Raw genomic sequence first — 55,654 nt, 5'->3', positions numbered from 1 at the left:
AAGTAGTACCATATTGGAATTATAAATATTAAGAAAGTTACAAATTTTATAGTCTATCTAGTGTTTTTGAGGTATTTTTTTATACCTCATTTTTTATTATATAAGTAGTGTATTATAGCTTGGACTTCTTTATTTGAACATTCTGTTATAAGTTTATCAGTTTGGAAATTAACTATATGATTAATTATTGCACTTAGATCATTTGGTAAATTTACTTTTATATTAAACATGAAATCACCTTATTTAAGAATTTATTTTAACTATATTAAATCATTATATGTATATAGACATTAGTTAGTTACAATAGATATTAAATCATTTGGAAAAAGAATAAAAAATATTATTTATATATAGATATAAGTATCAGATGTATTAATATTTTTAAATTTAAAAAATGAGGTAATTAAATGAAAATAGCAATATACAGTAGAAAGTCAAAGTTTACTGGTATGGGGGATTCAATTGAAAATCAATTAGCTATGTGTAGGGAATTTGCTAAGTCTAAATTTAAAAATGAAGAGTTAGAATTTGATGAATATGAAGATGAAGGCTTTACTGGAAGTAATCTTAATAGACCTAAATTTAAGGAGTTAATGAAAAATATTAAAAAATATGATGTTTTGATTTGTTATAGATTAGATAGGATAAGTAGAAATGTAGCAGATTTTTCTTCGACACTTGAGGTGCTTCAGAGTTATAATTGTGATTTTATAAGCATAAGAGAACAATTTGACACATCAAGTCCAATGGGAAGAGCAATGATTTATATATCATCAGTATTTGCTCAACTTGAAAGAGAAACAATTGCAGAGCGTATACGTGATAATATGCTTGAAATGGGTAAAAAAGGATATTGGACTGGTGGAAGAGTTCCTCTTGGATATGAAAGTCAAAAAGTTAAATGGTTAGATGAAGAAGGTAATGAAAGAAAATCTGTAAACCTTGTTATAAATAAAGAAGAAGCTAAAATTGTTGAAATGATATATGATGTATATCTTAAGGAAGGCTCACTTCATAAAACAGAAGTATGGTTTAAAAGTCATAACATTAAATCAAGGCAGGAAATGTTCTTAGAAAAAACATCATTAAAGTTAATATTGCAAAATCCTGTATATGTAAAATCTACTCCAGAAGTAGCTGATTTTTTGAAAAATGATGGATGGAATGTATATGGTGAAACAGATAAAATTCACGGATTTTTAAGCTATAATAAAACTGAAAGTATAAATGTAAATGGTAAAATTACTAAGAAAATAAAAGATAAGTCATTATGGATAGCAGCTATAAGTAATGTTCCAGGTATTATTGATTCAGATATATGGCTTAAAGTACAATTTCAACTTAAAAGAAATAAAGATAGTTTTCCAAAAAAAATATCTAAAGTAAATAATTCTATTCTTACAGGTGTATTAAAGTGTGCAAAATGTGATAGTAGCATGATAATTACACATGGAAAAGTATCTAAGAAAACTGGTAAAAAACTCTTTTATTATGTTTGCTCAATGAAAAGGCGTTCAAAAAGTAAAGTTTGTAATTCTAAAAATTTAAGAGCAAAGGATATAGAAGAAGTTGTGTTAAGTGAAGTAGAAAAGATTTTTTTAAATAAAAAAGAATTTGCTAAAAACTTAAATGAAAAATTTCTAGAAATACAAAAAGATAAATCTAATATTCTAAAAAAGAAATCCATACAAAAACAGATAAAAGAAAAGAATAAACAAATAGGATGCTTAGTAAACAAACTTAGTATAGATAATGATATTGCTGATATACTAGTAAGTAAAATAAAAGAATTGAAAAAAGAAATTAATATGTGTGAAGATGAGATTAAAAAAATAGATGCTGAAAATTTCTCTAATAATGAAGTTATAAATGTAGATAGTATAGAAAAAATATTAAATAAATATACAAGTATATATAATTTAAGTAGAGAAGAGCAAAGAAAATTAATAAATATTATTATAGATTCAGTTTATTATAATAGCGATACAAATGAGATTATTATAAACTTTATTGAAAATTAGAAAAGTATATAGAGAAATAAAAGAATAAAAAATTATAAAAATAAAGGTTGTTTTTTTGTTTATACTGGACATGCTAAGTTAATGACTACCTATTATCCATTAAAGAAGCTTAGAAAAATTAAGGGATTAGAAAAAGCGAAGTATGTAGATCCTTATGCAGGAAGTAAAGGGAATTCTATAAGATATCTTTCTGTAGCGCCAAGAAGTAACGATATGAGAGTTGATGGAGTACAAAATTTATTATGTGGTGGAGAAAAGTCAGGACTTTTTGTTGGACATACAGAAGCTATATGTACAGGAAGTTTAGCTGGTCATAATGCTGTAAGGCAAGTTATGGGAATGCCTTTATTAATACTTCCAAGAAGTCTTGCAATAGGTGATTTAATTGCATATGCAAATGAAAAATCTAGTACAAGAGAAGGAAGAAAGGGAAGATATACATTTGCAGGATCAGAGTATTTTAAGAGGATGCAAGATAAGGGACTATATACTACAGATATAAATGAAATAAAAGATAAGATTAAAAAACTAAATCTTGATAATATATTTGAACAAAAACTTTGCTAGTTAAAATAAAAAAGACTTTTTCATAACAGAAAAAGTCTTTTTTATTTATTTTTATTAATTTGTTTGTAAACTTTGTTTATATTCTAAAGCTTCAGCTAACTTAGTAAATTGAATTTTATTATTCATCTTTTTATTTACGAAAGTTTCTATTTCTGATAATTTAACTTTAAAGAATTCTTTTCTACAATTTACTTTGTTTACTCTATATGAATCAAAGTGATTATGTAATTCTTTTTCTAATGCAGGAGCATCGTCACTAGGTATTAGAGCATGGACATCGAAATTAAATGGAACAGATGCATTACTTAATTCTTTTATTCTATCGTTAGGGTCTAATCTTCTTGTAACACCTATTTTATAAACATCTTCTCCAAATGATCCTATATTAGAAATTATATAAACATGGCCAGCTTTAGTTTGTTCTGCCATAGATATTGCTCTTTGATTTTTCTCTTCAGCCATTTTAATTTTTTCTTTTAATGAATTCATTTCAAGTAATAACTTTTTCTTTTCATCTTCGGAAGCTTTTTCTAATTCTGATTTTGCCTTAAAAAATGCTTTTTGATATAATTCTTCTTCTTTTTTGGCTTCTGTTTTAAGTTTTTCTATTTCAGTTTGAACTTTAGCTTCTTCTCTTATTTTCTCCTTTATTATTCTTTGTTCTTCACGTTCTTCTTGAATTTTTAATAAATATTCATATTGTAGTTGAAGTTCATCTATTTTTAATTTAAAGAAGTCAGTACTTATTGAAATTTTATATTTAGAAATAAGTTCATTAATTTGTTAGATTTAAGCAAACTATTTCTTTTAAGTAGTCAAATTGATTTTTTAATTCATCTAATTTCAATTTTTCTAAATTTAACTCATCTTGTTTTTTAGATATATTACTTTGAATTTCTTTTAATATATTTTGTTTTTCTTTAAAAGTATTTTCAGAGTTTAAAATTTCTTTGTCTAAGTTTTCTTTATAGAAAATAGATTTTTCATTCTTTTTAAAGAGTATATATAAAATTGATGAAAGAATAGCTGATAATATTCCGATTAAAGGAATAATTGAAGAAATTAAAGAAATTACTATCATAGATATGATTAGTATTTGAAGTTTTTTATTCATATTTTCCTCCTAATTTTTTAATATTTAACAGTAAATATTATCATTAATTACAAAAAGAATCAACATATTACAACTTATATAATTTAATAAAAATAAAATCTGTATATACTGAATTTTGTAAATTTATAAGTTATAAGGGGTTTATTTATATAATGTTTAATGGTAAAATTAATATCGGTTTTAATATATAAAAAGTTTTATATATTAAATATTTTACTAGGGGGAATAAAAATGAAAAAACTAATGTGTAAATTAACTTCTTTATGTGTAGCTTTTTCTTTATTTGCTACAATACCAACTGAAGTTTTTGCAGCATCTAAAAAGCAAAACATGAAAATTGAATTTATAAATGTGGGGGCAGGAGATGCAATATATATTGAAGCTCCAGATGGAACAGATATACTAATTGATGCTGGAAGTTCTGGAAAAGGGAAAAAGGTTGTTAGTGAATTATTAAAACAAGAAAAAAATATGGATTTAGAATATGTAATATCTACACATCCAGATGCAGATCATGCTGGTGGATTACAAGAAGTATTTAAAAAAATGAAAGTAAAGAAATTTTACTATCCAAAAGATATCCCATATACAACTAAAACTGCAAAATCTGTTTTAAATTTAGCTAAAAAAGAAAAGGGCTGTAAAATTTATGATGCTAAAAGTGGGACAAAGCTAAAAATTGGTGGAGCTACATTTGAATTTATTCAAAGTAGTAAAGATTATAAAACTGATAATGAAGATTCAGTAATGACATATATAAATTATGGAAATTTAAAAGTTTTATTAACTGGTGATGTTGAAAAGGGAGCAGAAAAAGCAGCTAAAAAATATAATGTAGATGTACTGCAAGTACCTCATCATGGTTCTAAATATTCATCATCAGATGAATTTATAAAGAAATATGATCCTGAAAAAATAGTTATAAGTACAGATGGCAAAAGTTATGGACATCCAACTAAAGAAATGTTTAAAAGATATGCTAAGTATGATAAAAATATAGATGTTTATAGAACTGATAAAATAGGTAATATAGTTCTTAATGCAAACGGTAAAAAGTGGTGGTTTGATAAAGATGACAAGCCAGTAAAAGTAACTAAATATGCAAAATAATATACTTTAAATATAAAATTATTAATTGTTTAAAAAAAGCTATTAGATTAAATTCTAATAGCTTTTTTATATATTTATTAACTTTTTAGCTCATGCTAGCATCCCTTTTAAAAGTCTTAGATAAAGCTTCTTCACCAAGGTTTTTAATACCTAAATCTATTTTTTGTAACATTTGTTCCTTATCTCTAGGAAGCATACCTAATACTGGTATAACATTAGTAGTATGTACACAATAAAAAGGAACATTTTCTAATTCTATATTATTAATTAATGTTTTTAATTCCATTAAGTTTTCTATTTCAGAAGCTTCTATGAAAGTTCCTTCATTAACTTGCTTTTCAAGTTGTGTTCCTTCAAATACTCCTAAAGTTCCAACCCATATAAGACTTGGTTTAGTTTCATTAAGGAATTTTGCAGTTTCTTTAGCGTTTTCTTCTCCATGTCCTTTTCCAGCTACTCCAAGTATTAGTAATGCAGCGTGGTTTATGTTTGCTTTATTTAATCTTTCTAATTGTTCTTTAGCTTCTTTAAGGTTATGTCCTTTATTTATCTTTAATAAAACTTCATCAATACCTGATTCTACTCCAACATATAAATCATTTATTCCTAATAATCTTATTACTTATTAATATAATTGTTAACTATAATATTTGCTTAAAGTCTTATATAAAATACTCGTAAATGATGATTAAGCAAATAATTGAAAAAATCGTAAGTTTAATAATAAAAATATTACACAATATAAAAAAGAAAAATAATTATGATGGAGGATTAAAATATGAAGAAAGTTTCTGAAGTAGAAATTCTATCTTTAATAGGACTTTTAAAGATGGAAAATAATGCAGTTAAAGCACAAAAAGCTATTAATGCACTAATAACAGATGAAGATTTAAAAAGACAAGGTGAAGCTAGTGTGCTTGCAGCTGAGGGGAGAATAAAAGCTCTTAAAACATTCATTAAAGAAAATCAAGATTCAATTAAAAAGGGGGAATAAGAATGCAAAATTTAATTTCAAGTTTATTAAATGGAAAAAATGAAATAGCTAGTGAAGTTATAGCTATGAGTATGCTTGTAGCAGCAAAGGAAGGGGCTAAGATGTATTTAGATGCCACATTAACTAGTAGTAATCCAGAACTTAGACTTATTTATTCTAATGGATTAAATCAAATGGTAGCTGGACATTCTGCAGTTACAGAATTAGCTATATGTAAGAAGTGGATAAATCCAAATACTCAATTACTTGAACAATTATCAGATGTATATAATAAGTCAGAATAATAAATTTATTTAAAATTTTTAATTATAAAAAAGATAGTTTTTATTGAAGCTATCTTTTTTTATTGTAATTTAAGAATAGAATTTTATTATGATTAAAATAATATTCTTAAAAATATATGAATTGTTTGTAGAACAAGTAATGATGGTGTATAATTGAAGAATAAAGTGAAAAAAATGTAAATTATAAAACAAAAAATATAATTTTACTTTAATATTGATTAATAGAAATAAAATATTGAATTACAGAGGAGCAAAAAAAGTATGAAACGAAAAGAAATTACATCATTGTTAATTGGAGCTTGTATCTTAGGAAGTATTATAGGATATGTACCTACAGTTGCAAATGCAACAATAAATACTAAAAGTGATATTTCAGAAGCTATAGTTAAAGATAAAGTTGCAATTAAGAATAATAATGGAAAAATAGTTGGATATACTAACCCTTATGATGGTATAGATGTTAGAGAGTTTAATAAAGATGTGTGTAATGTAACAACTCAATTTGGATTAAAAGGAAATGTAGAAAAAAAGGATTTACAATTTATAAAAAGTGATTTAAATGAACAATTTGAAAGCATGAATGAAGATGGACATGTTGTAAATGTAACAACAGGCTTAAATCTTAGAGAAAAAGCTACTACAGATTCAAATATAATTGGAAGCTTAGAAAATAATACTAATGTTAAAATTATAGGTAAACAAGGAGATTGGTATAAAATATCTGTAGATGGAAAAGAAGGCTTTGTTTATAGTAGTTTTGTAGATGAAGGAAAGAACATAGATAACAATAAAAATAAATCAAGTAATGAAAAAGTAGCTCCTAGACAAAATCTTAATAATTACTATGAAGACATGAAGGATACTGGAAATTGGAATCATGTTTATAATAGTGGATTTACTATTGGAGTTAGTGGATTTACTGTAAATTCAAATGAAATTAAGTTCTTAACTGATGGTTCATTTACTTCAAGTGAAGAAGAGGAAATACTTAAGGTGTTTGAAAAGATAACTCCAAGTGCTGTAGACGAAATAAAAGATGCTCTTGATAGTGGTAAAAACTTCTCAGGAACTTTTGATGGATTACATATAAGTGCAGCCTTTGATAAGTTTGGTCAAATAACTATAACAAATGATGGAGATTCATACGAAGAAGATTTAAATAAGGATAATAGAGAAGAAGTTAAATCTGAAGAAAAGCAAATCGATAAGAATGATAATAAAGTAGATTCTAAGAAAAATGTTAAAGAAAATACTAAAGTAGATGATAAAAAGGTAGACAATAAATCAGAAGAAAAACAAGATAAAAAACAAAATACTGAAAATACTAAAGTAGATGATAAAAAAGATTCTAAAGATAATAATAAATCAGATGATAATCAAAATTCTAATGTAGAAGATAAACAAAATACAAAAGAAAATTCTGATGAAAAAGAATCTAATCAAAAAGAAAATAAAAGCAATTCTTTAGATAACAAAAAAACTGTACAAGCAGATGATAAATTAGATAATAATGTTGTTAAAACAAGTGTTAAATCAGATGATAATCAAAATACACAAATAGATAGCAATAGATTATTAGCTGATAATAAAGACTTGGAAGCTCAAACTAAATAATTTTAAATTTTGAAATAACCATGTAAATTTGTATGGTTATTTTTTATGGTATATTTTTTTATCGTTAGTAGAAACTATCTATGATAATAAAATTAATTTTTAGGAGGTATAAAAATGGCAGACAATAGAGAAAACTTAGGAAACACTAATGGTTTTCTTAAGTTAGTTGTAAGAATAGTATTATTTGCGATTATTCTAGGTTTAACATCATTTTTTACACCAGGATTTAATATCAATGGGTTATGGTCATTTTTATTAGCAGCAGTTATAATAAGTGTTTTAGATTATTTAGTAGAAAGATTTATGGGCGTTGATGCATCACCTTTTGGAAAAGGAATAAAAGGATTTATTATAGCCGCCATAATAATATATTTGACACAATTTTTAGTTCCAGGTATGAATACATCAATAATAGGTGCATTAATAGCTGCTTTAATTATTGGAATATTAGATGCAATAATACCAGGAAGAGTTATGTAATTATAAACTAAATTAGAGAGGATTATTTTTCCTCTCTAATTTTTTATCTTTTTACAAATATTAAAATATTTTTTATTCTTTTATATGATCTATATCTATTTTTAAAATATAAAAATAATCTTATACTAACTTATTTGAAAATTACATTATAATAAAGTTATAATATTAGATATTTGTAGTTTTAAGGAGAGATAAGAGTGTTAGATAAAGATTTAATAAGAGAAATAGTTAGGGAAGAATTAAATAAACCAATTCATTTAGATATAATTTATCATGATAAAAACATGCCAAGATTAGAAAAAATAGATAAAGGAAATTGGATAGATCTTAGAATAATTGTTGGTGGAAAGAAAAATGGTGTAAAGTTAACAGAAGAGGATTTTAAAGATGGAATCTTAAAATATAAAGAAGGGGATACTATGATGTTATGCCTTGGTATATCATTAAATCAACCTAAAGGATATGAAATTAATATTGTGCCAAGAAGTTCTACATTTAAAAATTATGGATTAATTCAAACTAATCATTATGGTGTAGGAGATGATACATATGTAGGGGATAATGATATATACTATTTCCCTTGTTATGCATTAAGAGATGGACAAATAAATGTTTATGATAGAGTTTGTCAAATGAAGATTAATAAAATCATGCCAGAATTAATAATAAGTGAAAAAGAAAGCTTTGGAAATGAAAACAGAGGTGGATTTGGAACTACTGGAACTAAGTAATTTACATAAAAAAGAAGCACTTATAAAATTGTAAGTGCTTCTTTTTTAGTTTTAGATATAATCTTATATAAAATACTCGTAAATGAAAATTAAAATAAATAAATAAAAATATTATACATAATAAAAAATAAGAAACATATATATTAACTAGAATAAAAATAGGAGATGATATTATGAAAGAATTATTTATATTTATTACTTCAGCTTTAATAGGATCGGGACTTGCTATAATTTGCTTTAATAGAGGACAAAGTAAAGCATAAAAGGTTTGGGGTATATAAATGAGCGATATTATACAATGGATAATAGCATTTGCAGAATCTTTAGGATATGTTGGAATATTTATTAGTGTGGCTTTAGAGTACGCATGTTTTCCTATATCAAGTGAGATATTATTGCCATTAATAGGAATACTAGTTTATAATGGTGAATTAAAATATTTATTTGCAATTATTACTTCAATTTTAGCAGGTATAGTTGGATCAACTATATGTTATATTATAGGTGTTTTAGGTGGAGTTCCACTCTTAAATTATAGCAAAAAAAAATTTCCTAAGACCAGAAATACAATTAATTCTTTAAATAATTGGTTTTTAAAATATGGTAAAATAACTGTATTATTGGCTAGAATAGTTCCAATAACAAGAACATATATATCTATACTAGCTGGTGCTCAAAGATTAAATTATATAACCTTTATAACATACTCATCCATTGGAATTGCATTTTGGAATACAGTACTAATATTAATAGGATATTTCTTAGGGGATAATTTTGACGTTATAACTGATATATTAAAAAGATACTCAAATATAGCAATATTTTTACTAGTAGCAATATTTGTTTTCTCTAAGTTAAAAAATAATAAAGAAAAGATTATTTCTAAAATAAAAAAATAACCTGAATTTATACAGGTTATTTTTTTAATAGTCAATTCCGCAAGATTTTACGTTTTCTACGTTATCTGAACTACAAGGTGTTACAGCATAAGTCATCTTACAGTTTGGGCATTTAAATACTAATGTATCCATTATAAAAGTTTCACCACATGAACATTTAATGCTATGATTAACCTTTGTTGGCATATTTTCAAATCCCTTACTTCTAACTAAATCTGCAACTGCCTTTCCATCATTTCCTAAAGATGAACATCCACAACTCATATTACTACCTCCTAAAATTTTATTTGTCATTATTATATAATATTTTTTAAAATAAATCCGTAACATATGATACATTAATAATTAATGTACCGATACATTATGATAGGAAAAATTTATATGATAATATAAATAATATATATTTTTTATTTTAGGAGAAGGTAAATAACAGTTGAAATAAATCTATAAATATATATAAAAATATATTAAAATTTTATAGATATTTTTGTATAATTCTATTGAGGTGATAAATATATGAATTACTATTCAATAGGAGAATTTGCAACAAAGATAGGTAAAACTATTCAAACTCTTAGAAATTGGGATAGAAATGGAACTTTGAAACCACATCATGTTACGGCAGGTGGTACAAGATATTATTCACAAGAACAACTTAATCATTTCTTAGGCTTAAAATCAGAGCAACAATTAAATAAAAAAATTATTGGATATTGTAGAGTTAGTTCCTATAAACAAAAAGATGATTTAAAAAGACAAATTGAAAATGTAAAAACATATATGTATGCAAAAGGTTATCAATTTGAAATTATTTCAGATATAGGAAGTGGAATTAACTATAATAAAAAGGGGTTAAATCAATTAATAGATATGATTACTAATTCAGAAGTTGAAAAAGTAGTAGTTCTTTATAAAGATAGATTAGTTAGATTTGGATATGAATTAATAGAAAACCTATGTAATAAATATGGTTGTGTTATTGAGATTATAGATAATACTAAAAAATCAGAAGAACAGGAATTAGTTGAAGATTTAATTCAAATAGTTACAGTATTTAGTTGTAGGCTTCAGGGGAAAAGAGTAAATAAAGCTAAAAAAATGATTAAGGAGTTGTTAGAAGTTGATACTTGCAAAGAAAATTAGATTATTTCCAACCAAAGAACAAGAGCAAAAGCTATGGCAATCTGTTGGTACTGCAAGATTTATCTATAACTGGACTTTAAATAGACAAGAAGAAAATTATAAAAATGGTGGTAAGTTTATTAAAGATAGTGATTTAAGAAAAGAGATTACCAAACTTAAAAAGAATGAATTATCTTGGCTTAATGAAGTATCTAATAATGTAGCAAAACAAGCTGTAAAAGACTGTTGTAATGCATATAAGAGCTTTTTTAAAGGTTTAGCAGATAAACCTAAATTTAAAACCAAGAAAAAATCAAAACCATCTTTTTATAATGATACCGCTAAATTAAAAGCTAAAGAAAAGTCAGTATTAATTGAAAAAGTAGGTTGGATAAAAACTAAAGAACAACTACCTGTAAATGTTAAATATACTAATCCAAGAATAAGTTTTGATAATAAATATTGGTATTTATCTGTTGGTATTGAAGTAGAAAAACCTAATATTAAATTAACTACCGAAAGTATAGGAGTTGATGTTGGTATAAAAGATTTAGCTATATGCAGTAACGGAATGACTTTTAAAAATATCAATAAAACTAAAGAAGTTAAAAGGCTTAAAAAAGTTTTAAAAAGAAAACAAAAAAGAGTTAGTCGAAAATATGAAATGAATAAAATAAAGAAAGGTGGTGAAACCCGTTGTCAATATAAAAAGACTAACAATATCATAAAACTTGAAAAAGAAATTAGATTGCTTCATAGAAGATTAACTAATATAAGAAGTAATCACATTCACCAAACAACGAATAAAATAGTGAAAACCAAACCATTTAGAGTTGTTATGGAAACACTTAATATAAAAGATATGATGAAAAATAAATATTTATCAAAAGCTATATCTGAACAATGTTTATATGATTTTAAAACTAAAATGAAATATAAATGTGAGTTTTATGGAATAGAATTTGTAGAAGCAGATAAGTGGTATCCATCAAGTAAACTATGTAGTAAGTGTGGAGCTATCAAAAAAGATTTAAAACTTAGCGATAGAATATATAAATGTTCATGTGGACTTAAAATAGATAGAGATTTTAATGCAAGTATAAATCTTTCAAGATACAAATTAGCATAATATCACTAAGAAAGATAATGCTAATATGTACGATTCGTTGTATCGGAATTTAAGCCCTCGGAGAGTTATATCAAATAAAAGTAGATTACTATTTATAGTTTTCAAAATTGAACTCGTAGAACAGGGAATTAAACAATATTTATAGATATTTATAGATTATTGGCAACGGTTAAAATGTATAAACAAAAAAGAGCAGTAATAGTAAATGATTTATCTGGGATAGGTAAGTGTTCTTTATCGGTTGCAATTCCTCTTCTTTCTGTACTTGATATAGAAGCATGTGCATTACCTACAGCTGTATTATCAAATCAAACAGCATTTGATAAATTTTCATTTTTAGATTTAAGTGATAGCATGAAAAATACTATAGAAATATGGAAAGAAACTAATGAACACTTTGATGCAATATATACTGGATTTTTAGGATCTAAAGATCAGATAGAAATTATAAAGGATTTAGTTAAATTTAATGATAAGGCTTTATTTATAGTTGACCCTGTAATGGGAGATAATGGCGCTATGTATGATACATATACAAAAGAGTTATGTAATAGTGTTAGAGAATTAGTGAGTATGGCTGATATAATAACACCAAATATAACAGAGGCTAAAATATTACTAGACGAAAATTTAGATTATTTTGATATAAATAATCTAAAAATTGATCAAATAAAATCTATAGCAAAATCTCTTTCAAAGCTTGGACCTAAATATGTAATAATAACTGGAATACTAATAGATGATAATATTTTAAATATCTTATATATTAAAGAGAAAGATGAGTTTTATATAGAGAAATATTTTTATAATAATTATAGCTATAGTGGAACAGGAGATATATTTGCATCTTTAATAACTGGATATTCATTGAAAGGATATGATATAAAAATAGCACTTAAAAAGGCTTCAAGCTTTATAAAAAAAGCAATAGATAAAACTATGCATAATTTAAGAGATCCAAGATATGGAGTTCAATTTGAAAGCATATTAAAGGAGGTTTTGTTAGATGAATAATAAAATAAAGTTATTGATAAAAACAGCTTTATTTATTGCAATGATTATAATTATGACAACATTTTTATTGCATATACCAACAGGGATAAATGGAGGATATATACATCTTGGAGATGTTTTTATATTTTTAGCAGCAGTATTTTTGCCTAAAAAATATGCTATTTTAGCAGCTATTATAGGAGGAGGTTTGTCTGACATTTTATCAGGCGTAGCTATATGGGCTATTCCAACTATGATAATAAAACCACTATTAACGCTTAGCTTTACTAGTGAAAATAAAAAAATATTATGCAAAAGAAATATAATTGCAGCAATATTAAGTATTTTTATAACTTATATAGGATATTCTATTGCAAATGGAATTTTTGCACACAATATATTATTAGGGTTTTCAATAGCTAGCTTGGATTTAGTTCAATCAGTATCTAGTGCAGTTATATTTTTAATCATAGGTAAAGTTTTAGATAAACTTAATTTAAGAGAAAAGCTTAATTAATAAAAGTCTCTTCTTACCTTTTGAATATTAAATTATTTTCTAGAAATAATAATAGAGTATTTTATTTTGGTAGAGGTGATTTAATGACACAAGATAAATTCCCAAATGATTTTAGTACTCAAGAAGAAATATCACAGCCTGGTATAGAAAAAGATATGAATCCAGCACCTATATATTCTGAATGTAATTATATTAATGATGGAAAAAGACTTAAAAATAAGATAGCTATAGTAACTGGTGGAGATAGCGGAATAGGTAGAGCCATAAGTTTAGCTTTTGCAAGAGAAGGAGCAAAGGTTATAATAATTTATTTAAATGAATCGGAAGATGCAAAAAAGACATTAGAATTAATTGAAAAAGAAAATTCTGAAGGTCTTTTAATAGAAGGTGATATAGGGTCAGAAGATTTTTGTTTAGAAGCTATAAAAACTACAGTAGAAAAGTTTGGAACTATTGATATACTTATTAATAATGCAGGAGAACAACACACATGTACTTCTATAACAGAAATTACACAAGATCAATTAATAAGAACTTTTAAAACAAATGTGTTTGGAGCATTTTATATGACAAAAGCTGCTTTGCCACATATGAAAAAAGGAAGTTCTATTATAAATACTACTTCAATTACTGCATATCATGGAAATAAAGATTTAATAGATTATTCTTCCACAAAAGGAGCTTTAACTTCTTTTACAAGAAGCTTAGCTTTAAATTTAGCATCTAAAGGAATTCGTGTTAATGCTGTAGCACCAGGTCCTGTATGGACTCCGTTAATACCAGCTTCTTTTAAAAAGTCTAAATTTCAAAAGTTTGGATCTAATACACTTTTTAAAAGACCAGCTCAGCCTGTTGAATTAGCTGAAGCTTATGTATTTTTAGCAAGTGAAGGTGCTTCATTTATAACAGGAGAAACTATTCATGTTAATGGTGAAATAGTTAATAGTTAATAGTATAGTATTTCATAATAAGAGTATACTAACTAAAAAAAAGAAGGTGATAGATATATGGGAAAAAATAAAAACACTAAACAAAACAAAGGAAAATTTTCTAACTCTAAAGTAAAAAGTTATAGTGAAAATAGAGATAATAAAAATGCAGTTATCAGCGAAAGTGAACTTAAATAAAATAACATGTATAAAAGGAAGTTAATATTTACTAACTTCCTTTTATTATATCTTTAAAAATATATTTTTCATAAAAATACATATAATTTTTTATAAAATATTATATAATAATTGTTTAGAATAAAATTATAAGTTATAATATTAAGATGTAATTAGATGTAATTAGATGTAACTTTAAATATTATTACTTAGGAGGAGTAAATGAAATATATTGTAAATGTACCAGATGAATTAAAAATTCGTGTAGAAGAAATAATAAACAGCATAGATAACTTTTGTAATAAATCATTAGATGATGAATATTTAAAAGTATCTACTAAATTAGTTGAAGCATTAGCTAATAATGAAGAAAATAAATTATCAAGAGGAAAAAGTAATACTTGGGCTGCTGGAATAATGCACTCAATATTTTTTGTAAATGATACTCTTAACAAAAAGAATATTAGAATGGATGAATTAGCTGAATTCTTTGATGTTTCAGAAGGAACTATTGGAACTAAATCAAGAGAAATCAGAAAGTTATTAAATATAGATAAAACATCTAATGAATGGAAAGTAGAAGAAAACGCAGAAACTATAGAAGCGGCTGTAGAAACTGCATGTTCAGCTTGTTCTAATAATGATGACGAAATTATCGATTTATTTGATAAAGCATTAGCTATGGATGATGTAGAAAAGGGAGCATCAGAACTTAGAAAATGTGCAAAGATGTTAAAAGATGAACTTGGACAAGAATACTTTGATCAATATAAAAATCAAATAGGAGTATCTGCTCAAGGAGATTTCTATTTAACTGTATTATCAACATTATCTAATTATGAATTTGCATTAGGAAACTATGAAGAAAGTTTCAAAATAGAAAAAGAGCTATTAGAACTAGATGAATATGATTCAAGAAATATTAGACATTCAGTTGTATTTAGAGCATTAATAAACAAAGATTATGAATATGCTAAAATGATTTTAGATAAGTATAGTGAAGAAGATAGTATATTCTTTAAATATGGAAATGTTTTATACTATTACTATAAAGATGATAGAAAGAATGCTAGAAAAGCTTTAAAGAAAGCTTTAAAACATAACTTATACTTTATCGATTGTTTAGTTGGAAATATAAAGGCTGCTCAAGGAGAAATAAGCTCTTATAAAAAAGGTAGCATAGAAGAAGCAACTTTATGTATTGAATATAGTTTACCATTATGGACAAACAAAAAGATTGGTTCATGGCTTATAAAAACTATAAATAAGATCAAGAAATAAAAAATGTGCGATTTAAATCGCACATTTTTTATTTCTATGAATATTAGTAATTTTAATAATATTGTATCTAAATTCATAAATATATATAATAGAAGTTATGAATGGAGGAATATATTTTGGAATTTCTTCTTTATTTAGACGAATTACTTATAACAGGATTATCCTCCTTAATAGGGGAAGGAAATATAGAAGGTTATATTGAAGTTCTTACTACAAAAAGAATATGCGATAAAACTCTAACTAGTAAATTAAGCAATGAAAATAAAGAAACAACTTATAATGAAGAAAAACATAATAAAGACAAAAGAGAAGGATATAAAACTTATACTAATTCTGATGCAAATACATATAATTTTCTTTGTGATAATCAAAGCTCATTAGAAGGAAGAGGATATGTTAGAATAGAACAAGAAGAAAAAAGAATTTTTACTATGTTTAGTTTCCATAGAAGAATATTAAATACACTTCAAGATAGAGGAGAAGTTAGAGAATTAGGTGATGTGTGTTCTGGCAATATAAATGAAGGAGACTATGTAAGGGTAAGTGGTACAATATGTAATGAATCCTTATCTGAATATATAGATGCCCTTAAAACTATAATAAATTGTTTTGGTTGTGATAAATTAAATAAATTATTAGATACAGATGAATATTTAGATTTTAATATAATAGATAGATTTTTAAATGAAATGCAATCAAGATTAAATTCAAATGATACTAGAGATTTAATATTAAGTTGTTCAAATAGAGATATGATATTAACAATAAATAATAATTTTTTTCTTAAAAACCATACTGACAAATTAGGCAATACAAACTGTAATATATTTGGAAAGGTAGTAAAAAAGTGTGAAGATAATGATTATATTAGCTTCTTAAGAAAAACAGGTCAACAAGATTTTTATGAAGAAATGTTATATAAATGTATACCAGCATTTGATTGTTTAAAAAAGATTGGTATTACACCACCTAAATGCCCTAGAGTAAAATTATCAAATAACCCTTATCAAATAGTCCCTATTAGCATATATATTTAAAAGACACATAATATTATGTGTCTTTTAAAGTTAGAAATTAAATTTTAATTCAAATTTTAAATTAAGGTTAGAGTCATTAAAGCTTGCATCTTGTATTGAAATTCCATAATCATTATATAATGATATAAATATATCATTTTTAGCTTCATCTTTTGATACAATGGATCCATTTTCTATAGAATCAAATATAGTTTGTTTTGAAATATTAATAAATCCAATTTTCCCCAAATTATAGTGAAGTATAGCTTCATGATTCTTTGCTGAAATAGTAAAATCTAAAACACCTTGTACAGGAATTCCTTTATAATTAAAATTAATATATAATAATAAATGGTCATCATTTATTATAGCTTTAACTCCGGTTACTTGTTTTGATATTAATTCATCACTTTGTATAAAAGAAATAATCAAATCAGTTATCTCTTCCTCAGTAAATGATGCATTTGATTCTAATTTAATTTCAGAAAAGTTTAAATTTATATTATTTGGAATAAATTTTTTCAATAAACTTTTAGGATTTATTGAAATATCAGAATTAACAGAAGTTACTTGAACTTTTGGCTCAAAACTAACTTTATATGTAACAAAACATGATATAATTATTATTAGAATTGCTATTATTAATATTAATAATCTTTTACCTAATTTACTCATAAAAACACCTCAAATCTCACAATTAAGTATTAAATATATGATTAATATAAATATAATTATATCAATGAAGGGATTAGTATACAAATGAACAATAATATACAGGCTTATTTTTATGTAGAAGAAGAAAGAAATAATTTTATTTTAAGATATGTAATTAAAAATCCTAGTAAAAATAAAGTCTTAATTAAAATAAAAAAGAAGCTTAAGGGAAGCTCTTATAATACAGCATATTACCATGGCCTATACCATGTTTGCAAAAATCTTTTATCTCTTATTGCGCTAAATGAAATAAGAGAAGATAGTAATATTTTATTTTTTACTAATAAAAAAAGCATAATAAATAAGCTAAATAATAAAAAATTCTCTTATGATGAAGAATATGAATATATACAGTTTTTTTTAGATAGGTTTTATGATTATAAATGTGTAGAACTTAGAAATATTAAAAAGATAATTTATAAAGAAAAGAAACCTTCAATGTCATTATATATTAAGTGTAAAAAGGAAGGAAAACAATATAAAAAACTTATAAAAAGAAATAGTACGCTATTAAAATTAAATAAAAGTCTTAGTAATACACAAGAAATCATATTTTTTGATTTTGAAATGAATTGTCTTACTAATTTTGAAGATGTAGAAATAATAAGTATTGGTGCTGTAAAGACAACATTAAATGGAGAGATACTTTCTAAATTTTATAGGTGTATAAAACCTAAAAAGATAACTAAATTAACAGAAAAATGTATAGAAATAACTTCTTTAAATCAAGAAGAAATAGATACTGCAAATAATTTTGAATATGTTTTTAAAGAATTTGAATCATGGTGTGGAAATTATAATAAATTATTTTTATATTGGGGCGGAAATGATATTGCAGTTTTAAAAAATGATAATAATAGATCAAAAGAAAATATAGAAATTGTAGATAATATAATAAAAAATAATATTGATTATCAAGAAGTATTATGTAAGGATATATTAAATTTAAAAGATTCATTATCTTTAAAAAATGCTACTTTAAGATATAATCTTTTATTTGAAGGTTCACAACATAATGCATTAGATGATAGCTATAATTTAAGTAAATTATACTTTGAGGAAAGAAAAAAGAGGGGATAAAACAATTTATCACCTCTTCTTTTTATAGTGGATAAAAAACTCCAACTAATATCCCAAGTATTAGACCACCTAGAACTTCAAATGGAGTATGACCTAATAATTCTTTTAACTTAACATGATCTAATTTAAATTTATTATCACTTGATAAAATTAAATTAAGTAATTTTGCATGCTCACCAGCTGCTCTTCTAATTCCCATTGCATCATACATAACAATTCCTGCAAATACAAATGAAAGAGCAAAAAGTGGTGAATCAAATCCACTTATTCTGCCTATACCAACAGCTAAAGATACTATAAAAGCTGAATGTGAACTTGGCATTCCACCTGTTTCAAATAGTCTTTTAAAATCAATTTTTTTTGTTACTATATAACCAAATGGAATTTTTAAAAACTGAGCTAAAAATAGTGAAATTAGACTTAAAACAATCAATTTATTATATATTATCATATATATCACTCCATACATTTAACTACTTTTATTATACCTTTTAAGTTGAAAAATAATAAGATAATAAAAGAAAATTTTAATTAAAATATATTAATTTATTTTAATAAATATATTAATTTCAAATATTTAATTAACACAATAATTTATTTATATACTTGCCTAATAAATTAAACAAGTATATAATATTAAATTGAAATTTAATTGACAGTTCGTAAGCCTCCTGTCACTAAATAAAACTAGGTATTTTCTAATAAAGGATAGATAATTTAGAGGATGGCTTTTTGTCGTCCTTTTTATTTTTATAGATTTATATTTAAAAGGAGCAATAAAATAATGGAAATGCAAAGATATAGCAAAATATCAGGTAAAAATCCAAGAGAAATGGTAATGCTAAAAGGATTCCCATGTAAATGGGGTAGATGTAGTTTTTGTGATTATATTGATGATAATTCTACATATGAAGATGAAGTAGTAAAATTTAATAAAGATGTTTTAAGCAATATAACAGGTGAATTAGGTGTATTAGATGTTATAAATTCAGGAAGTATTTTTGAATTACCAGAAGAAAGCCTAAATGATATAAAAAATATAATAATTGAAAAGAATATAAAAAAGCTTTTTGTAGAATGTCATTGGCTTTATAAAGATAGATTAGATGAAATGAGAAACTTCTTTAACATTCCTATAATATTTAGATGTGGAGTAGAATCATTTGATAATGATTTTAGAATGAATGTTTTAAATAAAGGTGCTGGATTTAAATCATATGAAGAAGTTAATAAATACTTTGATTCAGTATGCTTATTAGTAGGTATAAAGGGACAAACTAAAGAAATGATAAAAAATGATATACATATTCTAGAGAGTTATTTTAAATATGGATGTGTCAATGTATATGTAGAAAATACAACTAATATAAAAAGAGATGATGAGTTAGTTGATTGGTTTATTAAAGAATATAAATATCTAGAAGATAATAAAAATATAGAAGTTCTTATAAATAATACAGATCTTGGTGTTGGAAGTGAGATAAAAGAAGATTAAAATAAAAAAACTGTGTTTATCACAGTTTTTTTATTTTTCTACTTCTCCATCCCATGATAACATTCCACCACGAACATTAACTACATTATTTATATCTAAGTCTTGTAATAAAGTTATTGCATGAGCACTTCTATTACCACTTTTACATATAAAATATATTGGCTTGTCAGTTGGTAAATCATCACTATGATCTTCTATATAAGGAAGAGGAATGTTTTTGGCTGATGGTATATGTCCAAGATTAAATTCATCCTTATCTCTTACATCAATTAATAATGTAGAAGGATCTTTTGATAATATTTCTTTTAATTTATTTGTTGATATTTCTTTCATAATCTAGTCTCCTTATAAAAATTATATTATTTTTAATTATATCATAATTTGCAGTAAAATTTTTTATATTTAGCTTTACAATAGTAAAATTACTTTGAAAAATTTTTAGATAAAAGTAAAAATAAATAGAATTCTTAAAGTGCTTCCTATCAAAAGAAGAGGCAATACATTATATTAATATAAAAATATTGAAAATGAAAATATAATCTTATATAATAAAAAATGCACAAGAAAAGATGACAGTTCGCAAGCCTCCTGTCAAAAAACAAAACTAAGGCATAAATTGTTTTTTTACTTAGGTTATGGGCTGAAGTCTTACTTTTTTAAGAAGGGGAGATTTCATGAATAAAACTATTAGGAAAATAGTATTTGCAGGTATTATTGCAGCTTTATATGTAGTCCTTACTTTAGCTTTAGCACCTATAAGTTATGGAGCTATTCAATTTAGGATTTCTGAAATACTTGTTTTACTAGCATATTTTGACCCTATATATATTGGGGGGTTAACTTTAGGATGTTTTATAGCAAATTTATTAGGGCCAAATGGAGTATGGGATATAATTTTTGGAACACTTGCAACATTTATAAGCTTATACGCTATTTATTTTACTAGTAAAATAAATATAAAGGAAAAGTATAGATTACTTATAGCATCAATATGGCCAACAGTATTTAATGGAGCTATCATAGGAATAATGTTAGCTTATGTATTAAATATTCCTATTTTAATATCTATATTAGAAGTTGCAATAGGTGAATTTGTAGTTGTTACTATTGTAGGCGTTCCTATAGCATGTAAATTAAGAGATAAGATTAAAAAAATAAAAATAGTATAAAAAAGCTATCATATGATAGCTTTTTTTATTTTATAGCATTTATATCAGAAATATTTTTAGCTAAACTAATCTCTAATAAATTAATTTCATTATCTAGACGTTCTAGATATTCTTCTAAGCATATATTTTCATTCATTATTTTAGTTGCATGAGATACACCAACATATCTATAATGCCATGGTTCATATGAATATTTAGTAATATTAGTTTTTTGTTTAGGATATCTTATAATAAAACCATATTTATAGCAATTTTCTTTTAACCACTTAAATTCTTTTGTATTTTCAAAACCACTATCTAATTTTGAATAATTTTCACTTAAAATATCAATCGCAAATCCAGTTTCATGTTCACTAGCACCTGGAGGAGCTGAATATTTTAATGTCTCTTCTTTACCTTTAATTTTTATATTATTATTAAATATCTTTGTTTGAGTTTTATGAGATCTATATCCAGATACACCCAAAAGGTTTATCCCAGAATTTTTAGCATCCTTAAACATTTCTTTAGCAGAATCAGAAACTGTTTTATTTAATTTTGTATTTGATGCATAATTAAAAAAAGGTAAATTTGAATCTGTTATATCGCTAGCAATATAATCTTTAGGAAGCAAATTATCCTTATTTACTAAAAATATATTAGGGTCATTTCTCTCTTCCTTTAGTTTAATAATTTTATTTTGAAGTGAATTATAATTAGCATATAAAGTTTCTTTATGTATATTCTCTAGATTTTCATCAGAAATTTTTTTATATTTTAAAATTAGCATACTTATAGAAAGCATCACTGAAAATACTAAAAAATAAATAATACTTCTTTTAATAGATTTGATTCTCTTCATTCACAATTTTCCTTTCATTAATAATTCTTCCATTAATATTACCACATATATATTATGTATACAAGAAATGAAAATTAATGATATAATAGTCTTAGAAGGAAAGGAGTAGTTGTATGAAAAAATTAATATCATGGAATGTAAATGGCATTAGAGCTTGTGTAAAAAAAGGCTTTTTAGATTTCTTTAATGAAATAGATGCAGATATATTTTGTATACAAGAAACTAAGCTTCAAGAAGGTCAAATTGATTTACAATTAGATGGATATTATCAATATTGGAATTATGCAGAAAGAAAAGGCTATTCTGGAACAGCACTATTTACTAAGGAAAAACCTTTAAGTGTTATATATGGATTAGGATTAGAGGAACATGATAATGAAGGTAGAGTTATAACAGCTGAATTTGATAAATATTATGTTGTTACTGTATATACACCAAATTCAAAAGAAAAACTTGCTAGAATAGAATATAGAATGCAATGGGAAGATGCTTTTAGAGAGTTTTTAAAAGATCTTGAATTAAATAAGCCAGTAATAGTTTGTGGCGATTTAAATGTTGCACATAATGAAATAGATTTAAAAAATCCTAAAACTAATAGAAAAAATGCAGGATTTAGTGATGAAGAGAGAAATAAATTTAATGTACTATTAAATAGTGGTTTTATAGATACATTTAGATATTTTTATCCAAATACCGAAAACATTTATTCTTGGTGGTCATATAGATTTAATGCTAGAAAAAATAATGCTGGATGGAGAATTGATTATTTTTTAGTTTCAAATGCTTTACAAGATAGATTAATAGATGCAAAAATACATACAGAAATTTTAGGTTCTGACCATTGTCCTGTTGAACTTACAATAAAATAATTATTAATTATAAAGATAAAAAAATAAGGATTTAGCTAATAATTCAACTTCTTCAGTAGTTGATGCAATTAATAACTTAAATCAAGATGATAATTCTGTTAAAGTATTATCATCAACAGAAAGAAATAATAAAACTAAAGAAATTATTGATATTATAAACAACAAGATAAATAATAAATCAGATAATAATAGTAAAAAAGATAATACAAAAGATAATGTCAAAAATAATAATACAGAAAATAATAATACAGAAAATAATAATGATATAGATGCTAAAGGAAAACAAACATCTAATATAAATAATGCAAAAGTGAAAGATGTAAAAGAAGACAACAACACAAATAAAGCTGAAGATAATAATGTAAATGTACAAGATGTAAGAGAAGATAACAATACAAATAAAATTCAAGAACAGAATTCTAATAATAATGACACTATTAACAAAGTAAAAGAAGTTATAAAAAGTACTAAGGGGAAAGCTATAAAAGAAAAACCATCATTTATAGTTGTCGATTTATCTAAAACTAACAAAACAGATGATATATCAGTTAAGCCAACTAATGGAGAATCAAATAAAACTAATAACAATAATAAAGATATAAATAATCAAATAGATGATTATCCTGTATTAACAGCAGATAATATTATATCATTGCCATATGGTTCACATTGGAAACTTTCTGATTCAAACGTAAAAGCTTATGATAAAATAGATGGGGATTTACATGTTAGAGTAGCTCATATTGATATTAGAGCAAAAGTTCCTGGAACTTATAATGTAACACTTGAAGCTAAAAATTCACGAGGAAAAACTACAACTAAAAATATTAAAGTAAATATATTACCTGAAGCACCAATTATAAAAGCCAAAGATGTGACTATAACCCAAGGGACAGAATTTACTGATTCATTAGCTAAATTAAAAGTTACTGATTGTAATCGTAGAGATTTAACTCAAATGGTTAAAAGAGAGGGATATGTTGATATAAATAAAACAGGAACTTATCCTATAACTTATACAGTTACAGATGAATATGGATTATCATGCACAAAGACAATCATTGTAACTGTTAAAGAAAAAGATATTCAAAATGAAGATTTAAATAAAAATTTAGAAATATCTAATAATACAGCAAAATAAATAATAAAAAGATTATAAAGAATTAATTCTTTATAATCTTTTTTAGTTTATATAAGAGTATTATATTTATTTATTATTTTTTCATGTAGTTTGTTAAGTGAATCTAACTCTTCTTCAAAATCAATATATTCATCATATAATGAATTTGCAATTTTCTCCATTAAGTTTATGAATTTTACGTACTCTTCTATATATAACTCATCTAATTTATTACTTATACCTTTAGGTAACATATATTCTGTTTCTTCATCATTATTTATATTAGACATTAATTCCTCTTCTTTTTTTAAATTAATAATAGTTGTTACTATTGAAATAATATCATTTTCAGTAAAGTTATTCATAAAAAAGTTCCTTTCTTATCATGTTTTAATATATAATACCACATTAATACACTCTAGAGAAATATTTTATATAAATTTCTACAAAATTATAAAATATAAGGAGGATTTTTAGGCATTTTGTAGAATTAAGGTTAAGAAGAAGTTTGATATTTATATGACAATCATTTAAATAGGAGGAATTTATTATGAAAAATATTATAGGATGTTCAATAATACTTAAAGATGATTTTAATAATATATTGATAATAAAAAAAGAGCAAAAGAAAAACTTTGGTTTATGGAAATGCGTTGGAAGATTAAAAAAGGGAAGAGAAAATAATGAAAAATGTATTTCAAATTCAGTAAAAGAAGAGTTAAATACATTAATTTTTGATTTAAAAGAAATAAAAGAATTTAAAATAAATGATACAGAAGATTATATAATGATATATGAAGGAAAGATAAAAGATTATATGAATCTTGGAAAAAAAGTAATGGATATGAAATGGATATCTAAAAAAGAAATTGAAAATTATGAATTTTTAGATGGAGAAAAAGAACTGCTTTTAGAATATTTTAAAAAATAAATAAAAGTTTTAGGTTGTGATTAGATGATAAAGATACGAATAGATAAAAACGGTCGTGGAGAACCTATATTTAAAATAAAATTAAATGAAGAGACTATTAAAGATAATAGATTATTATATAGAGGAGTATTATCTGGAAAACGAATTTCTGGATTATATAATTTTGAAATACCTATGAAATATTTTCTGCCTATTTATAATAATTTAAATAAGGATGAAGTTATACTAGATACAAGAAGCATATATTCATATTTAGAATTTTCAGATGAAATAGAAGAAAAGTTTTATTATTCAATTACAGCTACACCAAAATATATGAAGCTATGGAGAGAAGAAAACTGCCAGAATATTTATAAGATAACTATAAATAAAGAGACTAAAGAACTTGAAAAAAGGATAGCATTTAAAAAGATAAATTTAATTATATAATATTTTAAGGGGTTTATAATATAATGGGAAATATAATTGATAGTATAAAAGAAGAAATTATAGATTTAAAAGAGATTAAATTAAAGGATATAAGTGATAATTTAGAAGAGGATACTGCATTAATAGTTGTGGATATGATAAATGGATTTTATACAGAAGGTCTTCTTGCATCTAATAGAGTTAAAAATATAATGCCACAAGTTACAAAATTAATTGATGATATGAAAGATTGTAAGAAGGTGATATTTGTTGATAGCCATACTAAAGATTCTACAGAATTTAACTCATATCCAATGCACTGTATAGAGGGTAGTAGTGAATCGGATATAATTCCAGAAATTAAAGAAAGTATCTTAAAAGGTAATAATTATAAGATAATTAAGAAAAATTCAATAAATGGATTCCATGCTAAAGATTTTAAAAAATGGCTTAATGAAAATAATAAAATTAAGAATTTTATAGTTACTGGTGTATGTACTGATATATGTGTTGAAACTTTCTGTATTTCTTTAATAACTTACTTTAATGAAAATAATATAGAAAAAAATATTATAGTTCCAAAAGATTCAGTAGAAACATATTCTTTAGGAAATCATGATGGAGATTTTATGAATATCGTATCTTTATTTAAAATGAAATCAAATGGTATAAAAGTTGTTAAAAGCATAATAAGTTAGGTTTTAGCCTAACTTATTTTTTTTATATCATAATATCCGCCTATAACTATACCTTTAGACTCAGGATTATGTCCTATTTCGCAAGTTTTAATTAAAGATATATTATATTTTTTACATATATTAATGCATATCTCTTCAAGTTCTTTATTTTGATCTTTAGAATTTATTTCTGTAAATTCTCCTAATATTAATCCTGATATATTAGAAAAAATACCTAGCATCTCATATTGTGCTAAAAAACTTCTTATCTTATTTATATCGCCACTATTACTTTCTAAGAAGAGAATATTTTCTTTTCCATTTTTAAAATTAGGTATATATTCTGTTCCGGCGAGTTTTAAAGTACATCTTATGTTTCCACCTAATAAAGTTCCTCTAATATTACTCCCAAGTAACCACTTATAATTCCATAAAGAGAACATATCATAACTACCAGTTAAAAATGTATTTTTAAAATTTTCTAATCCATTATAAGTTAAAATGGTTTTTATATTGTAATAAAATGATTTTTTAGAAGTTTTTCTATATATAGAATTTAAAAGCACAGATAGATCGCTATATCCAAAGTAAAGAGCTTTTGAATTTTTTATGATTTCAAAGTCTATATAAGGTAACATTTCATTACATAAATCTCCGCCAGAAACATCAAATATATGTGTTATTTCCTTATTTTTAAATGCACTATTTAAATCATCTGCTCTAACTTTACCATTAGATAAAAGATTATCACTTTTAAAAATATTAGAAGAAATAGTTACATCTAAATTTAAGTCTTTAAGTATTTTAACTATTTTATAGAATTTAGGTTTATACTCTAAAGAAAGTTGATTTGAACATGCAATTAAATATATTTTACTATTTGAATTAAATATCATAAAATCACCTCTAAAATTTATCTTTAATAAGATTATATACTAAAACTTTAATATTGAATGCAAATTTGTTAGAATAATACTAGCCAAAATAAATAGAGGAGAAAATATATGAATTTAATTACATTAGAAAACATAAATAAAAGTTATAGTGAAAAAGTTTTATTAAAAGATGTTTCATTAGGTATTAATGAAGGAGATAAAATAGGTTTAATAGGAATAAATGGAGCAGGAAAATCAACATTTTTAAAGATAGTTAGTGGAAGAGAAGATTTTTTTGAAGGCACAAGAATTCAAGGAAAAAATGTTAGAATAGAATATCTATCTCAAGATAATGAGTTTGATGATGATACTACGGTTTTAGAACAAATATTTAAAGGCGAAACAAGAGAAATGAAGCTTTTAATGAAGTATGAAGAAACTTTAAGTAAGATAGAAAATGGAGAAGCTGTTGAAGATGATATTTTAATAGATCTTCAAACTCAAATAGATAATCAAAAATTATGGGACTTAGAAAGTGAAGCTAAAATTATTTTAAATAAACTTGGAATCACTAATTATTCAGAAAAAATGGGTAATTTATCAGGAGGACAATGTAAGAGAGTATTTTTAGCATCTGCTCTTATAACTCCTTGTGAATTATTAATACTAGATGAACCAACTAACCACTTAGATGCTGATTCTATAGAGTGGTTAGAAGAATATTTAAATGGCAGAAAAGGTTCATTACTTATGATTACCCATGATAGATATTTTTTAGATAGAGTATCAAATAGAATTATTGAATTAGATAGAGGCAAGTTATATTCATATGAAGGTAATTATACAAAATTCTTAGAAAAAAAGATTGAAAGAATAGAAGTAGAAAAGACTCAAGAAGCAAAGCGCCAAGCATTAATAAGAAATGAATTAAAATGGGTAAAAAGAGGAGCCAAAGCTAGAACTACTAAGCAAAAAGCAAGACTTCAACGTTTTGAAGAATTAGTTAATCAAGAATATGTTGAAAATAATACAGATATAAAAATAAATTATGTTGGAACAAGATTAGGTAAAAAGATAGTTGAAATAAAAAATCTAAGTAAGTCTTTTGGAGATAGGCAGTTAATAAAAGATTTTTCTTACATATTTACTAAAGACGATAGAATAGGTATTGTTGCTCCTAATGGAGCTGGTAAAACAACATTTTTAAATCTCTTACTTAAAAATATACCTAGTGATAGTGGCAGTATAGAAGTTGGAGATACTGTTAAGTTTGGATTCTTCTCGCAAACTGGAAAAGAACTTAATGAGAATTTAAGAGTAATAGATTTTGTAAGAGAAGGGGGAGAGTATATCCCTACAGATGATGGAAGCAAAATAACTGCATCTACTTTATGTGAGAGATTTTTATTTGATGGAAGTATGCAATATTCTCCTATAAGCAAATTATCTGGTGGAGAAAAAAGACGCTTGCAGTTACTTAGAGTTTTAATGGAATCACCAAACTTTTTAATACTTGATGAGCCTACTAATGATTTAGATATTGAAACTTTAAAGATATTAGAAGACTTTTTAGATGAATATGTAGGTGTAGTAGTTGTAGTTTCTCACGATAGATACTTCTTAGATAGAGTATGTAATAAATTATTTGCTTATAAAGATAATGGAGAAATTGAAGTTTTTCATGGAAATTACAGTGATTATTTAATAAAGCTAGAAATGGAAACAAAGAATACTTCTAAAATCACAGAAAATAAACCTAAAAAAGAAAAACCTAAAAATGAGAATAAAACACCTAAATTTTCATTTAAAGAACAAAAGGAATTTAAGGAAATTGACGGTATAATAAGTGATTTAGAAGAGAACATAGATAGATTACAAACAGAAATAGATGAAAACTCTTCTAATTATTCAAAATTACAAGAGCTATTAGAAGAAAAAGAAAACTTAGAAATGGTTTTACTTGAAAAATATGAAAGACAAGAATATCTATATGATCTTGCTAAAAAGATAGAAGAATACAAAAAACTTAACTAAAGTTTCTGTTTGATATAATAAAACAAGTAATTATAAGTTATTTAGGAGTTGATATAAGTGGAAATTAAAGTATCAGTAAAAGGGAAGAGAGATTTTCTAAAGTTTTCTGGGGATAGAATTGATGTTTTAGATTTTGAGATGAATGGTGTTAAATATAAACAGATTAGAATATTTAAGAAAGGTTTTTCTAAATCTGAATATATAGATAGCAACTTAGTAAATTGGATAAAAGAAGTAAAGTAAAAGAAGTATTTATAAATACTTCTTTTTTTATTTAAGGCATTATTAATATCTTTATTGCATAGATATTAATGTAAAGGTATTTACAGCTACTATAGTTATGTATACCTTGTTTTTAAAGACACGATATAAAAACAGCTTTTATCATATATTTTTTAAAGTGTCTTGTCTATTAAGGAGTGGTTTACATGTCATTTAAATTGTTAAGTAGATTAAAAGAAGATATAGTAAATATTGATTCTGATATCTATGAAGATATATACTATGATAAAAATTCAAATAATAAGGTTTTTAATTTATATAATGAAATATTAAAATCAATAGATGAAAAAAGATTTTTAAATAAGATAATACTTAAAGAGGCTTTAGAAGAGGATAGCATTTCTACTATAAAGCTATTATTTTATACAAGAGACATAGAATATGGTCTAGGAAAAAGAGAATTGTTTAAAGATGCAATAAAGTATATAGGTTTAAATTATAGCAATAATATAGAAGGATATATATCTTCTATACCTAAATATGGACGATGGGATGATTTATACTCTTTATTTGATACTCCTTGTGAAAGTAAAGTAATAGATATTTTTAAAAATCAAATAAAAAAAGATATAAAATCTAATTCTCCATCTAATCTTGGTAAATGGCTTAAATCAATAAATACATCATCTAAAAAGAGTAGAGAACTTGCAATTAAAACTGCAAAAGACCTTAATATGTCTTATAAAGAATATAGAAAACTACTTACACTTCTTAGAACAAAGATTGGAATTGTTGAGCAAAAAATTTCAAATAATGAATGGGAGAATATTAAATATGGTGAAGTACCAGCATTAGCGTACAAAAAGTATACAAAGGCATTTATAAAGAATGACTTTAGTAGATTTATAGAGTATGAAAATATGAATAAAGCAAATAAATCCATTTATATTAAGCATGATGGAAAAAGACATAAAAAACTAACACTTAAAGATCATGTAAAATCATTGATGCAAGTAAAGAATAGGAGAGAAGAGAGTAGTATATATGAAAAAGAATTAGTTGAATTTATACAATCAATAAGTTCTCATCCTAGAAAAATAATCACAGCTCTTTCTATAAGTAAAAATAATGCATTAAGCGGAAATACTTTATTTATAGAAAGCTTATGTTTTACTTTGTTTTATTTATATAACAATACAGGGTTATTCAATAATTATATAATAAAAACAAATGAAAATTATAGTTTTAAAAAGATAGATATTCATAATATATGTATAATAGATGCTTTAGAAGAGATAATTAAAAATTCTATAAGTAATTATATAAATGTCGAAAGTATATTAGATTTAATATTATTTGCAGCTATAAAGAATAAAATGAATAATGAGGATATTATAGATGAAGTACTTATAATAGTAGATGATATAAAGAAAATACAGTATACGAACATATGTTCAAATGATGAAAAAGTCCACTTTGAATATAATAAATATCAAAGAAAGTGGGATTTAGCTGGATATAAATTACCTAAAATAAAAATATTAGAGTTAAATACAAACAAAAATTTAGATTTAAGAGATGTAAATGAGAATTTTAAAATAATCTCTGGATATAGAGAAAATATATTTGAAATAATAACTAAAGATAGATTAGATCTAATAAATTTAGATAGAGATAATACTAAAAATAATAAATTAGAAAGCATATTACAAAATAAAAGATATGAATTTGAAATTTAGATAAAAAAGTAATATCTAAAGATTACGATATATTAGTAAATAAGTTAAAAATATCACTTTAAAGTGGTGTTTTTATACCATAATTATTTCGCTAAATGATTATTTAGCGAAATAATATACGCAAATTATAAGAGCAATTAAAAATAACTGCTCTATACTTAATTCTTAAACTTCTTATATATCTTAACTATATCTTAACTGCTACAAATCCTATCATGGCACTATCAGTAAATCCAAAATAAATTTCTATATACTGTATAAACTCTATAGTTAATGATAATATAAATCCAATATTGAATTTAATGATATTCTCCTCGCTTTAATCCCCCTTTCTTTTATTTATTATTCTATAGATTACGCCAAACTTCTTTTAAGAATAATTATTTTTACATTCAAATTTACGTATTAATTAAAATTCGAAAATTGTTTCAAGTTATCAAAACTACACTTTATTTATTTTGAAATTTATATTTTTATATAAATGCATCATAGGATTTTGGAATTTATTCCTATGTTTTTGCTTTTTATACTAATAATTAAATAATTAATTTAAAGGTAAAATAAAGTCAGTTTATTAGATGTTTATATTATATAATTTTAAGAATCTTCTATTTCAAAATAAAATATGATAAAATTTACATACAGATATTTTAAAAAAATTAGAAAGAGGTGTTTATTTGTTATACGATTTTAAAGATCTTAAGAAAAATGAATCTCTTCCCCAAATCGTTGTAGATTTTTTGAATTATTTAGAAACTATAAGAGGTAAATCTACAAATACAATAGATGCATACAAAGTAGACTTAACTATGTTTTTTAGATTTCTTAAATTATATAGAGATGAAGTTACTGATAAAAATACTGAGTTTGAAGATATAATTATAAATGATATAGATAATGCTTTTATAAAAAAAATTAGATTATCTGAATTATATGCTTTTATGAGCTTTTTAGAAAAGTATAGAAATAATAGTGCTTATGCTAGAGCTAGAAAGGTTGCAACTTTAAAATCATTTTTTAAGTATCTACAAAATAAAGTCAAGATTATAGATGAAAATCCTACCCTTGAATTAGAATCTCCTAAAATAAATAAAAGACATCCAATTTATTTAAACTTAGATGAAAGCATAAAATTATTAAACTCTATAGATAAGAAAAGTAAAAATTACTATAGAGATTATTGTATTATAACACTATTTTTAAATTGTGGAATGAGATTATCTGAATTATGTAATATAAAACTAGAAAAAATATCAGGGGATACTTTAACTATCATAGGAAAAGGTGATAAAGAAAGAACTGTTTATTTAAATGAAGCATGTATAAAAGCATTATCTAATTATATGGCAAATCGTGATGATTCTAAATCTAGTGAGGAAAGTAAAAAATATTTATTCTTATCAAACAGAGGAACTCCTATAAATAAAAGAACCGTTGAAATAATGGTTAAAAATTATATAAAACGCGCTGGTTTTAAAGATGAAAAATATACTCCTCATAAACTTAGACACACTGCTGCTACACTTATGTATAAATATGGTGAGGTAGATATAAGATCTCTTCAAGAAATTTTAGGTCATGAAAATATATCAACAACTCAGATATATACACATGTTGATGATGAAACTTTAAGAGAAGCTGTAAAATCAAATCCACTATCAAAACTATAAATATAAAATAAAAAGACCAAAAGTTTAATTGGTCTTTTTATTTTATATTATTATTTTACAACTTCATTCCCTAAAATTTCATTTAAAGCTGTCATTATTTCTTGAGAATTTCCATCATATACAACAATCACTCTACCTTTACTATAAAAATGAGGTGATGCATTCCAAGTCATCTTCATACCATTTATCATATTTCCTTTGTTTTCAATTGAATTGATATCATTATTTAGATTTGCTTTTGCATCTTTTGCATATTCATATAATGATAACTCCCCTCCCTTTATTTTTACAATTTGCTTATCAACTGAAAATATTTTTTCATTATTTTTAGTATTTGCATTAGTATCAGTTACTTTAGGATCAAATCCTTTTGCTTTTAAATCTTTTAATACTGTTTCTTTATCAAACTTGCTTTCCTCTTCAGTAAAATCTTCTTTGTTATTATTGTTTTTATCTGTAACATTATTGATATTACCTTTATTATCTGTAACTTCATCTTTAACCTTATCTTTTGTATTAGTCATATCTTGTTCTACTTTATTTTTAGCATTATTAGTATCCTCAGCTACTTTATTATTTGTACATCCAATTAATGAAAAAGATGAAACTAATATAGTACTTGCTAAAATAATTTTAGCTAATTTTGATCTGTTCATAAAAATCTCTCCTACTCTTATTATAATTTCGATATTAGTATTCATCTATTTGTTTTATTTTATTCTAATAAAAAAGGTAAGTGATTTATTCACTTACCTTTAAAACTTTATTTATTCTTTTTTATTAATCTTCTAACACCTGGGAATATCTCTTCTGTTTCTTCTTCAAGATCATCTTCAAATAAATTTGCATCATCTAAATATTCAACAAATTCAAAAGCATCTACATATCCTTCATCTTCAGAATCTATATCATTAAATTCCTCTTCATTTATGTTTAAACATGAATATGCTTCTTTTAATGCTTTTTCTAAGTCTTCTTTATCTAGTGTTGGATCAAGATTTTGAGCTTTAGCAATAGCATTTTTCCATTCTTCTTCTAAGAATTTATTTTCATCAACATTTTTTGCTATATCTTCTATCTTTATTGCTCTTATATCAATTCCACTTTCTTCAAGACATTTTCCGCAATTATCGCATATTTTATTTTCATATAAATCACAATAATCATCATTAGTATATTTATTCATAATTACACCACCCTTTTTAGTGTATAAAATCAAATTTTATTATATCAAATTAAATTTATAAATACAATAGCTTTATATAAAAATAGAACATATGTTTTGAGAACACAAGTTTGATATATATTTATTCCTATGATATAATTAATAAAAAACGTGAGGTGCAATTTAATGTTAGAGGGGAAAGACAAACAAAGCCAAATATATGATTTTTTGAAAAACTATACAGAAAATAAAGGTTATCCACCATCTGTAAGAGAAATTTGCCAAGCTGTAGGTTTAAAATCAACATCAACTGTACACGGTCATTTAAAAAGATTAGAGAAAAAAGGACTTATTAAAAGAGACCCAACCAAACCAAGAGCTCTTGAAATAATTGAATTTTCACAAACAAAGCGTGAAATGATAAATATTCCTATATTAGGTGACATAAATGCTGGAGAACCAATTTTAGCTACAGAAAATATAGAAGATACATTTTCATTACCTATTGATTTTATAAAACATAATAAAGATTTATTTATACTTAAGGTTAATGGAAACAGTATGATTAATATAGGTGTAAATAATAATGATTTTGCTATAATTGAAAAAACTCAAACAGCAATTAATGGTGATATAGTAGTTGCTCTAATAGATGATACTGCTACAATAAAAAGATTTTTTAAAGAAAAAGATCATATACGTCTTCAACCTGAAAATGATAATATGGATCCAATAATAATAGATGATTGCAAAATATTAGGTAAATTAGTAGGAATATTTAGATCATACTAATTAAAATATATAGAAAAAGGCTTAAAGTAAAAACTTTAAGCCTTTATTATTTTAAGAATTTAAAACTTTATTTAAAGCAATTAAGATTCCAATCTTTGCATGGTCAAATGTTAATCCACCTTGTATATATGCTATATAAGGTTCTCTAATAGGAGCATCTGCTGATAACTCGATTGATGAACCTTGGATAAATGCACCAGCTGCCATTATAACTTCATCTTCATATCCTGGCATTTCAATAGGAATGCAATGAACAAATGAATCGATTGGTGATCCTTGCTGTATACCCTTTATAAATTCAATAAGTCTATCTTTATCTCTAAATATAATTGTTTGAACTATATCAGTTCTCTTCTCTGTTGAAGCAGGTTTAGCCTCAAATCCTGCAAGTTCCATAACTCTTGCACAGAAAATAGAACTCTTTAAAGCTTCAATAGTTACATGAGGTGCTAAGAAGAAACCTTGCATTAAAGTTCTCATAACTCCTAAAGTTGCACCACATTCTCCTCCAATTCCTGGAACAGTTAATCTATATGCTGCATTATCAACATATTCTCTCTTCCCTACTATATAACCACCAGTTGGAGAAATTCCTCCACCTATATTTTTGATTAAAGAACCAGCCATTAAATCTGCTCCAAAATCTGTAGGTTCCATAGTATCTACAAATTCACCATAGCAATTATCAACAAAAACTATTATGTTTTCATTTAAGCTTTTAACTAATTCAATTGCTTCTTTTATTTGTTCAAGCTTTAGAGAATTTCTAGTACTATATCCAGTACTTCTTTGTATATGTACCATCTTTATTGATTTATCATTTAATATAGCTTCTTTTATTTTATCTAAATCAAAATATTTATCTTCTATTAAATCAACTTGACTATATTTAACTCCATAGTCTATAAGAGAACCCATTCCACTTTCTTTATTTATACCAATTACTCCATGTAAAGTATCATATGGTTGTCCTGATATTGCAAGTAATGTATCATTAGGACGTAAGTTTCCAAATAAAGCAGTACCTATTGCATGTGTTCCATTTACAAAGTGTGGTCTTACAATAGCAGCTTCAGTATTAAATACTCTAGCATATACTTTGTCTAAACCATCTCTTCCCATATCATCATAAGCATAACCTGTTGTATTTGTAAAATGGCTTTCACTTATTCTTTCATCTTGAAATGCTGAAAGAACCTTTAATTGATTATATTCTCTTATTTCATCTAACTTTTTAAAATCACTTTCTACATCTTCTAAAGCTTTCTTAAAAATTTCAAATGCATTACTTTTAATATTATGTTTTTTTATAATTAGTTCTTCTGTTACTTTTAACATAGTAGCCTCCTAAACAAAATTAAACACAAAAATAAATAGGCAACATGTGCCTATTTATAAGTATTATCTCCATCATTATTTGCAAATAAAATAGGTTTTGCTGGATTTATCGTTGTAATAGCATGTTTATAAACTAACATTTGTTTACCTTCACAATCTAATACAACTGTAAAATTGTCAAATCCTTTAACATAACCTTTTAGTTTATATCCATTTGTAAGATATACCTCTACTGAAATCTTACTTTTTCTTGCACTATTTAAGAAAATATCTTGTAAATTATTATTTTGTTGTTTATTCATAAATACCTCCAAATTACCAATACACCTTAAATATATTATACAACTACTTTTTAGTAATGTCATTAATTATTTTATTTATTATATCATCTTCTGACATAATATCTTTATCTAGAAAAATTACTCTAGGATCTCTTCTAAACCAAGTTAATTGACGTTTTGCATAATTTCTTGAACCTTTTTTTATCATTTCTATAGCTTCTTCTTTTGAAATTTTCCCTTCAAGATAATAAAACATTTCTTTATATCCTATACCTTGCATTGATTGCATAGATGAAGTATATCCCATTTGTTTTAATCTTATGCATTCTTCTTCTAAGCCTTCATCTATCATAATATCTACTCTTTTGTTTATACGCTCATATAACTTTTCTCTGTCCATTGTTAATACATAATAATATATATCATAATCAGATTTATAAAAGTCATCACCTGCATTAAATGAACTAAAAGGTTTTCCAGTAAGTTTAAAAACTTCAAGAGCTCTTATAACTCTTTTTCTGTTATTATAATGTATTTCTTTATAGCTTATTGGATCTATATCTTTTAATAAGCTATGTATATATTCATTTCCTTTTATTTCAGCTTCTTTTTCTAAATACTTTCTATATTCATAATCAGTATTAGCATCAGTAAAATCCATATTACAAGTTAAAGCATTTATATAAAGCCCTGTTCCCCCTGCAATTATAGGAAGTTTATCTTTTTTTATAATTTCATCTATATGCTTTTTTCCAAGTTCTTTATAATCTGATACTGAAAATTTATCACTTGGTTTTACTATATCAATCATATAATGATTTATATTTTGCATTTCTTCTTTAGTAATCTTAGCTGAACCTATATCCATGTATTCATATATTTGCATTGAATCTGCAGAGATTATCTCTCCATTTAATCTTTTTGCAAGTTCTATTGAAAGTGCTGTTTTTCCTACAGCTGTAGGTCCACCTAAAACTAATATTTTTTTCTTTGTCATAAATAAATTCATCCTTTTATTTAAACTATTCTTCTAAATTTCTTTTCTAATTCATAGCTTGTAAATTTTATTATAGTTGGTCTTCCATGTGGACAATGGAATGGATCTTCAATGAATCTTAAATCTTCAATTAATTTAATCATTTCTCTTTCATTTAAAGAGTCATTTGCCTTTATTGCAGCTTTGCAAGCTATAGTTGCAATTTTATTATATTTTACATCAACTGTCTTTCCAGTTCCTAAATTTCTTAAATCATCTATTATGCTTAAAAATAAAGCTTTAGAATCTAATTTCCCTAAAAAATAAGGAACTTCTTTTAAAGCTAAAGTGTTTCCACCAAAATAATCTATTTTAAATCCAGCTTCTTTAAAAACTTCACTATTTTCTTCATAAAAAGATAGTTCATCTACTGTTAGCTCTATTATATTTGGCACAAGAAGAGGTTGAACTATGATTGATGAATTTTTTATTGAATCCATATACTTTTCAAATAAAATCTTTTCATGAGCTGCATGTTGATCAATTAAATATAATGTTTCATTAAATTCGCCTATTATATACGTTTTATTAAATTGACCTATTATTTTTAATGGTGGAAATTTTGCAATCTTTTCTTTTTCTACAGTTTTAATCTCTTCTGCATATTTTACATCTTTTTTTGTATCTATATCATCTGACTTTTCATATAAAACTTCAAATGAAGTATCACTAATATTTTCATTAACATTAGAAGTATCGCTTTTATTATAATTTACAGAATTATATTTAAAATCTTTATTCCCTTGATTTTCTTTATTTATAAGAATATCTTTGTTTGTTATCTTTTCTTTTAATTCATTAAATTTATTTTTTTCTCTATCTATTGCTTCTATATAATTTTTAGGAACATCACTTATCTTCTCATTTTTTTCAAAGGAATTAAACTTAACACTATCATCTAAATCTATGTTCATCTGAATATTTTCTAGTTTTTCAGAAGGTTCTATCATTTCTTCAGGAAGTTTAAATTCATCAAATATATCTTGTTTTAATACATTATGTACTGCATCAAACACAACTTTAAATATAAATCTTTCATCCTTAAATTTAATCTCTGATTTAGTTGGATGTATATTAACATCGACATATTCTGGATATATATTAATAAATAAAACAAAGAAAGGAAATTTATTTACTGTACTAAAAGATTTAAATGCATTTTCAACTGCTGCTACAAGTGTTTTATTTTTTATATATCTTCCGTTTACAAAAATGCTTTGATTATTTCTAGAACCTCTAGCAATCTCTTCTTTACCTATAAATCCATAAGCTGATACAAAATCTTTATCATCTTCAAAGCTTATTAAATTATCACTTATCTTTTTTCCATAAATAGTTCTTAAAACATCTTTGATATTTCCATTTCCAAAAGTATTTATAATTTTTTTGCCGTTATTAAATAACTTAAAACTTATATCAGGATGAGAGATAGAAATTCTATTTATTATATCTGTAATTATTGAACCTTCTCTTGTAAATGACTTTAAAAACTTTTTTCTTGCTGGAACATTATAAAATAAATCTCTAACTTCAATTATAGTCCCTGTATTAGTTCCACAATCATTTTCTTTTAATATTTCTCCGCCTTCTATATATATTTCTCTGCCAAATTCATTATCTTCAATTTTAGTTTTTAAATTCACTTTAGATACAGATGCTATAGAAGCTAAAGCTTCTCCTCTAAAACCTAATGTATTTATAGAAAATATATCTTGAGCATCTTTTATTTTACTTGTTGCATGAGGTAAAAAAGCCTTCTTTATATCATCTGGATGTATCCCTATACCATCATCTATTATCTTAATTAAACTGCATCCACCTTCAGTAATTTCGATAGTTATATTTTTAGCTCCTGCATCTATACTATTTTCTACTAGTTCTTTTACAACAGAAGAGGGTCTTTCAACAACCTCTCCTGCTGCTATCTTATTTGCAGTATTACTATCTAGTAAATTTATCCTTTTCAAAGTTTATCAACCCCTATTTAATTTCCTAGCTTCACTAACTAATTTATAGAGTTTATTCATAGCTTCAAGAGGATTTAATTCTAAAACTTCTATTTCTGAAAGCTCATTTATAAGATTTTCTTTTTCTACAAAAGAAAAATCAAGTTGCATATTATTAGATTCATCTTTTTTAGGTTCTTTAACTATTTCATCACTAAATGTTTCTATAGTTTCAATTGCAACTTCCTTTATAACTTCTTTATCCTCTTCTTCTAACACCTTATAGGTACTATCTTCGTTATTATTTTGTTCTAATTCATTTAAAATTTCTTTTGCTCTATCTATAACTTCTTTTGGAAGCCCTGCAAGTTTTGCAACTTCAATACCATATGATTGATCTGCTCCACCTTCAACTATCTTTCTTAAAAAGACTATATTATCTTCTATTTCTTTTACTGCAACAGAATAATTTTTAACTCCAGGTATCTTTCCTTCTAATTTTGTAAGCTCGTGATAATGTGTTGCAAATAATGTATTACATTTTAGATTATTATTTTTTGAAATATATTCTATAACAGACCAAGCAATACTAAGTCCATCATATGTTGAAGTTCCTCTTCCAACCTCATCTAATAAAACTAAACTTTTATGAGTTGCATTATTTAAAATGTTTGATACTTCCCACATTTCAACCATAAATGTAGATTTTCCACCTGCTAAGTCATCAGACGCACCTATTCTTGTAAATATTTTATCACATATTGATATATCGGCATGTTTTGCAGGAATAAATGAACCCATTTGTGCCATTAAAGTTATAAGTGCTACTTGTCTCATATAAGTTGATTTACCAGCCATATTAGGACCAGTTATTAATAATAATCTATCTTCATTATTATTTAAAATTGTATCATTTGAAACAAACTCTCCTATACCGATAACTTTTTCTACAACAGGGTGTCTACCTTCAGATATCTTTATTATTCCTTCTTCATTTATATTAGGTCTTACATAATCATTTTCAAGTGCAATTACAGCTAAAGTTGATATTGAATCTAAATTTCCTATGATTCTAGCACTCTTTTTTAATTTTGATATTTCATTAAATACAGTATTTTTTATATCTAAGAATAGATTATATTCAAGGTTAATTAATTTTTCCTCTGCACCTAATATTTTCTCTTCCATTTCTTTTAGCTCTTGAGTTATATATCTTTCAGCATTTGCAAGAGTTTGTTTTCTTATATATCTTCCCTCTGGCACTAATGCATAATTTGTCTTTCTAACTTCAATATAATATCCAAAGACTTTATTATATCCAACCTTTAAAGACTTAATTCCAGTAGCTTCTCTTTCAGAATTTTCTAAAGAAGCAATCCATTCTTTTCCGTGTAGTTTTGCTTTTCTTAATTCATCAACTTCTGTTGAATAGCCATCTTTAATAATATTTCCTTCTTTAATGGCTATTGAAGGATCATCTAAAATTGCTCTAAACAATAAATCTTTTAAGTCCTTTAAAACATCTAATTCTTCATAATATTCATTAAGTAAATTAGATGAGCAAGTACTTAATGTTTCCTTTATATATGGTAATTTATCAAGTGATGTTCTAAGTGAAACTAAATCTTTACCATTAACATTTCCATTTGCTATCTTACCTACGATTCTTTCTATATCATAAATATCTTTAAGAGCAATTCTTATATCTTCATTTAATTGCATAGAATTATAAAGTTCTTCTACTGCATCTAATCTCTTCTCTATTTCTACTTTAGATATAAGAGGTTCATCTATCCATTTTCTTAATACTCTTGCTCCCATTGAAGTACATGTCTTATCCATTACCCAAAGAAGAGAACCTTTCTTAGTTTTTTCTCTTATACTTTCTGTAAGTTCTAAATTTCTTCTTGAATTACCGTCAATAGTCATATAGTTTATTATGTCATACTTTTCAAGGAAATTTATATTTGCAAGGCTCATCTTTTGAGTTTCATAAACGTATTTAAGCAATATCTTACATGCTATCTTGCTTATAGAATCTAGATTTGAAACTTCTGCTTCAGAAAATTGTGCTTTTAATTCATCATCAGTAATTCTAAATGTTGATAAATCTTTCTTTGTAAGTAATGCTTGTGTATAGTTTGATATTTCATTTATAAACTTATCAGTTACATTTTTATCTATTATTATTTCTTTTGGATTAATCTTAGTTATTTCATCAAATAAAGTGCTTTTAATACTAGTAAATGATGTTGTTTTAAATTCTCCAGTACTTATATCAGTAAGTGCAATTCCAAAAGTATTGTTTTCTTCATATATAGCTAAAAGATAAGTATTAGAATTATTTTCATTATTACTATTATCTACGTATGTACCTGGAGTTATAACCTTAATTACATCTCTTTTTACTATACCTTTAGAAGCACCTGGCTCCTCAACTTGTTCGCAAATAGCAACTTTATGTCCCTTTGCAATTAATCTTGATATATATCCTAAAGAGGCATGATATGGAATACCGCACATAGGTGCTCTCTCTTCTAATCCACAATCTCTGCCTGTTAATACTAATTCAAGTTCTCTTGACGCAATTTTTGCATCGTCAAAGAACATTTCGTAAAAATCTCCCAACCTAAAGAAAATTATACAATCTTTATACTTTTCTTTTATCTCGAAGTATTGCTTCATCATGGGCGTTAATGCCAATGTAAATCATCCTCTCATATGTTAATTAAATTATGCTAATCTTTCATAGAAAGCATATAAAATATTATACTATAATGAATGTAGAATAAAAAGTAATATAATATTCTATAAAATAAAAAGGATAGCAAAATTTAAGCTATCCTTTTTATTTTAAATTATATTAATTCACCTATTAATGAATAAGGTTGAGCTCTAACTATTTTAACATCAATTAACTCACCTATTAAAGACTTATCCCCTTCAAAATTAACTAGTCTACCATTTCTAGTTCTTCCCATTAATTTTGTTTCGTCGTTTTTACTTGGTCCTTCAACTAATATTTCTACAACTTTTCCTTCGTATGCTTTATTATTTCTTATTACATTTTCGTTAACTGCTTGGACTAGTCTGTTAAATCTTTCGTGTTTTACATCATCAGGAACTTGGTTTTCCATCTTATCTGCTGGAGTATGATTTCTTCTTGAATATATAAATGTATAAGCTGAATCATAACCTACTTCTTTAACTAAAGATAAAGTATCATTAAAATCTTCTTCAGTTTCACCTGGGAATCCAACTATTATATCAGTTGTTATAGTTACATCAGGTATTTCCTTTTTGATTTTATTTATTAGATACATGTATCTTTCTCTATCATAGTGTCTATTCATTTCTTTTAAGATTCTATCTGATCCACTTTGAACTGGAAGATGGATTTGCTCGCAAAGCTTATCACATTCTTTTATAGCTAATATTACATCTTCATTTAAGTCTTTTGGATGAGAAGTCATAAATCTAACTCTTTCTAATCCTTCAATTTCATTTATTAATCTAAGTAATTTAGCAAAGTCTATGTCTTCTTCTAAGCCTTTTCCATATGAATTAACATTTTGACCTAAAAGAGTTACTTCTTTATATCCCTTAGAAACTAATTCTTTTATTTCCTTTATTATTTCTTCAGGCTTTCTGCTTCTTTCTCTTCCTCTTACATAAGGAACTATACAGTAAGTACAGAAATTGTTACATCCATACATTATTGTAACAAAAGCTTTTGTGCTATTTTCTCTATCTATAGGAATTCCTTCTACTATATCAGTTTCTTTATTTAATATTTCTTTAACTTGAACACCTTCTGATTTTACTCTATTTAAGTATTCAGGGAATTTATATGCATTATGAGTACCAAAAATAATATCTACATAAGGAAATGTTTTTAATACTTTGTCAGCCATACCTTTTTGTTGCATCATGCATCCACATATACCTATTATTAAATCAGGGTTTTTCTTTTTATATTTTTTTAGCATACCTAAGTTACCAAAAACTTTGTTTTCTGCATTTTCTCTAACGCAACATGTATTAAAAAGTATAATTGAAGCATCTTCAATATTTTCTGTTTTTGTATATCCTATTCTTTTTAACATTCCAGAAAGTTTTTCAGAATCCTCTTCATTCATCTGACATCCATATGTACTAATAAAGAAATGTTTATCTTCATTATTAGTATTTTCATATTCTTTTATATCAAATTCCATTATATTTCCTCCAATTTTGACTATATTTATATTTTAAAATTACTTAATGTATTATAGCATATAAAATGAAGAAATTAAATATTATAAAATACTTTGCATAGTCTATTATGATTTTATAAAAGTATTATAATAGCCTAAAAATTTAAATCCGATTTTTTTATAAAGGTTTAAAGCCTTATAATTTGAATCATTAACTCTTATATATAATTGAGATAATTTAATATCATAAGCAAGATTTATCATATACTCTAATAAGATTTCACCATAACCTAAACCTCTATATTCTTCTAGTATCCCAAAGTTAACTAACATATACATACCCTTATTATATATAATTTGAGCATAACCTATTTCTTTATTATCTAACAAGATAAAAACGCATCTATCACTTCTATAGTAATCTTGTTTTTCTTCATACATGATATCTCTAATATTAATAGGCTCTCTTCCATTATAATTAAAAATATCATTTTGAATTTCACAACGTAATTTTTCATCTTTATCAATTCTAAATTGCCTAAAAGAAATATTTTTATCGTGTTTTATCTTTATTTTAGTGTTTAAATCATACTTTAATAGCATAGTTGTTTCACTTTTAGTAAATTTATTATTTATAAGTATTTTTTTAGTTAAGTCATCTTCAAAGGTTTGATAAAATAACACTTTATCTTTAAATATTTTAATACTATTTAAATTAACTATTTCTAAAAACTCATCTTTTATATATAAATCATTAATAAATATAGTGTCTATAGAAAACCTTTCAAAATATACATAGCCAACATATTTACTATCAACTAATATCATTATTATTTTATTTTTGTAAAGTAGCTTTTTAAAAAAATTTAATCCATTATAAATAGAAATTATATTTAATCTATATTTGTTTATTAGGAAAAATTCATTTACTAAGCTTTCAAGACTTGAGAAATTTTTATTACTCAATTTCTCATAATGCACCATTATTAATACCTACCTTATAACTTTATAAATCTCTATTTTAAAATAACCCCTAAATCATTAGGGGTTATTTTCTAAACATCTTTCATACTTAAGCTTAATTTTTTATTTTCTTCATCTACAGATAAGATTTTAGCCTTTATTTCTTGACCTATACTTAAAACATCCGCAGGGTTATTGATTCTATCATGGCTTATTTTTGATATATGAACAAGACCATCTAAACCTGGTTCTAATTCTACAAATGCACCAAAATCATTTATTCTTACAACCTTACCTAATACTATTGATCCTTCTGGATATTTTTCAGAAGCATTTTTCCAAGGCTGTGGAGTAAGTTCTTTTATGCTAAGTGATAATTTTTTATTATCTTTATCTAGTTCAATAACTTTAACATCAATTATGTCTCCAGCTTTTAAGTAGTCTTCAGCTCTTTTTACATGGTTCCATGAGATTTGTGATAAGTGGATTAATCCATCTACTCCATCAACTTCTGCAAAAGCTCCAAATTTAGTAAATCTCTTAACTTCAGCTTTTACTACATCCCCAACCTTTAATGAACCTAAAACTCTTTGTTCATTAAGTTCTTTTGCTTCTTCTTGAACTCTTCTGCTTGATGCTATAACTCTTGAAGGATTTTCTTTATTAAAATCTATTAATTTAACAACTAAAGTCTTACCTTTATATTGATCTTTATTATTAACAAATTTCATATCTATTTGTGATGAAGGAACAAATATTCTTACTCCACCATAATATCCTACTAAGCCTTTTTCTTTTATTTCTGATATCTTTAATTCAAAAGTTTCTCCACTTTCATATAATTTTTCAAGTGAAGAGATTATTTCGTCTTTTTCATATTCAAGTCTTGATAAAATAACATAGTCATTATCTTGATTTAGACTAATAACTTTAGCTTTTATTGTATCTCCATTATTAAGAGTTTTAGCATATTCCATTGGATCAACCTTTGCAGTTAATTCTTTAAATGGAATTTTACCATCTTTTTTGTATCCAACAAGTGATACTATAACTCCATCATTATCTTTAGATAAGATTTCGCCTTCTATTTCATCACCAATATGGAATCTCTTATCCATTTCATTCATTAATTGCGCTTGTTCATTGTTTAAAGTATTTTCACCTTGCATAATATTAATAACCTCCCTAATTATCCAGTTTGGTGTCGAAGCACCAGCTGTAATACCTACTTTCTTAAAATCTTTATTATCTATAAATTCTCTTGGAAGTTCAAGTGAATTTTCAATATGAATAGTATTCTCACAATTTGCTTTAGATATTTGATAAAGCTTTGTTGTATTAGAACTATGCTTGCCACCTATAACAATCATAGCATCTACTTCTTTTGATAGTTCATTTGCGCTTTTTTGTCTAACTTCTGTAGCTGAGCAAATTGTATTAAATGATACAAAATCATCTAAATCATTTTCATTTTCTAAGTTTTTAATAGTGTTTTGCCAATTTGCTTCTTTTTCTGTAGTTTGTGAGACTGCGCATACTTTACCAGAAACTTTTGTATCAAATTCTCCATTTGGTGTAATTATTGCTTTATTATCACACCACCCATTTATACCAATAACCTCTGGATGATTTTTATCTCCTAATATAACTATGTTATATCCATCTTTTGAATATTCTTCTGCTGTCTTTTGTATCTTAGTAACAAATGGACAAGTAGCATTTATGACTTCAAGTCCTTTAGCTTTAAGTTTTTCTATAACATCCTTTGGAACGCCATGTGATCTTATAATAATGACATCGCCTTCTACTAATTTATTTAAATCAGCATCATCTATTGAATAAATATCATTTTCTTCTAAATATCTTACAACATCACTATTATGTATAAGTGGTCCTAAAGTATAAACCTTTTTACCATACTGTTTTCTTACATCAATAGATTTTTCTACTGCCCTTTGTACACCAAAACAAAAACCAGCATTTTCAGCTAATATTACTTCTCTCATGATTGTACTCCTAAAAGTTTTAATTAAGTTTAGATCTTATAAATTCATTAATCTTATTTGTAACTTGCTCTATATTTAAACCAGTTGTGTCAATTTCTACAGCATCATCAGCTTTTTTAAGTGGATCTATAGCTCTTGTACTATCTTCATGGTCTCTTCTTATTATATCTTTTAATATTTCATCATAAGAGCATTCTATATCTCTTTTTATTAATTCAGAATATCTTCTCTCTGCTCTTTCTTCTGGTGTAGCAGTTAAAAAGATTTTAAATTTTGAATCCTTTAAAACTACTGTTCCTATATCTCTACCATCCATTATAACATTATATTTATTAGACATATCTCTTTGTAATTTTACAAGCATCTTTCTAACTTCTGGAATTGAAGCATATGAAGAGACAACCCCACTAATTTCTGGCATAGTTATTTTATCTTGAATATTTTCGCCATCTAAAATTAAATCATCATTTTCAAAATGCATCTCCATATTTAATATTAAGTCACATATTTCTGAAATATTTTCTGGTTTTAAGTTATTTTCTAGTGCTTTTAAAGTAACAGCTCTATACATAGCTCCAGTATTTATATACATTAAATCAAATTCCTTTGCTACAAGCTTAGCTATTGTACTTTTTCCTGCTCCTGCTGGTCCATCTATTGCAACTGATATTTTCAAATTTTCTTCCACCTTTCTAAGTTAACGACTATAAGTATAATTATATAATTTTATTCTTTTTATAACAAGCATTTTAGATATTACTTCCAGCTATATATCCAGTAGAAAATGCTATTTGTACATTATATCCACCGGTAAATGCATCAACATCTATTACTTCTCCTGCAAAAGATAAATTATCTATAATTTTACTTTTCATTGTTGAAGGATCTATTTCCTTTGTATCTACTCCACCTGCTGTAACAATAGCTTCTTCTATTGGTCTTAAGCCTTTTACCTTTAGTTTAAAATTCTTTATTATATGAACTAAATTTTTTCTCTCTTCTTTAGTTATTTCATTAACCTTTTTATTCTCATCAATTTTTGATAATCTTATAATTACAGGTATAAGTTTTTTAGGTAATAAATCATCTAATGAGTTTTTAAAATCTTTATTTATGTATTTTTTGAAATCTTTTTGGATTCTTAAATCTAAATCTTTTATATCTAATGCTGGTTTTAAATCAATTACTATCTCATAGTTTTTATCATTTTTTATAAATCTACTACCACTTAAAACTAAAGGTCCTGATATACCAAAATGAGTAAAGATCATTTCACCTAAATTTTTAAATACCTTTTTATTTTCTTCATATATAGTTAGTTCAATATTTCTAAGAGATAACCCCATTAAATCTTTAACTATAGAATCTTTTATTTCTATAGGAACAAGTGATGGTTTTAATTCTTTTATAGTATGACCTAAAGATTTTGCAAATTTTTGACCTTCTCCCCTAGAACCTGTTAATGGATATGAAGCACCACCTGTACATAGTATAAAATGGTCTCCCTTAATTATATTACTATTATTTATTTCAACACCAGTTATTTTATTACCATTTTTTATTATATTAGTTACTTTACTATTAAGCATTACCTTTATATTGCACTTTTCTATAGCTTTTGATAATCCTTTAATAATATCTGAAGATTTATCTGACTCTGGAAATACTCTTCCGCCTCTTTCAACCTTTAATTTAATGCCTTGATCTTCAAAAAAGCTTATAGTATCTTCATTAGTAAAAGTATATAAAGAACTATATAAAAAGTATGGATTTCCTGGAATGAAGTCAAAAAATTCTGATATATCTTTATTATTTGTTACATTGCATCTTCCTTTACCTGTTATAAATAACTTCTTACCTAATCTATCGTTTCCATCTAAGAGGATTACTTCATTATTATTCTTGCTTGCAGTTATTGCTGCCATCATTCCTGCTGGACCAGCTCCTATAACTACTACTTTACTCATTTAATCAGCTCCTTAATTAATTGTTAAAATAATTGTACTACAGCATAAAAAAAATGTTAACTAAAATAAAAAGATTTTATGGTACTCATAAAATCTTTTTATAATATATAAATTTTTCTAATTGTCATTTTCACCAATAGTTTTATTATTTATTTGATATATATTATAATCTTTCCAAATAGCTTCTAGAGAACCAAATGTAGTTGCTATTGTTTCTTTTTCTCTCATTCCAACTGCTATAATTAAGGCATTAACTAATGATAACGGTGCAACTAAAGAATCAACAAATGATGCCATATTACTTTGAGCAATTAATGTTAAATCTGCCTTAGATGCTAAAGGAGATATTAAACTATCAGTTATTGCAACAACCTTAGCGCCTCTTGATTTTGAAAAATCTAGAGCATCTATTGTTTTTGAAGCGTATCTTGGGAATCCTATACCGATTACTAAATCCCCTTCTTTAATATTTATTATTTGTTCAAATATATCTGAAATACCGTAGTTTACAGTTTTAACATTTTGAAGAATTATATTTAAATAAAAGCCTAAAAATTCTGATATAACTGTTGAACTTCTTAAACCTAGTATATAAATATTTTTAGCTTTAAATATTTCATTTACAACCTCTTCAAATACATTAGAATTAATTTTTTCTAATGTAGCTCTTATATTTTCAATGTCAGCCTTTAAAACTCCCTTTAATGCATCACTATCAGATATATATTCATTTGAAAGTTCTAATCTTTGTACAGTTGTAAGCTTATTTTTTATTAATTCTTGTAATGCTTTTTGAAGCTTAGGATATCCAGTAAAACCAAGTTCATTAGCAAATCTTACAACAGTAGACTCTGATACTCCTACAGCTGTTCCAAGCTTTGCAGCAGTCATAAATGCAGCTTTATCATAATTATTTAATATATATTCTGCTATTAATTTCTGGCCTTTACTTAATCTTTGGAATTTAACTTGAATTAATCTCATTAAATCTTTATTATCGTTAAAATCTTTATCCATAATTATCTACCTACTTTATAATCTTTTGTAATAATAATTTTATCATTAAATGATTGGGTTTTCAATTAAAATTTCATATTCAATATTATATAAAATATATTATAAAGCTAATTTCTATAATATTTTTATACTTTTTTATAATTGTAATTTAGCTAACTTTTTCAATAACTGCAAGCATTGGAGCAGTTTCGCTTCTATTTAAAAATTCATGAATCATAACACCATATTGCTTTTTCGATATTTGTTTTAAAAAGTCTAAAATGCAAGTTTTTTCTCTTTTTCCTTCATCATGACCACTATATATACATATTGTCATAATACCTCCAGGATTTAAAAGATCTAGTCCTAATTTTATACTTTCTAATGATGTATTATATTTTGTTGTTATTTCTTTTGATGCACCAGGTAAAAAACCAAGATTATACATAATGCAATCAACATTTTCTTTTATATAATCGTTGAATTTATGGTGTGAATCACATATAACCTCAACATTTTCCTTATTTTTTTCTTTATATTTTAAACATGCCTCTTCTTGAATATCAAAAGCATACACTTTATTAAAATTTAAAGATAAAAAATCTGTATCATGTCCATTACCTAAAGTAGCATCTATTGCAACATTTTTATTTTTTAAATAACTACTTATTATATTATGTGATAATTCACTAATATCACTTACATAATTAAACATTTAAAATCCCCCTATAATTTTTATTATAAAGAATTAATATAATCAAGCTCAGTTTTTGTTAATTCTCTATACTCACCTTTTTTTAGATATCCAAGCTTAATATCTCCAACAGAAATTCTCTTTAAACTTAGAACATCATGGTTAAAGGCTGAACACATTTTTCTTATTTGTCTATTCTTACCTTCATGTATACTTATCTCTACTACAGAAGTATTACTATCAGAAGAGAAGGAAATTTCTTTAATTTCAGAATTTGCAGTAACATATCCTCCTATATCTACCCCATTTCTAAATGAATTCATTTCATTTTCAGTAAATCGTCCCTTTACAACTGCAATATATTTTTTCTGTATCTTAACTCTTGGATGAATTATCTTATTATAAATATCTCCATCATTTGTCATAAGGAGTAATCCTGAACTATCATAGTCAAGTCTTCCTATAGGGAAAACTCTTTCATTAACATTTACTAAATCTAAAATAGTTTTTCTTCCCTTTTCATCACTAAGAGATGTTATGTATCCTTCTGGTTTATTTAACATTAAATAAACTTTGTTTTCTTCAGGTAAAATTACCTTACCATTATATTCTACTATATCTATACCAGGAGTTACCTTAACTCCTAATTCAGTTACATATGAATTATTTACTTTAACTTTTCCTTCAGTAATTAATGTTTCGCATTTTCTTCTAGATGCTATACCGCATCTTGCCATATATTTTTGTAATCTTTCTTCCATTAATGTATTCCTCCAAAACATTATGTTTCCTTTATGATTATAAGATATAAAAAACCTCCATACAATAGTTTTAAACTAATATATGAAGGTTTATTTTAATTATTCTTTTACAATAATTAGTCAGTGTAAACAAGTAAAATACTTTTTAGATACAACACTAAAATGCGCTATCTAATTTCATTTATAAATTAATTTTTATATTCTAGAAATAGCAACCTCTGCTTAAAAGTAATAAAAATATTAATGGAAATCCTCCAAATCCACAGCCATAGTTACCAAATCCACCGCATCCACATCCACGGCCATAACCATAGCCATTATATCCACCATAACCATAGTTGTTGTAACCAAAATTATTGTAGCCAAAATTATTGCATCTACATCTTCTTGACATTTTCACCAACTCCTTATCTTTAGCTACTATATAATATTCATAATCTACATAATTGTGTTATTTATTTATAATTATTTACGAGTATACTTAACTAAAGTATAATATAATTAACAAAGATTTAAGGAGGATTTATGATGGATAAAAGAAATCGTATTATAGCACCAAGAAATGTTGTTAATACTAAAATGTTATACATGCTATATATTCTTAAGGAATTATCAAAAGGTGAAGTTGTATTTGGAAATAAAGTTTTAACTGATTTTAAAGATATGTTTGATTCTACTACCATTCCTTTTCCTATTTCATCAAGTACTGTATATGAAAGTTTATATGAACTTGAAGAGAGAGAATATGTAGTATCTAAATGGAGTGGAGAAGATCTATCAAATAAAAGAAGTAAAAAAGTTTATTCAATAACTGATAGAGGTATTTCTTTTTTAAATGCAAATTTAGCAGATTATATTCTAAACTTAGATAAAACAAAATCAACTCTAGATAAATTAAAACAAATGTTATTAAAATAAAAAGAGGCAGTTTTTCTTTTGCTGCCTCTTTTTATTTTTTAGATACATATTTATTTTTATCTATATAAAATCTCCACAAAAAATCTTTTGCCTCTTCTGCATAATCTATACCTATTCTTTTAGTAGTTACTATATTAAAATTTTCATCATTTCCGTAAGTTATATAAAGCTCACCTTTTTCATAAAGCCTACAATAATTTAAGCTTCTATCTATACATAATGCCTTGCATAACTTCCCTGGCCCATTAGTAAGACTTATCTTTTTTTGATTATTTAACTCTTCATAATTTTTATTAAATCTTTTATTTGAAATATACTCAAATTCATTAAGTGGTTCTACAGCTCTTATTAAAACAGCCTCAGCTTCTTCTTTTTCACCTGTAACTATATTTAAACAATTATACATTCCATATATAAGATATATATAAGCTACTCCTCCTTCACTATATAAAACTTCAGTTCTATTAGTTCTTCTTCCATTATATGCATGACATGCCTTATCAGTTTTTCCTATGTACGCTTCTGTTTCTACAATCTTGCTCTTTATTATTTTCCCATCTATTTCTCTAACTAGAATCTTTCCTAGTAAATCTTTTGCTAAACTTAATGCATCAGATTGAAAATATGACTTATCTATAATCATATATTTATAGCTCCTTTTTATATGTTAAATTTATATATCTAATTAAAATTAAAAAACCATTTATAGTTATATTAGTATTATAGCTATAAATGGTCTTTTATATTATCTACTTAAATATTCTTTCATGAATTCTATTATACTAAGTTGTATTTCTAGACTTTTTATTACATCACCTTCAACATTTAAAGCATGATTTGCATTATCTATATTTATTAATCTTGTACCACTAACTTCTTCAATTTTTTCTAAGTTTTCTTTTGATAATAATGGATCACTACTACCTGTAAATACTAATGAATTTTTTTCTATTCCCATTTGTACTGTTTTATTTATAGGACTTATATAAATATTTGTGATATTGTATCCCTTAACATTTTTATTTAAAACATTTTGTACGCAAGTTCCAATACTTTTTCCTATAAAAACAATATTTCTATATTTGTTTCTTAATGTACTTTTTAATAATTTAAATGATTCTTCAGCAATAATATTAAACTCAACATCAGGATGGAATTCTCCTCTTCCTACTTGGAATCCATATTCTATTTTTAATACATCAAAACCTAATTGAAGTGCTAAATTTGATGAATATTCTAAAGTTACCCTATCTAGAGTATATCCTATACCTGGCAATATTACTGCTAACGTATCACTTCCTTTTCCTATAACTAAAGGTTTTAAATTCATTCCCCAATATGATTTTACTATATCATTCATAATTCTCAACTTCTTTCTTTATAGTATAAATAAAGTATATCATAAATAATAACCTACACATTAAATTAAAAAATTAGTTAAAACTATCTTTTTAAAATTCATCTTTTATTAACTAGAAAATACATTATAAATCATTTCTTAAATTAATAAATTCTTGTAAAACCTCATCTGATTTTTTTAAAGATCTTAATAAAAGCATATTAGTATAATTATTTTTATGATTTAAGTTATTTACATTAATACAACATTTATATCTTAATATTGTTTTTTGAGAAGAGGCATTTATTTTCATACTATCTAATATACGATCGATATTACTTAAACATTCATTAATATATAATTTATCTATATCTTTTTTATCTTGATTTAATAATACAATACAACAATGAGTTAATAATGAAGTAAGTTGATTATTTTTAGCTAATAAGCTTTTAAAGTATATGTTATCAACCTTTGAAAAATGTAATTGTAATTTACCACTTATCAAGTATGAAGAATAAATAATATCTTTAATATCCTCTTCAACCTTTTTTCTACTAACATTTAAATCTATTATACTTCTAATTTTATCTACTATTATCTCATCTAATTCCATCAATCTATTTACCATACTTATAAGTTCCATATGATTTTTACTAGGTAATATAAAATTATTTGCAAATAAAACAATTAATGCTGAAATGCAAGTATAAGCTAATCTTAAAAATATTGCTTCATCATCACCCATGCTTATAGTAGTTATGGCTAATGCATAACAAGTTAAATATATTGTTTTAGTTCCATAATCATTAAATGCATACATAAATATTGTACATATAATAAGTATTATTATATGAGAAAAATGAGTTGTAAAAATTGAAAACAATATAAATGATGCTATAAGTCCAATTACAGTACCCTTAAATCTTAAGCTAACTCTCTTTTTACTATCTTCATAAAAAGGCATAGTTAATAAAAATATTGTCATAGGAATCCAATAACCCTTAGGAATATTAAAGGCTCTAATAGCTGTAAATGATATTGCCAATAGAAAAGATATTCTTATTGCAAACCTTATTTTAAATTGATTTAATGAAAATTTATACTTACTATACTTTTCAAAATACTCTTTAGATTTTGAGAAATTTAAATACTTCTTAAAATCAAACAAATTAGGCTTAGTTGTATCTTTTACAGCAGATATAAGTCGGTTTAGTATATATACCATATAATGATTTAAATTTTCATACTTTAATGAATTGTTAGAAATAAAATCATTTATTAATTCTATATATTTTTCTTTTTCTATATCTGATCCTTGATATTTACTAAAATCAGAAAACAACTTACTAAGTTTAAGTATATATTCTTTGTTAGCATTATCGTCAAATAAATCCTTTTGTGCTACTATATCATCTATTACATTATTCATATGTTGAAATACAATAATAAATAAGTAATATCTTTTTTTACCACTTAAATAAACAAATCTATTTAATTCTTTGCATGTTTCAAATAAATCAAATGTTGCATTTTTTATATTTTCCTTATTTCCATCTAATACATCTTTTAATTGCTGGCTGACATTATTAAATCCATTTTCAATTAGCTTTGTAATTTTAGTATATACGCCCTTTGGTGCAAATATCATCAAAGCTATAATAACTACTACATAAGCTATAGTTATTGATAAAAGTCTCATTGGAATTTTATCAAAATGAGTTGGAAAAATTTGAAGAAATACAAATGCCATTAAATAAGGGAAATAACTACTTGGATCATACTCATCTGTTAAAAAGTAAGCTAAAATCCCAACACCAAGTAAATTAATTATAAATGCACTATAAACTGCTTCACTTGCTATTGAAGCTAAAAATCCTATAATAAGATGAATAACTAATGGCCTTATTATATTTTTTTCAATAGCTGCATTACTCTTTAACCTTATAAATGTTAGTGTCATATAAGGTGCTATTATTATATTGTTTAATCCAAAAAAATAAAGATTAATAAATAGTATAATAGTTGATACTAAAGCAGGAGGTAATGCCACTTTTAATTTGCTTTTAATCTGTTCCATATTCATTTTTTAATTTCCTCTTTCTTTTATACCAAGTTAATACAATTATATTTTAGCTAAATATTTTATATATAATATTAATAAATGGTAATAAATTTGTTAGATTATATTTTTATTTTTAATTATCATTTACGGGTATTTTATTTAAGAGTTTATATACAAATAAAAAATAATCTATTGTATTAATACAATAGATTATTTTTTATAACTCTTTGCAATACATAACCTCAGTATACTTATCAAATTTTTGAGTTTTATCTGTTAAAGTAAAGCCATTATTTTCATAAAACTTACGTGCTCTACTATTTTCTTTAAATACCCATAACATAACTTTATTAAATCCAGAATTTTTAA

The 55,654-nt window shown here is 24.8% G+C and carries 60 protein-coding genes and 1 pseudogene; 31 read left to right on the top strand and 30 right to left on the bottom strand.

The genetic code is table 11. From position 1 onward, the window contains the following. Positions 1-86 precede the first annotated feature (86 nt). Positions 87-230 carry a hypothetical protein gene (locus tag SPJ33_RS04195; RefSeq protein WP_321116725.1) on the bottom strand — a complete coding sequence of 48 codons (144 nt, stop codon included), beginning with the start codon at positions 228-230 and terminating at the stop codon, positions 87-89. Positions 231-407: 177 nt separating this feature from the next. On the opposite strand from SPJ33_RS04195, the gene SPJ33_RS04190 reads away from it, so the two are divergent. Together SPJ33_RS04190 and SPJ33_RS04185 are read left to right on the top strand one after the other, a co-directional pair. Then, entirely contained in the window at positions 408-2,021 is a 1,614-nt protein-coding gene (locus SPJ33_RS04190; RefSeq protein WP_321116724.1) for a recombinase family protein, read from the top strand. Positions 2,022-2,084: 63 nt separating this feature from the next. Beyond that, positions 2,085-2,588 (top strand): annotated as a pseudogene (locus tag SPJ33_RS04185) (FAD-dependent oxidoreductase); the annotation flags it as partial. 54 nt (positions 2,589-2,642) lie between these two features. On the opposite strand, the gene SPJ33_RS04180 reads toward SPJ33_RS04185, so the two are convergent. Next, entirely contained in the window at positions 2,643-3,077 is a 435-nt protein-coding gene (locus SPJ33_RS04180; RefSeq protein WP_321116723.1) for a GIY-YIG nuclease family protein, read from the bottom strand. A gap of 286 nt (positions 3,078-3,363) precedes the next feature. Then, complete coding sequence (locus tag SPJ33_RS04175; RefSeq protein WP_321116722.1) at positions 3,364-3,702, bottom strand: hypothetical protein; 339 nt, start codon at positions 3,700-3,702, stop codon at positions 3,364-3,366. Positions 3,703-3,933: 231 nt separating this feature from the next. Between SPJ33_RS04175 and SPJ33_RS04170 the strand changes: the two genes are divergently transcribed. Then, positions 3,934-4,812 (top strand): ComEC/Rec2 family competence protein, encoded by an 879-nt coding sequence (locus SPJ33_RS04170; protein ID WP_321116721.1) that lies wholly within the window; start codon positions 3,934-3,936, stop codon positions 4,810-4,812. 85 nt (positions 4,813-4,897) lie between these two features. On the opposite strand, the gene SPJ33_RS04165 is transcribed toward SPJ33_RS04170, so the two are convergent. Next, complete coding sequence (locus SPJ33_RS04165) at positions 4,898-5,098, bottom strand: hypothetical protein (protein ID WP_321116720.1); 201 nt, start codon at positions 5,096-5,098, stop codon at positions 4,898-4,900. 25 nt (positions 5,099-5,123) lie between these two features. On the opposite strand from SPJ33_RS04165, the gene SPJ33_RS04160 reads away from it, so the two are divergent. The 7 genes from SPJ33_RS04160 to SPJ33_RS04130 all read left to right on the top strand — a co-directional run bounded on the left by SPJ33_RS04160 (position 5,124) and on the right by SPJ33_RS04130 (position 9,814). Continuing rightward, the gene (locus tag SPJ33_RS04160; RefSeq protein ID WP_321116719.1) at positions 5,124-5,441 is read left to right on the top strand and encodes a hypothetical protein; all 318 of its coding nucleotides are present in this window, start codon (positions 5,124-5,126) and stop codon (positions 5,439-5,441) included. 149 nt (positions 5,442-5,590) lie between these two features. Next, entirely contained in the window at positions 5,591-5,806 is a 216-nt protein-coding gene (locus tag SPJ33_RS04155) for a hypothetical protein (protein WP_321116718.1), read from the top strand. Between the two features lie 2 nt (positions 5,807-5,808). Next, positions 5,809-6,090 carry a spore coat protein gene (locus SPJ33_RS04150; protein ID WP_321116717.1) on the top strand — a complete coding sequence of 94 codons (282 nt, stop codon included), beginning with the start codon at positions 5,809-5,811 and terminating at the stop codon, positions 6,088-6,090. 261 nt (positions 6,091-6,351) lie between these two features. Then, positions 6,352-7,704 (top strand): SH3 domain-containing protein, encoded by a 1,353-nt coding sequence (locus SPJ33_RS04145; RefSeq protein ID WP_321116716.1) that lies wholly within the window; start codon positions 6,352-6,354, stop codon positions 7,702-7,704. A 114-nt stretch (positions 7,705-7,818) separates the two neighbouring features. Further along, the gene (locus SPJ33_RS04140; RefSeq protein WP_321116715.1) at positions 7,819-8,184 is read left to right on the top strand and encodes a phage holin family protein; all 366 of its coding nucleotides are present in this window, start codon (positions 7,819-7,821) and stop codon (positions 8,182-8,184) included. Between the two features lie 197 nt (positions 8,185-8,381). Next, on the top strand, positions 8,382-8,915 hold the full coding sequence (locus SPJ33_RS04135; protein WP_321116714.1) for a deoxyuridine 5'-triphosphate nucleotidohydrolase: 534 nt from the start codon (positions 8,382-8,384) through the stop codon (positions 8,913-8,915). A 281-nt stretch (positions 8,916-9,196) separates the two neighbouring features. Next, positions 9,197-9,814, top strand: coding sequence for a DedA family protein (locus SPJ33_RS04130; protein WP_321116713.1), 618 nt, complete (start codon positions 9,197-9,199; stop codon positions 9,812-9,814). A gap of 24 nt (positions 9,815-9,838) precedes the next feature. Here SPJ33_RS04130 and SPJ33_RS04125 read toward each other — a convergent pair whose 3' ends face one another. Beyond that, positions 9,839-10,078 (bottom strand): hypothetical protein, encoded by a 240-nt coding sequence (locus SPJ33_RS04125; protein ID WP_321116712.1) that lies wholly within the window; start codon positions 10,076-10,078, stop codon positions 9,839-9,841. Positions 10,079-10,330: 252 nt separating this feature from the next. Here SPJ33_RS04125 and SPJ33_RS04120 point away from each other — a divergent pair, with 252 nt between their 5' ends. From SPJ33_RS04120 to SPJ33_RS04090, 7 genes are all read left to right on the top strand, one after another. Beyond that, positions 10,331-10,957, top strand: coding sequence for an IS607 family transposase (locus SPJ33_RS04120; RefSeq protein ID WP_321116711.1), 627 nt, complete (start codon positions 10,331-10,333; stop codon positions 10,955-10,957). Then, entirely contained in the window at positions 10,935-12,065 is a 1,131-nt protein-coding gene (locus SPJ33_RS04115) for a transposase (protein WP_321116710.1), read from the top strand. Before SPJ33_RS04120 ends, SPJ33_RS04115 begins: the two co-directional genes overlap by 23 nt. Positions 12,066-12,239: 174 nt before the next feature. Further along, positions 12,240-13,079: a pyridoxamine kinase gene (locus SPJ33_RS04110; RefSeq protein ID WP_321116709.1), complete on the top strand. Its 840-nt coding sequence runs from the start codon at positions 12,240-12,242 to the stop codon at positions 13,077-13,079. After that, entirely contained in the window at positions 13,072-13,575 is a 504-nt protein-coding gene (locus tag SPJ33_RS04105) for a TIGR04002 family protein (protein ID WP_321116708.1), read from the top strand. Before SPJ33_RS04110 ends, SPJ33_RS04105 begins: the two co-directional genes overlap by 8 nt. Before the next feature lie 83 nt (positions 13,576-13,658). Next, the gene (locus tag SPJ33_RS04100) at positions 13,659-14,525 is read left to right on the top strand and encodes a glucose 1-dehydrogenase (RefSeq protein ID WP_321116707.1); all 867 of its coding nucleotides are present in this window, start codon (positions 13,659-13,661) and stop codon (positions 14,523-14,525) included. Positions 14,526-14,903: 378 nt separating this feature from the next. Beyond that, positions 14,904-15,962 carry a DUF6398 domain-containing protein gene (locus SPJ33_RS04095; protein WP_321116706.1) on the top strand — a complete coding sequence of 353 codons (1,059 nt, stop codon included), beginning with the start codon at positions 14,904-14,906 and terminating at the stop codon, positions 15,960-15,962. A 116-nt stretch (positions 15,963-16,078) separates the two neighbouring features. Then, positions 16,079-16,999: a hypothetical protein gene (locus tag SPJ33_RS04090; protein WP_321116705.1), complete on the top strand. Its 921-nt coding sequence runs from the start codon at positions 16,079-16,081 to the stop codon at positions 16,997-16,999. Positions 17,000-17,029: 30 nt separating this feature from the next. Here SPJ33_RS04090 and SPJ33_RS04085 read toward each other — a convergent pair whose 3' ends face one another. Beyond that, positions 17,030-17,653 (bottom strand): hypothetical protein, encoded by a 624-nt coding sequence (locus SPJ33_RS04085; RefSeq protein WP_321116704.1) that lies wholly within the window; start codon positions 17,651-17,653, stop codon positions 17,030-17,032. Between the two features lie 84 nt (positions 17,654-17,737). Between SPJ33_RS04085 and SPJ33_RS04080 the strand changes: the two genes are divergently transcribed. Further along, positions 17,738-18,772, top strand: a complete 1,035-nt coding sequence (locus SPJ33_RS04080; protein WP_321116703.1) for a 3'-5' exonuclease — start codon at positions 17,738-17,740, stop codon at positions 18,770-18,772. Between the two features lie 22 nt (positions 18,773-18,794). Here SPJ33_RS04080 and SPJ33_RS04075 read toward each other — a convergent pair whose 3' ends face one another. Continuing rightward, positions 18,795-19,223, bottom strand: coding sequence for a divergent PAP2 family protein (locus SPJ33_RS04075; protein ID WP_321116702.1), 429 nt, complete (start codon positions 19,221-19,223; stop codon positions 18,795-18,797). A 339-nt stretch (positions 19,224-19,562) separates the two neighbouring features. Here SPJ33_RS04075 and SPJ33_RS04070 point away from each other — a divergent pair, with 339 nt between their 5' ends. Next, entirely contained in the window at positions 19,563-20,267 is a 705-nt protein-coding gene (locus SPJ33_RS04070; protein ID WP_321116726.1) for a radical SAM protein, read from the top strand. 30 nt (positions 20,268-20,297) lie between these two features. Here the strand turns inward: SPJ33_RS04070 and SPJ33_RS04065 are convergent, their stop codons facing one another. Further along, positions 20,298-20,600: a rhodanese-like domain-containing protein gene (locus SPJ33_RS04065; protein ID WP_321116701.1), complete on the bottom strand. Its 303-nt coding sequence runs from the start codon at positions 20,598-20,600 to the stop codon at positions 20,298-20,300. Between the two features lie 341 nt (positions 20,601-20,941). Between SPJ33_RS04065 and SPJ33_RS04060 the strand changes: the two genes are divergently transcribed. Next, positions 20,942-21,436, top strand: coding sequence for a QueT transporter family protein (locus SPJ33_RS04060; protein ID WP_321116700.1), 495 nt, complete (start codon positions 20,942-20,944; stop codon positions 21,434-21,436). 25 nt (positions 21,437-21,461) lie between these two features. On the opposite strand, the gene SPJ33_RS04055 is transcribed toward SPJ33_RS04060, so the two are convergent. Further along, positions 21,462-22,277 carry a M15 family metallopeptidase gene (locus SPJ33_RS04055; RefSeq protein WP_321116699.1) on the bottom strand — a complete coding sequence of 272 codons (816 nt, stop codon included), beginning with the start codon at positions 22,275-22,277 and terminating at the stop codon, positions 21,462-21,464. Positions 22,278-22,390: 113 nt separating this feature from the next. Between SPJ33_RS04055 and SPJ33_RS04050 the strand changes: the two genes are divergently transcribed. Together SPJ33_RS04050 and SPJ33_RS04045 are read left to right on the top strand one after the other, a co-directional pair. After that, positions 22,391-23,146, top strand: a complete 756-nt coding sequence (locus SPJ33_RS04050; RefSeq protein WP_321116698.1) for an exodeoxyribonuclease III — start codon at positions 22,391-22,393, stop codon at positions 23,144-23,146. 310 nt (positions 23,147-23,456) lie between these two features. Further along, positions 23,457-24,287: an immunoglobulin-like domain-containing protein gene (locus tag SPJ33_RS04045; RefSeq protein ID WP_321116697.1), complete on the top strand. Its 831-nt coding sequence runs from the start codon at positions 23,457-23,459 to the stop codon at positions 24,285-24,287. A 47-nt stretch (positions 24,288-24,334) separates the two neighbouring features. On the opposite strand, the gene SPJ33_RS04040 is transcribed toward SPJ33_RS04045, so the two are convergent. Continuing rightward, entirely contained in the window at positions 24,335-24,631 is a 297-nt protein-coding gene (locus tag SPJ33_RS04040) for a hypothetical protein (protein WP_321116696.1), read from the bottom strand. A gap of 185 nt (positions 24,632-24,816) precedes the next feature. Here SPJ33_RS04040 and SPJ33_RS04035 point away from each other — a divergent pair, with 185 nt between their 5' ends. The 3 genes from SPJ33_RS04035 to SPJ33_RS04025 are packed head-to-tail and all read left to right on the top strand — an operon-like array spanning position 24,817 to position 26,303. Then, positions 24,817-25,197, top strand: a complete 381-nt coding sequence (locus tag SPJ33_RS04035) for a hypothetical protein (protein ID WP_321116695.1) — start codon at positions 24,817-24,819, stop codon at positions 25,195-25,197. A 24-nt stretch (positions 25,198-25,221) separates the two neighbouring features. Further along, a complete protein-coding gene (locus tag SPJ33_RS04030; RefSeq protein WP_321116694.1) occupies positions 25,222-25,626 on the top strand; it encodes a hypothetical protein in 405 nt (134 codons plus the stop codon). Positions 25,627-25,649: 23 nt separating this feature from the next. Next, positions 25,650-26,303 (top strand): isochorismatase family cysteine hydrolase, encoded by a 654-nt coding sequence (locus SPJ33_RS04025; RefSeq protein ID WP_321116693.1) that lies wholly within the window; start codon positions 25,650-25,652, stop codon positions 26,301-26,303. An 8-nt stretch (positions 26,304-26,311) separates the two neighbouring features. Here the strand turns inward: SPJ33_RS04025 and SPJ33_RS04020 are convergent, their stop codons facing one another. After that, positions 26,312-27,178, bottom strand: a complete 867-nt coding sequence (locus SPJ33_RS04020) for an LD-carboxypeptidase (protein WP_321116692.1) — start codon at positions 27,176-27,178, stop codon at positions 26,312-26,314. Positions 27,179-27,286: 108 nt separating this feature from the next. Between SPJ33_RS04020 and SPJ33_RS04015 the strand changes: the two genes are divergently transcribed. From SPJ33_RS04015 to SPJ33_RS04000, 4 genes are all read left to right on the top strand, one after another. Continuing rightward, positions 27,287-29,191: an ABC-F family ATP-binding cassette domain-containing protein gene (locus SPJ33_RS04015; RefSeq protein WP_321116691.1), complete on the top strand. Its 1,905-nt coding sequence runs from the start codon at positions 27,287-27,289 to the stop codon at positions 29,189-29,191. A gap of 57 nt (positions 29,192-29,248) precedes the next feature. Then, positions 29,249-29,434, top strand: a complete 186-nt coding sequence (locus SPJ33_RS04010; protein ID WP_321116690.1) for a hypothetical protein — start codon at positions 29,249-29,251, stop codon at positions 29,432-29,434. A gap of 185 nt (positions 29,435-29,619) precedes the next feature. After that, positions 29,620-31,152: a DUF2828 family protein gene (locus SPJ33_RS04005; RefSeq protein WP_321116689.1), complete on the top strand. Its 1,533-nt coding sequence runs from the start codon at positions 29,620-29,622 to the stop codon at positions 31,150-31,152. Positions 31,153-31,829: 677 nt separating this feature from the next. Continuing rightward, complete coding sequence (locus SPJ33_RS04000) at positions 31,830-32,822, top strand: tyrosine recombinase XerC (RefSeq protein WP_321116688.1); 993 nt, start codon at positions 31,830-31,832, stop codon at positions 32,820-32,822. Positions 32,823-32,872: 50 nt separating this feature from the next. On the opposite strand, the gene SPJ33_RS03995 is transcribed toward SPJ33_RS04000, so the two are convergent. Both SPJ33_RS03995 and SPJ33_RS03990 read right to left on the bottom strand, forming a co-directional pair. Next, positions 32,873-33,478: a hypothetical protein gene (locus SPJ33_RS03995; protein WP_321116687.1), complete on the bottom strand. Its 606-nt coding sequence runs from the start codon at positions 33,476-33,478 to the stop codon at positions 32,873-32,875. Positions 33,479-33,585: 107 nt separating this feature from the next. Further along, complete coding sequence (locus tag SPJ33_RS03990) at positions 33,586-34,008, bottom strand: hypothetical protein (RefSeq protein ID WP_321116686.1); 423 nt, start codon at positions 34,006-34,008, stop codon at positions 33,586-33,588. Positions 34,009-34,173: 165 nt separating this feature from the next. Between SPJ33_RS03990 and lexA the strand changes: the two genes are divergently transcribed. After that, on the top strand, positions 34,174-34,779 hold the full coding sequence (gene lexA / locus SPJ33_RS03985; RefSeq protein WP_321116685.1) for a transcriptional repressor LexA: 606 nt from the start codon (positions 34,174-34,176) through the stop codon (positions 34,777-34,779). A gap of 51 nt (positions 34,780-34,830) precedes the next feature. Here the strand turns inward: lexA and SPJ33_RS03980 are convergent, their stop codons facing one another. From SPJ33_RS03980 to SPJ33_RS03915, 14 genes are all read right to left on the bottom strand, one after another. Continuing rightward, positions 34,831-36,117 carry a methionine gamma-lyase family protein gene (locus SPJ33_RS03980; protein ID WP_321116684.1) on the bottom strand — a complete coding sequence of 429 codons (1,287 nt, stop codon included), beginning with the start codon at positions 36,115-36,117 and terminating at the stop codon, positions 34,831-34,833. 50 nt (positions 36,118-36,167) lie between these two features. Continuing rightward, positions 36,168-36,419, bottom strand: a complete 252-nt coding sequence (gene hfq, locus SPJ33_RS03975; RefSeq protein ID WP_321116683.1) for an RNA chaperone Hfq — start codon at positions 36,417-36,419, stop codon at positions 36,168-36,170. A gap of 43 nt (positions 36,420-36,462) precedes the next feature. After that, entirely contained in the window at positions 36,463-37,395 is a 933-nt protein-coding gene (gene miaA, locus SPJ33_RS03970; protein WP_321116682.1) for a tRNA (adenosine(37)-N6)-dimethylallyltransferase MiaA, read from the bottom strand. Positions 37,396-37,415: 20 nt separating this feature from the next. Then, positions 37,416-39,401: a DNA mismatch repair endonuclease MutL gene (gene mutL / locus SPJ33_RS03965; RefSeq protein WP_321116681.1), complete on the bottom strand. Its 1,986-nt coding sequence runs from the start codon at positions 39,399-39,401 to the stop codon at positions 37,416-37,418. Positions 39,402-39,407: 6 nt separating this feature from the next. Further along, complete coding sequence (mutS, locus tag SPJ33_RS03960) at positions 39,408-42,083, bottom strand: DNA mismatch repair protein MutS (protein ID WP_321116680.1); 2,676 nt, start codon at positions 42,081-42,083, stop codon at positions 39,408-39,410. Positions 42,084-42,238: 155 nt separating this feature from the next. Further along, positions 42,239-43,597: a tRNA (N6-isopentenyl adenosine(37)-C2)-methylthiotransferase MiaB gene (gene miaB, locus SPJ33_RS03955; RefSeq protein WP_321116679.1), complete on the bottom strand. Its 1,359-nt coding sequence runs from the start codon at positions 43,595-43,597 to the stop codon at positions 42,239-42,241. Between the two features lie 105 nt (positions 43,598-43,702). Continuing rightward, positions 43,703-44,542, bottom strand: a complete 840-nt coding sequence (locus SPJ33_RS03950) for a GNAT family N-acetyltransferase (protein WP_321116678.1) — start codon at positions 44,540-44,542, stop codon at positions 43,703-43,705. 89 nt (positions 44,543-44,631) lie between these two features. Continuing rightward, positions 44,632-46,545: a bifunctional 4-hydroxy-3-methylbut-2-enyl diphosphate reductase/30S ribosomal protein S1 gene (locus SPJ33_RS03945; protein ID WP_321116677.1), complete on the bottom strand. Its 1,914-nt coding sequence runs from the start codon at positions 46,543-46,545 to the stop codon at positions 44,632-44,634. 19 nt (positions 46,546-46,564) lie between these two features. After that, the gene (cmk, locus tag SPJ33_RS03940) at positions 46,565-47,221 is read right to left on the bottom strand and encodes a (d)CMP kinase (RefSeq protein WP_321116676.1); all 657 of its coding nucleotides are present in this window, start codon (positions 47,219-47,221) and stop codon (positions 46,565-46,567) included. Between the two features lie 73 nt (positions 47,222-47,294). Further along, the gene (locus tag SPJ33_RS03935; RefSeq protein WP_321116675.1) at positions 47,295-48,512 is read right to left on the bottom strand and encodes an NAD(P)/FAD-dependent oxidoreductase; all 1,218 of its coding nucleotides are present in this window, start codon (positions 48,510-48,512) and stop codon (positions 47,295-47,297) included. Positions 48,513-48,629: 117 nt separating this feature from the next. Next, entirely contained in the window at positions 48,630-49,529 is a 900-nt protein-coding gene (locus SPJ33_RS03930) for a MurR/RpiR family transcriptional regulator (protein ID WP_321116674.1), read from the bottom strand. A gap of 148 nt (positions 49,530-49,677) precedes the next feature. Next, positions 49,678-50,223: a class I SAM-dependent methyltransferase gene (locus SPJ33_RS03925; RefSeq protein ID WP_321116673.1), complete on the bottom strand. Its 546-nt coding sequence runs from the start codon at positions 50,221-50,223 to the stop codon at positions 49,678-49,680. Between the two features lie 23 nt (positions 50,224-50,246). After that, complete coding sequence (locus SPJ33_RS03920) at positions 50,247-50,963, bottom strand: pseudouridine synthase (protein WP_321116672.1); 717 nt, start codon at positions 50,961-50,963, stop codon at positions 50,247-50,249. A gap of 202 nt (positions 50,964-51,165) precedes the next feature. After that, on the bottom strand, positions 51,166-51,357 hold the full coding sequence (locus SPJ33_RS03915) for a hypothetical protein (protein WP_321116671.1): 192 nt from the start codon (positions 51,355-51,357) through the stop codon (positions 51,166-51,168). Between the two features lie 134 nt (positions 51,358-51,491). Here SPJ33_RS03915 and SPJ33_RS03910 point away from each other — a divergent pair, with 134 nt between their 5' ends. After that, positions 51,492-51,881 carry a PadR family transcriptional regulator gene (locus tag SPJ33_RS03910; RefSeq protein WP_321116670.1) on the top strand — a complete coding sequence of 130 codons (390 nt, stop codon included), beginning with the start codon at positions 51,492-51,494 and terminating at the stop codon, positions 51,879-51,881. Between the two features lie 31 nt (positions 51,882-51,912). Here SPJ33_RS03910 and SPJ33_RS03905 read toward each other — a convergent pair whose 3' ends face one another. From SPJ33_RS03905 to SPJ33_RS03895, 3 genes are all read right to left on the bottom strand, one after another. Continuing rightward, entirely contained in the window at positions 51,913-52,524 is a 612-nt protein-coding gene (locus tag SPJ33_RS03905; RefSeq protein ID WP_321116669.1) for a DNA-3-methyladenine glycosylase, read from the bottom strand. Positions 52,525-52,626: 102 nt separating this feature from the next. Further along, positions 52,627-53,241 carry an alpha/beta hydrolase gene (locus SPJ33_RS03900; protein WP_321116668.1) on the bottom strand — a complete coding sequence of 205 codons (615 nt, stop codon included), beginning with the start codon at positions 53,239-53,241 and terminating at the stop codon, positions 52,627-52,629. 124 nt (positions 53,242-53,365) lie between these two features. Then, on the bottom strand, positions 53,366-55,306 hold the full coding sequence (locus SPJ33_RS03895) for an FUSC family protein (RefSeq protein WP_321116667.1): 1,941 nt from the start codon (positions 55,304-55,306) through the stop codon (positions 53,366-53,368). Positions 55,307-55,654: the final 348 nt, after the last annotated feature.

This window comes from Clostridium sp., assembly GCF_034179595.1.
Taxonomy (GTDB): Bacteria; Bacillota; Clostridia; order Clostridiales; family Clostridiaceae; genus Clostridium.
This window is presented reverse-complemented; position numbering and strand designations above follow the sequence as displayed.

Excerpts from the sequence above, each read along its gene's own strand:
- SPJ33_RS04110 (WP_321116709.1), top strand. The coding sequence starts at position 12,240 with ATGTATAAACAAAAAAGAGCAGTAATAGTAAATGATTTATCTGGGATA.
- SPJ33_RS04070 (WP_321116726.1), top strand. The coding sequence starts at position 19,563 with ATGCAAAGATATAGCAAAATATCAGGTAAAAATCCAAGAGAAATGGTA.
- SPJ33_RS03920 (WP_321116672.1), bottom strand. The coding sequence starts at position 50,963 with ATGGAAGAAAGATTACAAAAATATATGGCAAGATGCGGTATAGCATCT.
- SPJ33_RS04140 (WP_321116715.1), top strand. The coding sequence starts at position 7,819 with ATGGCAGACAATAGAGAAAACTTAGGAAACACTAATGGTTTTCTTAAG.
- SPJ33_RS04040 (WP_321116696.1), bottom strand. The coding sequence starts at position 24,631 with ATGAATAACTTTACTGAAAATGATATTATTTCAATAGTAACAACTATT.
- SPJ33_RS03930 (WP_321116674.1), bottom strand. The coding sequence starts at position 49,529 with ATGGATAAAGATTTTAACGATAATAAAGATTTAATGAGATTAATTCAA.
- SPJ33_RS03910 (WP_321116670.1), top strand. The coding sequence starts at position 51,492 with ATGGATAAAAGAAATCGTATTATAGCACCAAGAAATGTTGTTAATACT.
- miaA (WP_321116682.1), bottom strand. The coding sequence starts at position 37,395 with ATGACAAAGAAAAAAATATTAGTTTTAGGTGGACCTACAGCTGTAGGA.
- SPJ33_RS04015 (WP_321116691.1), top strand. The coding sequence starts at position 27,287 with ATGAATTTAATTACATTAGAAAACATAAATAAAAGTTATAGTGAAAAA.
- SPJ33_RS03995 (WP_321116687.1), bottom strand. The coding sequence starts at position 33,478 with ATGAACAGATCAAAATTAGCTAAAATTATTTTAGCAAGTACTATATTA.
- SPJ33_RS04180 (WP_321116723.1), bottom strand. The coding sequence starts at position 3,077 with ATGAATTCATTAAAAGAAAAAATTAAAATGGCTGAAGAGAAAAATCAA.
- SPJ33_RS03915 (WP_321116671.1), bottom strand. The coding sequence starts at position 51,357 with ATGTCAAGAAGATGTAGATGCAATAATTTTGGCTACAATAATTTTGGT.
- SPJ33_RS04025 (WP_321116693.1), top strand. The coding sequence starts at position 25,650 with ATGGGAAATATAATTGATAGTATAAAAGAAGAAATTATAGATTTAAAA.
- hfq (WP_321116683.1), bottom strand. The coding sequence starts at position 36,419 with ATGAATAAACAACAAAATAATAATTTACAAGATATTTTCTTAAATAGT.
- SPJ33_RS04095 (WP_321116706.1), top strand. The coding sequence starts at position 14,904 with ATGAAATATATTGTAAATGTACCAGATGAATTAAAAATTCGTGTAGAA.
- SPJ33_RS04125 (WP_321116712.1), bottom strand. The coding sequence starts at position 10,078 with ATGAGTTGTGGATGTTCATCTTTAGGAAATGATGGAAAGGCAGTTGCA.
- SPJ33_RS04150 (WP_321116717.1), top strand. The coding sequence starts at position 5,809 with ATGCAAAATTTAATTTCAAGTTTATTAAATGGAAAAAATGAAATAGCT.
- SPJ33_RS04020 (WP_321116692.1), bottom strand. The coding sequence starts at position 27,178 with ATGATATTTAATTCAAATAGTAAAATATATTTAATTGCATGTTCAAAT.
- SPJ33_RS04100 (WP_321116707.1), top strand. The coding sequence starts at position 13,659 with ATGACACAAGATAAATTCCCAAATGATTTTAGTACTCAAGAAGAAATA.
- SPJ33_RS03945 (WP_321116677.1), bottom strand. The coding sequence starts at position 46,545 with ATGAGAGAAGTAATATTAGCTGAAAATGCTGGTTTTTGTTTTGGTGTA.
- miaB (WP_321116679.1), bottom strand. The coding sequence starts at position 43,597 with ATGGAATTTGATATAAAAGAATATGAAAATACTAATAATGAAGATAAA.
- SPJ33_RS04035 (WP_321116695.1), top strand. The coding sequence starts at position 24,817 with ATGAAAAATATTATAGGATGTTCAATAATACTTAAAGATGATTTTAAT.
- SPJ33_RS03935 (WP_321116675.1), bottom strand. The coding sequence starts at position 48,512 with ATGAGTAAAGTAGTAGTTATAGGAGCTGGTCCAGCAGGAATGATGGCA.
- SPJ33_RS03900 (WP_321116668.1), bottom strand. The coding sequence starts at position 53,241 with ATGAATGATATAGTAAAATCATATTGGGGAATGAATTTAAAACCTTTA.
- SPJ33_RS04105 (WP_321116708.1), top strand. The coding sequence starts at position 13,072 with ATGAATAATAAAATAAAGTTATTGATAAAAACAGCTTTATTTATTGCA.
- SPJ33_RS03895 (WP_321116667.1), bottom strand. The coding sequence starts at position 55,306 with ATGAATATGGAACAGATTAAAAGCAAATTAAAAGTGGCATTACCTCCT.
- SPJ33_RS04130 (WP_321116713.1), top strand. The coding sequence starts at position 9,197 with ATGAGCGATATTATACAATGGATAATAGCATTTGCAGAATCTTTAGGA.
- SPJ33_RS04170 (WP_321116721.1), top strand. The coding sequence starts at position 3,934 with ATGAAAAAACTAATGTGTAAATTAACTTCTTTATGTGTAGCTTTTTCT.
- SPJ33_RS04030 (WP_321116694.1), top strand. The coding sequence starts at position 25,222 with ATGATAAAGATACGAATAGATAAAAACGGTCGTGGAGAACCTATATTT.
- SPJ33_RS04005 (WP_321116689.1), top strand. The coding sequence starts at position 29,620 with ATGTCATTTAAATTGTTAAGTAGATTAAAAGAAGATATAGTAAATATT.
- SPJ33_RS04145 (WP_321116716.1), top strand. The coding sequence starts at position 6,352 with ATGAAACGAAAAGAAATTACATCATTGTTAATTGGAGCTTGTATCTTA.
- lexA (WP_321116685.1), top strand. The coding sequence starts at position 34,174 with ATGTTAGAGGGGAAAGACAAACAAAGCCAAATATATGATTTTTTGAAA.
- SPJ33_RS04085 (WP_321116704.1), bottom strand. The coding sequence starts at position 17,653 with ATGAGTAAATTAGGTAAAAGATTATTAATATTAATAATAGCAATTCTA.
- SPJ33_RS04075 (WP_321116702.1), bottom strand. The coding sequence starts at position 19,223 with ATGATAATATATAATAAATTGATTGTTTTAAGTCTAATTTCACTATTT.
- SPJ33_RS03980 (WP_321116684.1), bottom strand. The coding sequence starts at position 36,117 with ATGTTAAAAGTAACAGAAGAACTAATTATAAAAAAACATAATATTAAA.
- SPJ33_RS04055 (WP_321116699.1), bottom strand. The coding sequence starts at position 22,277 with ATGAAGAGAATCAAATCTATTAAAAGAAGTATTATTTATTTTTTAGTA.
- SPJ33_RS04195 (WP_321116725.1), bottom strand. The coding sequence starts at position 230 with ATGTTTAATATAAAAGTAAATTTACCAAATGATCTAAGTGCAATAATT.
- SPJ33_RS04050 (WP_321116698.1), top strand. The coding sequence starts at position 22,391 with ATGAAAAAATTAATATCATGGAATGTAAATGGCATTAGAGCTTGTGTA.
- SPJ33_RS04060 (WP_321116700.1), top strand. The coding sequence starts at position 20,942 with ATGAATAAAACTATTAGGAAAATAGTATTTGCAGGTATTATTGCAGCT.
- SPJ33_RS03925 (WP_321116673.1), bottom strand. The coding sequence starts at position 50,223 with ATGTTTAATTATGTAAGTGATATTAGTGAATTATCACATAATATAATA.
- SPJ33_RS04165 (WP_321116720.1), bottom strand. The coding sequence starts at position 5,098 with ATGGAATTAAAAACATTAATTAATAATATAGAATTAGAAAATGTTCCT.
- SPJ33_RS03990 (WP_321116686.1), bottom strand. The coding sequence starts at position 34,008 with ATGAATAAATATACTAATGATGATTATTGTGATTTATATGAAAATAAA.
- SPJ33_RS04160 (WP_321116719.1), top strand. The coding sequence starts at position 5,124 with ATGAAAGTTCCTTCATTAACTTGCTTTTCAAGTTGTGTTCCTTCAAAT.
- SPJ33_RS03905 (WP_321116669.1), bottom strand. The coding sequence starts at position 52,524 with ATGATTATAGATAAGTCATATTTTCAATCTGATGCATTAAGTTTAGCA.
- SPJ33_RS04190 (WP_321116724.1), top strand. The coding sequence starts at position 408 with ATGAAAATAGCAATATACAGTAGAAAGTCAAAGTTTACTGGTATGGGG.
- SPJ33_RS04080 (WP_321116703.1), top strand. The coding sequence starts at position 17,738 with ATGAACAATAATATACAGGCTTATTTTTATGTAGAAGAAGAAAGAAAT.
- SPJ33_RS04120 (WP_321116711.1), top strand. The coding sequence starts at position 10,331 with ATGAATTACTATTCAATAGGAGAATTTGCAACAAAGATAGGTAAAACT.
- SPJ33_RS04065 (WP_321116701.1), bottom strand. The coding sequence starts at position 20,600 with ATGAAAGAAATATCAACAAATAAATTAAAAGAAATATTATCAAAAGAT.
- SPJ33_RS04175 (WP_321116722.1), bottom strand. The coding sequence starts at position 3,702 with ATGAATAAAAAACTTCAAATACTAATCATATCTATGATAGTAATTTCT.
- SPJ33_RS04155 (WP_321116718.1), top strand. The coding sequence starts at position 5,591 with ATGAAGAAAGTTTCTGAAGTAGAAATTCTATCTTTAATAGGACTTTTA.